Origin of the sequence: Enterobacter sp. NFIX59 (genome assembly GCF_900113755.1) — a bacterium.
GTDB lineage: Bacteria > Pseudomonadota > Gammaproteobacteria > Enterobacterales > Enterobacteriaceae > Enterobacter > Enterobacter pseudoroggenkampii.
Map to the genome: position 1 here is coordinate 56,780 of NZ_FOQN01000008.1, position 56,592 is coordinate 113,371.

At 56.8% G+C, this 56,592-nt stretch carries 56 protein-coding genes and 1 pseudogene (2 of these 57 only partly in view); 14 read left to right on the forward strand and 43 right to left on the reverse strand.

Translation table 11 applies throughout. The annotated features are described in order from the left end of the window. From aphA to dnaB, 4 genes are all read right to left on the reverse strand, one after another. A protein-coding gene (aphA, locus tag BM007_RS20630; RefSeq protein WP_023334178.1) for an acid phosphatase AphA crosses the window boundary here: on the reverse strand, positions 1-345 show its 5' portion. Its footprint begins 369 nt before the window's first position; 345 of the gene's 714 nt are visible here — the first part of the coding sequence; it begins with the start codon at positions 343-345; the stop codon falls past the left edge of the window. Between the two features lie 216 nt (positions 346-561). Beyond that, positions 562-1,755 (reverse strand): aromatic amino acid transaminase, encoded by a 1,194-nt coding sequence (gene tyrB / locus BM007_RS20635; protein WP_090420758.1) that lies wholly within the window; start codon positions 1,753-1,755, stop codon positions 562-564. A gap of 119 nt (positions 1,756-1,874) precedes the next feature. Continuing rightward, positions 1,875-2,954 carry an alanine racemase gene (alr, locus tag BM007_RS20640; protein ID WP_090420761.1) on the reverse strand — a complete coding sequence of 360 codons (1,080 nt, stop codon included), beginning with the start codon at positions 2,952-2,954 and terminating at the stop codon, positions 1,875-1,877. A 16-nt stretch (positions 2,955-2,970) separates the two neighbouring features. Continuing rightward, positions 2,971-4,383: a replicative DNA helicase gene (dnaB, locus tag BM007_RS20645; protein ID WP_023310046.1), complete on the reverse strand. Its 1,413-nt coding sequence runs from the start codon at positions 4,381-4,383 to the stop codon at positions 2,971-2,973. Between the two features lie 66 nt (positions 4,384-4,449). On the opposite strand from dnaB, the gene BM007_RS20650 reads away from it, so the two are divergent. Then, positions 4,450-5,433 carry a quinone oxidoreductase gene (locus BM007_RS20650; RefSeq protein ID WP_090420764.1) on the forward strand — a complete coding sequence of 328 codons (984 nt, stop codon included), beginning with the start codon at positions 4,450-4,452 and terminating at the stop codon, positions 5,431-5,433. Between the two features lie 184 nt (positions 5,434-5,617). Here the strand turns inward: BM007_RS20650 and pspG are convergent, their stop codons facing one another. The 4 genes from pspG to BM007_RS20670 all read right to left on the reverse strand — a co-directional run bounded on the left by pspG (position 5,618) and on the right by BM007_RS20670 (position 9,046). Continuing rightward, on the reverse strand, positions 5,618-5,860 hold the full coding sequence (gene pspG / locus BM007_RS20655) for an envelope stress response protein PspG (protein ID WP_023310044.1): 243 nt from the start codon (positions 5,858-5,860) through the stop codon (positions 5,618-5,620). A 136-nt stretch (positions 5,861-5,996) separates the two neighbouring features. Then, on the reverse strand, positions 5,997-6,992 hold the full coding sequence (gene dusA / locus BM007_RS20660; protein ID WP_048989822.1) for a tRNA dihydrouridine(20/20a) synthase DusA: 996 nt from the start codon (positions 6,990-6,992) through the stop codon (positions 5,997-5,999). Positions 6,993-7,074: 82 nt separating this feature from the next. After that, positions 7,075-8,385: a conjugal transfer protein TraF gene (locus tag BM007_RS20665; protein WP_024906714.1), complete on the reverse strand. Its 1,311-nt coding sequence runs from the start codon at positions 8,383-8,385 to the stop codon at positions 7,075-7,077. A 172-nt stretch (positions 8,386-8,557) separates the two neighbouring features. Then, the gene (locus BM007_RS20670; protein WP_024906713.1) at positions 8,558-9,046 is read right to left on the reverse strand and encodes a cupin domain-containing protein; all 489 of its coding nucleotides are present in this window, start codon (positions 9,044-9,046) and stop codon (positions 8,558-8,560) included. Between the two features lie 115 nt (positions 9,047-9,161). On the opposite strand from BM007_RS20670, the gene zur reads away from it, so the two are divergent. Beyond that, positions 9,162-9,674 carry a zinc uptake transcriptional repressor Zur gene (gene zur, locus BM007_RS20675; protein ID WP_090420767.1) on the forward strand — a complete coding sequence of 171 codons (513 nt, stop codon included), beginning with the start codon at positions 9,162-9,164 and terminating at the stop codon, positions 9,672-9,674. Positions 9,675-9,721: 47 nt separating this feature from the next. Here the strand turns inward: zur and BM007_RS20680 are convergent, their stop codons facing one another. The 5 genes and pseudogenes from BM007_RS20680 to BM007_RS20695 all read right to left on the reverse strand — a co-directional run bounded on the left by BM007_RS20680 (position 9,722) and on the right by BM007_RS20695 (position 12,538). After that, positions 9,722-9,931, reverse strand: coding sequence for a CsbD family protein (locus tag BM007_RS20680; RefSeq protein WP_024906712.1), 210 nt, complete (start codon positions 9,929-9,931; stop codon positions 9,722-9,724). Between the two features lie 49 nt (positions 9,932-9,980). Then, a pseudogene (locus BM007_RS23570) lies at positions 9,981-10,055 on the reverse strand (hypothetical protein); the annotation flags it as partial. After that, complete coding sequence (gene dinF / locus BM007_RS20685; RefSeq protein ID WP_090420770.1) at positions 10,052-11,389, reverse strand: MATE family efflux transporter DinF; 1,338 nt, start codon at positions 11,387-11,389, stop codon at positions 10,052-10,054. The pseudogene BM007_RS23570 and the gene dinF, both read right to left, overlap by 4 nt. Positions 11,390-11,452: 63 nt before the next feature. Continuing rightward, entirely contained in the window at positions 11,453-12,061 is a 609-nt protein-coding gene (gene lexA, locus BM007_RS20690; RefSeq protein ID WP_024906710.1) for a transcriptional repressor LexA, read from the reverse strand. Between the two features lie 108 nt (positions 12,062-12,169). Further along, positions 12,170-12,538 (reverse strand): diacylglycerol kinase, encoded by a 369-nt coding sequence (locus BM007_RS20695; protein ID WP_024906709.1) that lies wholly within the window; start codon positions 12,536-12,538, stop codon positions 12,170-12,172. 154 nt (positions 12,539-12,692) lie between these two features. Here BM007_RS20695 and plsB point away from each other — a divergent pair, with 154 nt between their 5' ends. Further along, the gene (plsB, locus tag BM007_RS20700; RefSeq protein ID WP_024906708.1) at positions 12,693-15,113 is read left to right on the forward strand and encodes a glycerol-3-phosphate 1-O-acyltransferase PlsB; all 2,421 of its coding nucleotides are present in this window, start codon (positions 12,693-12,695) and stop codon (positions 15,111-15,113) included. Positions 15,114-15,217: 104 nt separating this feature from the next. On the opposite strand, the gene gntU is transcribed toward plsB, so the two are convergent. The 5 genes from gntU to BM007_RS20725 form a co-directional block, all read right to left on the reverse strand. Next, positions 15,218-16,558 (reverse strand): gluconate transporter, encoded by a 1,341-nt coding sequence (gene gntU, locus BM007_RS20705; RefSeq protein WP_010436459.1) that lies wholly within the window; start codon positions 16,556-16,558, stop codon positions 15,218-15,220. Positions 16,559-16,561: 3 nt separating this feature from the next. After that, complete coding sequence (gene gntK / locus BM007_RS20710; RefSeq protein WP_090420773.1) at positions 16,562-17,089, reverse strand: gluconokinase; 528 nt, start codon at positions 17,087-17,089, stop codon at positions 16,562-16,564. Positions 17,090-17,215: 126 nt separating this feature from the next. Continuing rightward, positions 17,216-18,211, reverse strand: coding sequence for a gluconate operon transcriptional repressor GntR (gene gntR / locus BM007_RS20715; protein ID WP_024906706.1), 996 nt, complete (start codon positions 18,209-18,211; stop codon positions 17,216-17,218). Positions 18,212-18,312: 101 nt separating this feature from the next. Next, positions 18,313-19,008: a pirin family protein gene (locus BM007_RS20720; RefSeq protein ID WP_090420777.1), complete on the reverse strand. Its 696-nt coding sequence runs from the start codon at positions 19,006-19,008 to the stop codon at positions 18,313-18,315. 123 nt (positions 19,009-19,131) lie between these two features. Further along, positions 19,132-20,169, reverse strand: a complete 1,038-nt coding sequence (locus BM007_RS20725; RefSeq protein ID WP_090420780.1) for an oxidoreductase — start codon at positions 20,167-20,169, stop codon at positions 19,132-19,134. A 256-nt stretch (positions 20,170-20,425) separates the two neighbouring features. Here BM007_RS20725 and yhhY point away from each other — a divergent pair, with 256 nt between their 5' ends. Continuing rightward, a complete protein-coding gene (gene yhhY / locus BM007_RS20730) occupies positions 20,426-20,914 on the forward strand; it encodes an N-acetyltransferase (protein WP_048989814.1) in 489 nt (162 codons plus the stop codon). Positions 20,915-21,020: 106 nt separating this feature from the next. Here yhhY and ggt read toward each other — a convergent pair whose 3' ends face one another. Continuing rightward, positions 21,021-22,763, reverse strand: coding sequence for a gamma-glutamyltransferase (gene ggt / locus BM007_RS20735; protein ID WP_090420783.1), 1,743 nt, complete (start codon positions 22,761-22,763; stop codon positions 21,021-21,023). 126 nt (positions 22,764-22,889) lie between these two features. On the opposite strand from ggt, the gene BM007_RS20740 reads away from it, so the two are divergent. After that, positions 22,890-23,267, forward strand: a complete 378-nt coding sequence (locus tag BM007_RS20740) for a DUF2756 family protein (protein WP_023326493.1) — start codon at positions 22,890-22,892, stop codon at positions 23,265-23,267. Here BM007_RS20740 and ugpQ read toward each other — a convergent pair. The 10 genes from ugpQ to livK form a co-directional block, all read right to left on the reverse strand. Continuing rightward, complete coding sequence (gene ugpQ, locus BM007_RS20745) at positions 23,251-23,997, reverse strand: glycerophosphodiester phosphodiesterase (protein ID WP_090420785.1); 747 nt, start codon at positions 23,995-23,997, stop codon at positions 23,251-23,253. The genes BM007_RS20740 and ugpQ overlap by 17 nt on opposite strands. Beyond that, positions 23,994-25,064, reverse strand: coding sequence for a sn-glycerol-3-phosphate import ATP-binding protein UgpC (locus tag BM007_RS20750; protein WP_090420788.1), 1,071 nt, complete (start codon positions 25,062-25,064; stop codon positions 23,994-23,996). Before BM007_RS20750 ends, ugpQ begins: the two co-directional genes overlap by 4 nt. A gap of 1 nt (position 25,065) precedes the next feature. Next, positions 25,066-25,911, reverse strand: a complete 846-nt coding sequence (gene ugpE, locus BM007_RS20755; RefSeq protein ID WP_013099125.1) for a sn-glycerol-3-phosphate ABC transporter permease UgpE — start codon at positions 25,909-25,911, stop codon at positions 25,066-25,068. Then, positions 25,908-26,795: a sn-glycerol-3-phosphate ABC transporter permease UgpA gene (gene ugpA / locus BM007_RS20760; protein ID WP_045328892.1), complete on the reverse strand. Its 888-nt coding sequence runs from the start codon at positions 26,793-26,795 to the stop codon at positions 25,908-25,910. The genes ugpE and ugpA overlap by 4 nt, the downstream gene beginning before the upstream one ends. 127 nt (positions 26,796-26,922) lie before the next feature. Continuing rightward, positions 26,923-28,239, reverse strand: coding sequence for a sn-glycerol-3-phosphate ABC transporter substrate-binding protein UgpB (ugpB, locus tag BM007_RS20765; protein ID WP_023310025.1), 1,317 nt, complete (start codon positions 28,237-28,239; stop codon positions 26,923-26,925). A 252-nt stretch (positions 28,240-28,491) separates the two neighbouring features. Beyond that, entirely contained in the window at positions 28,492-29,205 is a 714-nt protein-coding gene (gene livF, locus BM007_RS20770; RefSeq protein WP_008500102.1) for a high-affinity branched-chain amino acid ABC transporter ATP-binding protein LivF, read from the reverse strand. Position 29,206: 1 nt separating this feature from the next. Beyond that, positions 29,207-29,974, reverse strand: a complete 768-nt coding sequence (gene livG / locus BM007_RS20775) for a high-affinity branched-chain amino acid ABC transporter ATP-binding protein LivG (protein ID WP_024906698.1) — start codon at positions 29,972-29,974, stop codon at positions 29,207-29,209. Then, complete coding sequence (locus tag BM007_RS20780; RefSeq protein WP_032650573.1) at positions 29,971-31,248, reverse strand: high-affinity branched-chain amino acid ABC transporter permease LivM; 1,278 nt, start codon at positions 31,246-31,248, stop codon at positions 29,971-29,973. The genes livG and BM007_RS20780 overlap by 4 nt, the downstream gene beginning before the upstream one ends. After that, positions 31,245-32,171, reverse strand: a complete 927-nt coding sequence (livH, locus tag BM007_RS20785) for a high-affinity branched-chain amino acid ABC transporter permease LivH (RefSeq protein WP_008500099.1) — start codon at positions 32,169-32,171, stop codon at positions 31,245-31,247. The genes BM007_RS20780 and livH overlap by 4 nt, the downstream gene beginning before the upstream one ends. Before the next feature lie 46 nt (positions 32,172-32,217). Next, positions 32,218-33,327: a high-affinity branched-chain amino acid ABC transporter substrate-binding protein LivK gene (gene livK / locus BM007_RS20790; RefSeq protein WP_090420789.1), complete on the reverse strand. Its 1,110-nt coding sequence runs from the start codon at positions 33,325-33,327 to the stop codon at positions 32,218-32,220. A gap of 424 nt (positions 33,328-33,751) precedes the next feature. On the opposite strand from livK, the gene panM reads away from it, so the two are divergent. Beyond that, positions 33,752-34,141, forward strand: coding sequence for an aspartate 1-decarboxylase autocleavage activator PanM (gene panM / locus BM007_RS20800; RefSeq protein WP_024906695.1), 390 nt, complete (start codon positions 33,752-33,754; stop codon positions 34,139-34,141). A 109-nt stretch (positions 34,142-34,250) separates the two neighbouring features. On the opposite strand, the gene livJ is transcribed toward panM, so the two are convergent. The 6 genes from livJ to ftsY form a co-directional block, all read right to left on the reverse strand. After that, positions 34,251-35,351, reverse strand: a complete 1,101-nt coding sequence (gene livJ, locus BM007_RS20805) for a branched chain amino acid ABC transporter substrate-binding protein LivJ (RefSeq protein ID WP_024906694.1) — start codon at positions 35,349-35,351, stop codon at positions 34,251-34,253. Positions 35,352-35,548: 197 nt separating this feature from the next. Continuing rightward, a complete protein-coding gene (locus BM007_RS20810) occupies positions 35,549-36,814 on the reverse strand; it encodes a 4-aminobutyrate--2-oxoglutarate transaminase (protein WP_048990598.1) in 1,266 nt (421 codons plus the stop codon). 136 nt (positions 36,815-36,950) lie between these two features. Further along, positions 36,951-37,808 (reverse strand): RNA polymerase sigma factor RpoH, encoded by an 858-nt coding sequence (gene rpoH / locus BM007_RS20815; protein ID WP_024906692.1) that lies wholly within the window; start codon positions 37,806-37,808, stop codon positions 36,951-36,953. 251 nt (positions 37,809-38,059) lie between these two features. Beyond that, complete coding sequence (gene ftsX, locus BM007_RS20820) at positions 38,060-39,115, reverse strand: permease-like cell division protein FtsX (RefSeq protein ID WP_024906691.1); 1,056 nt, start codon at positions 39,113-39,115, stop codon at positions 38,060-38,062. After that, positions 39,102-39,773: a cell division ATP-binding protein FtsE gene (ftsE, locus tag BM007_RS20825; protein ID WP_023310016.1), complete on the reverse strand. Its 672-nt coding sequence runs from the start codon at positions 39,771-39,773 to the stop codon at positions 39,102-39,104. The genes ftsX and ftsE overlap by 14 nt, the downstream gene beginning before the upstream one ends. 2 nt (positions 39,774-39,775) lie before the next feature. Beyond that, entirely contained in the window at positions 39,776-41,248 is a 1,473-nt protein-coding gene (ftsY, locus tag BM007_RS20830) for a signal recognition particle-docking protein FtsY (RefSeq protein ID WP_090420790.1), read from the reverse strand. Between the two features lie 127 nt (positions 41,249-41,375). On the opposite strand from ftsY, the gene rsmD reads away from it, so the two are divergent. Continuing rightward, entirely contained in the window at positions 41,376-41,978 is a 603-nt protein-coding gene (rsmD, locus tag BM007_RS20835) for a 16S rRNA (guanine(966)-N(2))-methyltransferase (RefSeq protein WP_048990594.1), read from the forward strand. Beyond that, positions 41,962-42,243, forward strand: coding sequence for a DUF1145 family protein (locus BM007_RS20840; protein ID WP_090420791.1), 282 nt, complete (start codon positions 41,962-41,964; stop codon positions 42,241-42,243). The genes rsmD and BM007_RS20840 overlap by 17 nt, the downstream gene beginning before the upstream one ends. Before the next feature lie 60 nt (positions 42,244-42,303). Here BM007_RS20840 and BM007_RS20845 read toward each other — a convergent pair whose 3' ends face one another. Continuing rightward, positions 42,304-42,660 (reverse strand): DUF2500 domain-containing protein, encoded by a 357-nt coding sequence (locus BM007_RS20845; RefSeq protein WP_061716152.1) that lies wholly within the window; start codon positions 42,658-42,660, stop codon positions 42,304-42,306. Between the two features lie 129 nt (positions 42,661-42,789). Here BM007_RS20845 and BM007_RS20850 point away from each other — a divergent pair, with 129 nt between their 5' ends. Next, on the forward strand, positions 42,790-43,416 hold the full coding sequence (locus tag BM007_RS20850) for a lysoplasmalogenase (protein WP_024906687.1): 627 nt from the start codon (positions 42,790-42,792) through the stop codon (positions 43,414-43,416). A 76-nt stretch (positions 43,417-43,492) separates the two neighbouring features. Further along, a complete protein-coding gene (gene zntA, locus BM007_RS20855) occupies positions 43,493-45,664 on the forward strand; it encodes a Zn(II)/Cd(II)/Pb(II) translocating P-type ATPase ZntA (RefSeq protein WP_090420792.1) in 2,172 nt (723 codons plus the stop codon). An 89-nt stretch (positions 45,665-45,753) separates the two neighbouring features. Here the strand turns inward: zntA and ubiA are convergent, their stop codons facing one another. The 5 genes from ubiA to malK all read right to left on the reverse strand — a co-directional run bounded on the left by ubiA (position 45,754) and on the right by malK (position 50,916). Further along, positions 45,754-46,623 carry a 4-hydroxybenzoate octaprenyltransferase gene (gene ubiA / locus BM007_RS20860; RefSeq protein WP_048030191.1) on the reverse strand — a complete coding sequence of 290 codons (870 nt, stop codon included), beginning with the start codon at positions 46,621-46,623 and terminating at the stop codon, positions 45,754-45,756. 12 nt (positions 46,624-46,635) lie between these two features. Next, positions 46,636-47,133 carry a chorismate lyase gene (gene ubiC, locus BM007_RS20865; protein ID WP_024906684.1) on the reverse strand — a complete coding sequence of 166 codons (498 nt, stop codon included), beginning with the start codon at positions 47,131-47,133 and terminating at the stop codon, positions 46,636-46,638. 180 nt (positions 47,134-47,313) lie between these two features. Then, complete coding sequence (malM, locus tag BM007_RS20870) at positions 47,314-48,267, reverse strand: maltose operon protein MalM (RefSeq protein WP_090420793.1); 954 nt, start codon at positions 48,265-48,267, stop codon at positions 47,314-47,316. 112 nt (positions 48,268-48,379) lie between these two features. After that, positions 48,380-49,735, reverse strand: a complete 1,356-nt coding sequence (locus BM007_RS20875; protein ID WP_024906682.1) for a maltoporin — start codon at positions 49,733-49,735, stop codon at positions 48,380-48,382. 71 nt (positions 49,736-49,806) lie between these two features. Further along, complete coding sequence (malK, locus tag BM007_RS20880) at positions 49,807-50,916, reverse strand: maltose/maltodextrin ABC transporter ATP-binding protein MalK (protein WP_032650555.1); 1,110 nt, start codon at positions 50,914-50,916, stop codon at positions 49,807-49,809. Between the two features lie 370 nt (positions 50,917-51,286). Between malK and malE the strand changes: the two genes are divergently transcribed. The 3 genes from malE to malG all read left to right on the forward strand — a co-directional run bounded on the left by malE (position 51,287) and on the right by malG (position 55,047). After that, complete coding sequence (gene malE, locus BM007_RS20885) at positions 51,287-52,477, forward strand: maltose/maltodextrin ABC transporter substrate-binding protein MalE (RefSeq protein ID WP_032645104.1); 1,191 nt, start codon at positions 51,287-51,289, stop codon at positions 52,475-52,477. Positions 52,478-52,597: 120 nt separating this feature from the next. Next, positions 52,598-54,142: a maltose ABC transporter permease MalF gene (gene malF, locus BM007_RS20890; RefSeq protein ID WP_090420794.1), complete on the forward strand. Its 1,545-nt coding sequence runs from the start codon at positions 52,598-52,600 to the stop codon at positions 54,140-54,142. 14 nt (positions 54,143-54,156) lie between these two features. After that, positions 54,157-55,047, forward strand: coding sequence for a maltose ABC transporter permease MalG (malG, locus tag BM007_RS20895; RefSeq protein WP_023310002.1), 891 nt, complete (start codon positions 54,157-54,159; stop codon positions 55,045-55,047). Between the two features lie 97 nt (positions 55,048-55,144). Here the strand turns inward: malG and psiE are convergent, their stop codons facing one another. Then, entirely contained in the window at positions 55,145-55,555 is a 411-nt protein-coding gene (gene psiE, locus BM007_RS20900; RefSeq protein WP_000202963.1) for a phosphate-starvation-inducible protein PsiE, read from the reverse strand. Between the two features lie 96 nt (positions 55,556-55,651). Between psiE and BM007_RS20905 the strand changes: the two genes are divergently transcribed. Next, positions 55,652-56,104 carry an acyltransferase gene (locus BM007_RS20905; RefSeq protein ID WP_090420797.1) on the forward strand — a complete coding sequence of 151 codons (453 nt, stop codon included), beginning with the start codon at positions 55,652-55,654 and terminating at the stop codon, positions 56,102-56,104. A 78-nt stretch (positions 56,105-56,182) separates the two neighbouring features. Here BM007_RS20905 and BM007_RS20910 read toward each other — a convergent pair whose 3' ends face one another. Next, positions 56,183-56,592, reverse strand: partial view of a YjbH domain-containing protein gene (locus tag BM007_RS20910; RefSeq protein WP_024906678.1) — the 3' portion only. The gene runs 1,687 nt beyond the window's last position; the window shows 410 of its 2,097 coding nt (coding positions 1,688-2,097); the start codon falls outside the window, past its right edge; its stop codon occupies positions 56,183-56,185.

Sequence of the window (56,592 nt, forward strand, 5' to 3'; positions counted from 1 at the left end):
CGGGATGCTGAATTCGTCCCAGCCGTTATTCATTTTTTCCCAAAATTCGGGGTTCTTCAGATACGCTTCGCTGTCTGGTGAATACGTTTTCTTACCGCGCCAGAAGCCGGGGCTTGAGAACAGCACTGTATCGTCAATGTCAAAACCTACGGCCATTGGCGCACGGCCCATAAGGCTGTTTTCGATTTGGGCCACGGAAACCCAGTGAATGGGCGCCTGCTCGGCGAGAATGGCGGCGGTGGTGCCGGTATAAAGCGGCGTCGGGGCAGAAGCTCGCGCGACGACGGCGCTATTAAGCGAGAACAATAAGCAGGCGGCGCTGAGCGCCAGTGTGATCTTGCGCATATTTTCCCCTGAATATTCAGTTTGTTATCGTTTTAATTTGAGCGGATGGTCAAAAAACTATCCGACCATAACCCCAGCGGGAGGTGAAGGGAAGGAGTTTTTGCTTATGAAGGGGAATAAAAAGAAGACGATCACAAAAGCCGGGCAACGTTTTTGTGCAGCCTGATGCCCTCACCCCGACCCTCTCCCACGGGGAGAGGGTGAGTTGGTAAGTACTTACATTACAGCAGCAAACGCCTGCGCCACGCGATGAACGTTGCTGGCATTCAGACCCGCCACGCACATACGGCCGCTGGCGATCAGGTAGACGCCGAACTCTTCGCGCAGGCGATCGACCTGGGCCGCACTCAGTCCGGTATAGCTGAACATCCCGCGCTGCTTGAGCAGATAGTCGAAGTTATGTCCCGGCACGGCCTCTTTCAGGACGTTAACCAGCTCCTGACGCATCGTCTGAATGCGCTGACGCATGGCTTCCACTTCCGCAAGCCAGGACGCTTTCAGCTTTTCGTCACCGAGCACCGTCGCTACCACCTGCGCACCAAAGTTCGGCGGGCTGGAGTAAATGCGACGCACCGTCGCCTTAAGCTGGCCGAGCACGCGACCTGCCGCTTCGGCGTCTTCACACACCACGGACAGACCGCCAACGCGTTCACCGTACAGGGAGAAGATTTTAGAGAAGGAGTTGCTGACCAGCGCTGGCAGCCCGGCGCTGGCTACGGCGCGAATGGCATAGGCATCTTCTTCCATGCCCGCGCCAAAGCCCTGGTAGGCAATATCGAGGAACGGGATCAGGTTGCGAGCCTTCAGTACCTCGATCACCGCATCCCACTGGGCATTGGTGAGATCCGCACCGGTCGGGTTATGGCAGCACGGATGCAGCAGCACAATGCTGCGCTCCGGCAGGGTGTTCAGTTTTTCCAGCAGCGCTTCAACGCGCACGCCGTTAGTTTCGCTGTCAAACCATGGATAGGTCGCCACTTTGAAGCCTGCGCCCTCGAAGATCGCAACGTGGTTTTCCCACGTCGGGTCACTGACCCACACGCCTGAATCCGGGAAGTATTTTTTCAGGAAGTCTGCACCCACTTTCAGCGCCCCCGAGCCGCCCAGCGTCTGGATGGTCGCCACGCGTTTTTGCGCGAGCACCGCGTGATCGGCACCAAAAAGCAGCGGCGCAATGGTGCTGCGGTAGGTATTTAACCCTTCCATCGGCAGATAGAGCGACGCGCCGTGTGGAACAGCGTTCAGACGCGCTTCAGCTTCGGCAACGGCCTGCAGCTGAGGAATAAAACCCTCGTGGTTGTAATACAAACCGATGCTAAGGTTCACCTTGTCGCTGCGAGGATCTTCTTTGAAACGCTCCATTAAGGAGAGAATTGGGTCGCCGGCATAGGCGTCAACTTTCTGAAACACGCGATGATTCTCCGGAATTCGATGAGGCAGGGATTTCAACAATAAACCGGAAGTGGGAGAAGGTCGAGAGGATGTTAATAAAGTTGGAGCGAGGATAAAAACCTCACTCCATTGGCGGTTCAATCAATGTACTTCATCGCTACCCGCGAGGTCAGACGCGTGATAAGTTCGTAAGCACTTACTTTCGTGATTTCAGCAATGCGTTCAACAGGCAGCCCTTCCCCCCACATCACAACATCATCACCAGGCTTATCCTGGGCTTCAGGCCCCAGATCAACACAAATCATATCCATCGCCACGCGACCGACAATCTTCACTTCGCGACCGTTGACCAGAACCGGCGTACCCGTTGGAGCTGCGCGGGGATAGCCATCACCATAGCCCATCGCCACCACGCCAAGACGGGTATCACGCTCGCTGGTCCAGGTACCGCCGTAGCCCACCGGCTCCCCCGCTTTATGGTCTCGCACGGCAATCAGGTTAGAGACCAGCGACATAACCGGCCGGAAGCCAAAGTCCGACCCCCAGGGTTTGTTCTCCAGCGGCGACACGCCGTAGAGAATGATGCCCGGTCGCGCCCAGTCGAAATGCGACTGCGGCCACAGCAGAATACCGCCGGATGCCGCAATCGAGCGCATCCCCGGCTTGCCTTCGCAGAAGGTATTAAAGATATCCAGCTGCCGCTCGGTCGCACCGCACTCGGGCTCATCGGCGCGGGCGAAATGGCTGACGATATTCACCGGTTGGCGCACGTTTTTGCACCGGCATAAACGCTGATAGAACGCTTCCGCGCTCTCCGGACGCACGCCCAGACGGTGCATGCCCGTGTCGAGCTTCATCCACACGGTCACCGGCTCGCTCAGCTCGGCGGTTTCAAGTGCGGCCAGCTGTTCTTCGTTGTGCACTGCCGTATGCAGATGCTGGTCAGCAATGGTCGGCAAATCTGTGGCTTCGAAAAAGCCTTCGAGGAGCAGAATCGGTTGGGTAATCCCCCCCGCGCGCAGGCGAAGGGCTTCTTCAAGACGGGCGACGCCAAAGGCGTCGGCATCGGGGAGCGTTCGCGCGGTCTCAAGAAGACCGTGTCCGTAAGCGTTCGCTTTCACGACTGCAACGAGCTTGCTGGCGGGTGCCAGTTCTCGCAGACGTTGCAGGTTGTGTCGCAGAGCGCGGCGGTTAATGACAACAGTTGCCGCTTGCATTTGAATTCCTTAGAAATTACTCATCATCATATTGAGGACCGGCATAGTTGTCGAAACGCGACCACTGTCCGTTAAAGGTCAGACGCACCGTCCCGATAGGGCCGTTACGTTGTTTACCAATAATAATTTCGGCGATCCCTTTCAGGTCGCTGTTCTCGTGATAAACCTCATCACGGTAGATGAACATGATTAAGTCGGCATCCTGCTCGATGGAGCCGGATTCACGCAGGTCGGAGTTGACTGGGCGCTTGTCGGCACGTTGTTCCAGGGAGCGGTTCAGCTGCGACAGCGCTACCACCGGCACGTGCAGCTCTTTGGCTAACGCCTTGAGCGAGCGGGAAATTTCGGCAATTTCCAGCGTACGGTTGTCTGAAAGCGACGGGACGCGCATCAGCTGAAGGTAGTCGATCATGATAAGGCCGATACCGCCGTGTTCACGGGCGATACGGCGCGCGCGGGAGCGAACTTCCGTCGGCGTCAGGCCGGAAGAGTCATCGATATAGATGTTACGTTTTTCCAGCAGAATGCCCATGGTGCCGGAGATGCGCGCCCAGTCCTCATCGTCGAGCTGACCGGTACGGATGCGGGTCTGATCCACGCGCGACAGCGATGCCAGTGAGCGCATCATGATCTGCTCGGAGGGCATCTCAAGACTGAAGATCAGTACCGGTTTATCCTGCAACATCGCCGCGTTTTCGACGAGGTTCATCGCAAAAGTGGTTTTACCCATCGACGGACGCGCGGCGACGATAATCAAATCCGACGGCTGCAGGCCGGCGGTTTTCTTGTTCAAATCGTCATAGCCGGTGTTCACGCCGGTGACGCCATCGTGCGGCTGCTGGAACAGCTGTTCGATACGGGCCACGGTGGCGTCGAGGACATCGGCGATGTTTTTTGGGCCTTCGTCTTTATTGGCGCGGCTTTCGGCGATTTTAAAGACGCGTGACTCAGCGAGGTCGAGCAGGTCTTCGCTGGTGCGGCCCTGCGGATCAAAACCGGCTTCGGCGATCTCATTCGCCACCGAGATCATCTCGCGAACGACGGCACGTTCGCGCACGATATCGGCATAAGCGCTGATGTTCGCCGCACTAGGCGTGTTTTTTGACAGTTCCGCCAGATAGGCAAATCCGCCGCAGCTGTCGAGTTGCCCAAGACGCTCCAGCGATTCCGCGAGCGTAATCAGGTCGATCGGGCTGCCCGACTCCTGCAGACGCGCCATTTCGGTAAAGATGTGGCGGTGCGGACGGGTGTAGAAATCTTCCGCCACGACGCGCTCGGCGACGTCGTCCCAGCGTTCGTTATCCAGCATTAAACCGCCCAACACCGACTGTTCCGCTTCAATCGAGTGCGGCGGGACTTTTAACCCTGCGACCTGGAAATCACGCTCGCGAGGTTCAGTCTGTTTGTTGAAGGGTTTGTTTCCTGCCATAGTGAATGGAGTTACCGAGATAAAGAGTGGGTCGAAAGATTACCATATTTTTCTTACGGAGGGAGCATGGCAACGCGCATTGAATTCCAGAAACACGGTGGGCCAGACGTACTGAAAGCGGTGGAGTTCACCCCCACCGCGCCTGGCGAAAACGAAGTGCAGGTTGAAAACAAAGCCATCGGCATAAACTATATCGACACCTATATTCGCGGCGGGCTCTACCCGCCTCCGTCGATGCCGAGCGGACTGGGCACCGAGGCAGCCGGTGTCGTCATCAAAGTGGGCAGCGCGGTTAAGCATATTAAAGAGGGTGACCGCGTGGTATATGCTCAGTCTGCGCTGGGCGCTTACAGCTCCGTCCACAACGTCCCGGCGGATAAAGCCGCCCTGCTGCCTAACGCCATCTCCTTTGAGCAGGCGGCAGCCTCGTTCCTGAAAGGTTTAACCGTTTACTACCTGCTGCGCAAAACCTATGAAATTAAACCCGACGAGCAGTTCCTGTTTCATGCCGCAGCGGGTGGCGTCGGGCTCATCGCCTGTCAGTGGGCAAAAGCACTGGGCGCGAAGCTGATCGGCACCGTCGGAAATGCACAAAAAGCGCAGCGCGCGCTGCAGGCGGGCGCCTGGCAGGTGATTAACTACCGTGAAGAGAGTATTGTTGAGCGGCTGAAGGAGATCACCAGCGGCAAAAAAGTGCGCGTGGTGTATGACTCGGTAGGGAAAGACACCTGGGAAGCCTCGCTGGACTGCCTGCAGCGCCGTGGTCTGATGGTAAGCTTCGGGAATGCGTCAGGCGCGGTGACCGGCGTTAACCTGGGCATCCTGAACCAGAAAGGTTCTCTGTATGTGACTCGCCCTTCCCTGCAAGGATACATCACCAACCGGGAAGAACTTGAGGAAGCCAGCAACGAGCTGTTCTCGCTGATCGCCAGCGGCGTCATTAAGGTGGATGTGGCAGAGGCGCAGAAATACCCGCTAACCGATGCGCAGCGCGCGCATGAGGTGCTGGAGAGCCGGGCGACGCAGGGGTCGAGTTTGTTGATTCCCTGAGCCCCAAAAAGAAATTGGGCTTCCCGTGGGAAGCCCTTTCTTTTTTTAGTTCGGCTGTATGTAGGGTACAGCTCGATGAATTCGTTATCGGCAGTCATAGTGACAGATTCGATAAGTAAATCCTATTCTGTTCTAAGCCATACTGCCGGAAAAGTTACAAGTATGTGACGAACCCCTCAATACCTTAGTAACGGAAGCGGTTATTGCGCTGATAACTGGGCACTTTTGGCGCTTTAATCGCCCGAATCACCCACACGACCGCGATGGCCAGCAGTAGCCACGGCAGCAATTTGATCGTCAGGGCAAACAGTCCGCCAATAAACATGACCACCGTCGCCACCACGATAGCCGCCAGAATGCCGAGCAGCGAAACGCCTGTCGCTAACAGCATGACAAAAAAGCCAATCACAAAAAGTAGTTCCAGCATGGTGCTCTCCCACGAGTTCCCGAGTAATGCAGTTAACATTACAAGAATCGTGCCAGCATTAACCTGTTGTTATTAAAGCAAAACGCCCCGCGAGAATTCGCAGGGCGTGGTGAATTTGACGAACTTTTAGCGAAAGTTATCGCTTGTCTGCCACCAGGCGCAGCGCATGTTCCAGCACCTCAATATCGGCGCCGGCTTTATGTGCGTTTTCGCTCAGGTAACGACGCCACTGACGCGCGCCCGGAATGCCCTGGAACAGGCCAAGCATATGGCGGGTGATATGGCCGAGATACGTACCGTTGCTCAGCTCGCGCTCAATGTAAGGATACATCGCACGCACGACGGCAACCGGATCGGTGTCTGCGCCTTCGATGCCAAAGATTTCGCGATCGACCGTCGCCAGAATGCCCGGGTTCTGATACGCCTCGCGCCCAACCATCACCCCATCCATATGTTCAAGGTGCGCTTTGGCCTCTTCCAGAGACTTGATGCCGCCGTTAATCGACATGGTCAGGTGCGGGAAGTCACGCTTCAGCTGATACACGCGCGGATAGTCCAGCGGCGGGATCTCACGGTTCTCTTTGGGGCTCAGGCCGGAGAGCCAGGCTTTTCGCGCGTGGATGATGAACGTCTCGCACTCGCCCTTTCCGGAGACCGTATTGATGAAGTCGCACAGGAATTCGTAGCTGTCCTGGTCGTCAATGCCGATACGGGTTTTGACCGTCACCGGAATGGAAACGACGTCACGCATCGCCTTAATACAGTCCGCCACAAGCTGGGCATTCCCCATCAGGCAGGCACCGAACATGCCGTTTTGCACGCGGTCGGACGGACAGCCAACGTTCAGGTTGATCTCGTCGTAGCCGCGCGCTTCCGCCAGCTTCGCGCACTGCGCCAGCGCGGCCGGATCGCTGCCGCCCAGCTGCAGGGCAACCGGATGCTCTTCTTCGCTATAGGCCAGGTAATCGCCCTTCCCGTGGATGATTGCGCCCGTAGTCACCATTTCGGTGTACAGCAGCGTATGGCGGGAGAGCTGGCGCAGGAAATAGCGGCAGTGTCTGTCCGTCCAGTCGAGCATCGGCGCAATGGAGAAACGGTGTGCAGGGAAAGCGGTCTGTGATTCTGACGACATGGCGAAGTTTTAAGCATCTGGTGGAAAAGGGGCGCTACTATAGCACAAAGAAAAGCCGGAGGCGCAGCGCCTCCGGTGGACTTTAGAACGTCATGCTCAGCTGAGCCCCTGCGCCCCAGGTTTCGTCTTCACCGTACAGGCCCATCAGGTCAACATGAACGGTACTGAATGGCGCGAAACCGACACCGCCGGTAAAGACATTGCTGTCGTTACCCTTCACGTCCGCGCGATAACCCGCACGCACCGCCAGCCAGCTGAGCGGCGTCACCTCGGCACCCACGCCAACATACTGCGACGTATCTTCGCTCTTAAATCCTTTGGTTTCCGTCAAATCGCCATCGGCGGTCAGCGTCACCAGATCGTTGTGCCAGGCGGCTCCGGCGGTCACCAGCGGGCGGATCTGGTAGGTATCTTTATAGCTCACCACTTCTCCCGTCCGCCCGTTGCGGATACGGATATCTTTGGTGTCGATATCGCGCGACATCAGGTTTTGGCCACTCACGCCGACCGTCCAGTTCTCGCCGAAATCAGCCGCAATACCGGCATCGACGTTAAAGCCCGTATCGTCTGTGCGGTAGCGGCTGTCGTTCCACTTGTTACTGTCGTAATCGTAGATTGAGGTGGTGTAGTTATAGACCCAGGTTTTTTGCAGTTTTGGCGTCACGCCTACGGAAACCGGGACGCCGCCGAGGTCAAACTGACGGGCAACGGCAACGCCGTAGTCAGACACAATCGCCGCCCGGCCAGACGCTGTTGAGTTGAGGTTTTTAGTGATCTGATCCGTGCCGTTCAGCGCAGCGTCCAGGGCAACACCGGCAGCCACCACTTTGCTTCTTTGAATACCGCGCAGATAATCAATATCTTGCTGATCGATAGACGAGCTAACCCGGCCATGAGCATAGCCTTTCGCCATAAAGGCCACGGAAAGCACATCGTTAGGGATACTCACCGCAAGCCCTGCTCCTGCCGTCGCGCGTGCGGTTTTGCCTTTGAGATAGTCCAGCTCATCGGCGAGATCTTTGGCCGCGCCCTGGAATTGATTAATGGAACCTAACGGATTAGTGATAATCTCCCTTGGCGTGAGGTCATCAACCACATCCTTGTAGTGATTAATTTTGTCGTTGATGGTATCAATCTCGTCCTGAAGATTGTCTTCATCCGTCACCTGCACCCCAACGGCTGGCAAGATGACCGTCACATCATCGTCTGGTTTTGCCTTTGCCAGCAGCGCCGGGTTAATTAACGCCCCACTGCCATAGCTCCCGGAGGCAACGCCCGTCCCGCCCATGGCGTCACTCCGTGATTCTGTCCAGGTATTGGCTGCTCCCGCCTGATTTGCCATAAACAAGGAGACAGCAATGCTAACCACCGAAAATTTAAAATTTTTTTTCACAGTATGCCCGTTATAGTCTGTTATGAAATAACCCCTGTCTGTTATCACCCAAACAGGAACGAACTATTGCTGTGAATAAGTAGTAAAAGACCCGCTATTTCTGTCCCTAAGTAAAACTCCCTTACGGCCTGTTATATTTTGTGACGGCCCTCAATATTTATAGATGAGGAAATTATTTTTTCCCAGGTTTTCCATCATGCGGTCCAAAAAACTGGGGTGGGTGGTCTACCCAGCGATCCTCACGGGTAGCGGCATACACGGGGTTGAGGGGATAGTAGATGCGATTGTGCTTCTTGTTGGCCTCGCCTACGACCAGCAACCGCACCTCTTCCTCCGTGTTGTTGATAAATGTGTGGCAGATACCGGTTCCGGCAGGAAATCCCACGCTGTCGCCAGGTTCAAGTTTCCATAGATAGCCATTTATCCACGCTTCTGGATAACCTTCGAGCACATAAATGAACTCTTCTTCATCGCTTTCAGCATGCGGATAGGACGTTCTGCGCCCTGGCGGCAAACGCTCATGATGGATACCAATGCGCCTGAGTCCAAGCTTACGAGCCAACGGGGCGCCGATAGAAAAAAGCTCATCGCTATCTGGATAGGTCGAATCATCCGCACCTTCTACGTCGCGCCAGTGCCGAATACAGTCAGGTTTTTTCATTGTTTATTTCCCGGTTTGTAATGGGTCAGGTATAGCACAGACTGGCGGATCTCGGTGTTTTTACCAGAACATGATAAAGTGGGGGTTTTCCGTCCTATAACATCCGGGGTGCTACATGGATAAGTCCACAAAAGAGCTGTTAGCGCAGGCCGAAAAGCTGTGTGCGCAACGCAATGTGCGCCTGACTCCGCAGCGCCTTGAAGTATTACGTCTGATGAGCCTGCAGCAGGGTGCCATCAGCGCCTACGATCTGCTCGATCTTCTCCGCGAAAGCGAGCCGCAGGCAAAGCCGCCAACGGTGTATCGCGCCCTGGATTTCCTGCTTGAACAAGGGTTCGTGCACAAGGTGGAATCCACCAACAGCTACGTGCTGTGCCATCTGTTTGATCAGCCCACCCACACATCGGCGATGTTTATCTGTGACCGCTGCGGCGTGGTGAAAGAAGAGGCTGCGGAAGGCGTGGAAGATATTATGCATACGCTGGCGGCGAAAATGGGTTTTGCCCTGCGTCATAACGTGATTGAAGCGCACGGGCTGTGCTCTGCCTGCGTGGAAGTGGAAGCCTGTTGTCATCAGGACGCCTGTCAGCACGACCACTCAATTCTTGTGAAGAAAAAGCCGCGTTAACGGCAAAAGAAAAGGCGGCTTAGAGCCGCCCTGTGGGTTATTCAGCGTTACCAGCGGTAGTCGTTACGGGTTTCCCAGTCTTTGACTTCGTTTTCCGCCTGATCTTTCGCGTAGCCGTAACGTTCCTGAATTTTACCGACAAGCTGATCGCGTTTACCTTCAATGACGGTCATATCGTCATCCGTCAGCTTACCCCACTTTTCTTTCGCTTTACCTTTGAACTGCTTCCAGTTGCCGCCGATTTCGTCTTTATTCATCATCGTGTCCTCTTAGTTAAGCGTCGGGTCGTAACGTCCGTTACGTTCTTTTCTGCTGGACGTGATAATTATTGTAGTTAAGGATTCGGCAGTTGGTTTCATATTCGGAATCTTTAACCGTCACGATATATCGTGACGTGAAGAGAACCAGGTATTGTTTTGCCAGTGGCGGTGCCAGATAAAAGCCAACGATATCCCTCGCAGCGAGAGGAAAACGGCCAGGGCCAGCCACAAACCGTGATTTCCCAGCCAGGGAAGCGTCAGCAGCGTCAGACCAAACCCTGCAGCCGCGACAGCCATGCTGTTGCGCATTTCCGCTCCGCGCGTCGCACCAATAAACATGCCGTCCAGCAGATAACACCAGACGCCGACCACCGGTAAGATGACTTGCCAGATGAGATAGTGACTCGCCAGCTCGCGCAGCGCAGGGATAGACGTCAGCAATGCAACGATCTGCTCACCAAAGCAGGCGTAAACCAGACCGAACGCCAGCGCCACCAGTCCCGACTGGCGGCAGGCTGCCCGCCAGACGTCCCGAAGCTGCCCGCTTTCGCGCGCACCGTACGCCTGCCCGGAATGCGCTTCAACCGCATAGGCAAAACCGTCCAGCGCGTAGGCGGTAAAGGTCAGTAGCGTCATCAATACCGCGTTGACCGCGACGATTTCTGGCCCCAGTCGAGCCCCGAAGACCGTCAGCGCGCCGAAGCAGAGCTGGAGCAGCAGCGAGCGCAGCATGATGTCACGATTGAGCGCAAGCAGCTTACGGATATTGCCGCGCCATGCGTTTTTGAGCAGCGCCAGGGAGATGCCGCGCATCGCCAGCACGCGCCAGACCATCCACAGGCCAATGATAAAGGTCCCGTATTCGGCAATCGCCGTCGCCAGCGCTGCGCCCTGCACGTTCATATGCAGGCCCATCACCAGCCAGACATCCAAAACGATATTGAGCAGGTTACCCACCACCAGCAAAATCACGGGTGCACGGGCGTACTGCACGCCCAGTAGCCACCCCAGCAGAACCAGGTTAGCCAGCGACGCGGGCGCGCTGAGCCAGCGGATTTCAAGAAAACGTCGCGCCTGTGCCAGTACCGCCTCGCTGCCGCCAACAACATGGAGCGCAAGGTCGATCAGGGGCGCACGCAATAAAACGATTAACGCCCCCGCAACAAGCGCGAGGATCAGCGGCTGCACCAGCGCGCGCGCCAGACGCAGCGGATCTTTTGCACCATAAGCCTGTGCCGTGAGCCCGGTGGTGCTCATACGCAAAAAGAGCAGCAGCATAAACAGGAAGCTGGTTGCCGTCGCGCCAATCGCCACGCCGCCAAGATAAACAGGCGAATCAAGATGACCAATAACGGCAGTATCGACCAGACCCAGCAAGGGAACGGTAATATTGGAGAAGATCATCGGCAGAGCAAGACGCCACAATGCCTTATCGGATGCCGTCAGCAGTGACATGAAAAATACCGGGAGTCGAGAATGAAGCAGGCTACAGCGGCGCCATAGCCTGTCAGGAAGAGGTTACAGCCATTCGCCGTTGCGAATGACCCCAACCGCCAGTCCTTCGATAGAGAAGTTGTGTTCGCGCAGATCGACCACAATCGGGGAGAACTCGTTGTTTTCAGGCAGTAGCTGAACGGTGTTCCCCTGTTTTTTCAGACGCTTGACGGTCACTTCGTCGTCAATGCGCGCGACCACCACCTGGCCGTTACGAACATCCTGCGTTTTGTGCACCGCAAGCAGATCGCCGTCAAGAATGCCGATGTCTTTCATCGACATGCCGCTGACGCGCAGCAGGAAATCAGCGCTCGGTTTGAACATGGCTGGATCGACCTGGTAGTGGCCTTCAATATGCTGCTGTGCCAGTAAAGGCTCACCGGCGGCAACCCGTCCCACCAGCGGAATGCCCGTCTCTTCTTCCACCAGCAGGCGGATACCACGTGACGCGCCCGAAACAATCTCAATCACGCCCTTACGCGCCAGCGCTTTCAGGTGTTCTTCGGCAGCATTCGGAGAACGGAAGCCCAGACGCTGCGCGATTTCCGCACGCGTGGGTGGCATACCCGTCTGGCCGATATGATCCCGGATGAGATCAAACACCTCTTGCTGCCTGGTCGTTAACGCTTTCATTCCGCCCCCTGGGTGTATATACAGTTATGCTGTGAGTATATACAGTCAAAGGCGATTTTGGAACCAAAAACTGCACAAAAAACCAGGGACTTAATTATTCCTCGAGGCTCATCGGAAATGTGACCAAAGCAGCGTGACCCAGGTGATAGCGGCAGTGATAATCGCCAGCAACACGGCAGCAGAGCCCATGTCTTTTGCACGGCCAGAAAGTTCATGGAAATCTGAACCAATGCGATCAACCACGGCCTCAATAGCGCTATTAAGAATTTCCACTATCATCACCAGAAGCACGGAACCGATAAGAAGTACGCGGGTAATCGCATCAACATCAAGGAAACAGGCGACGATCACCGCGATGATAGCGGCGATGCCCTCCTGGCGAAAGGCGGCTTCGTTGATCCACGCGGCACGGAAACCTTTCCATGAATAGCCGGCGGCTTTGATGATACGCGTTAACCCAGTGGTATTATTGGCCATTAAAAGAACCTTTTATGAAAAAAAGCGTCAGTAACAGGAACTGTAGCGCGTTTCGCTACAGCCTGAAGTATGACGGGTAACAACAGAAATTTTGCGCGCTTTCTGTTATCCTTGCGCCGCAATTGCATTATTAACCAGAGGCTTTACATCGTTTATGTCCGGCTGGCCACGAATTTACTACAAATTACTTAATTTACCATTAAGCATCCTGGTAAAAAGCAAGTCTATCCCAGCAGAACCCGCGCTGGAATTGGGACTCGATACGTCACGTCCTATTATGTACGTTTTGCCTTATAACTCGAAGGCAGACTTACTGACGCTTCGCGCCCAGTGTCTGGCGCATGACTTACCTGACCCGCTTGAACCGCTTGAAGTTGACGGTACGCTGCTGCCGCGCTACGTGTTCATTCACGGTGGACCGCGCGTGTTTACCTACTACACGCCAAAAGAAGAGTCCATCAAGCTGTTCCATGACTATCTCGACCTGCACCGCAGCAACCCCGATCTGGATGTGCAGATGGTGCCGGTATCGGTGATGTTTGGTCGTCGTCCGGGCCGTGAAAAAGGTGAAGAGAACCCGCCGCTGCGCATGCTTAACGGCATCCAGAAGTTCTTCGCGGTCTCCTGGCTGGGACGCGACAGCTTTGTGCGTTTCTCCCCTTCCGTTTCGCTGCGTCGCATGGCGGACGAGCACGGCACCGACAAGATCATCGCGCAAAAACTGGCGCGCGTGGCGCGTATGCACTTCGCCCGCCAGCGCCTTGCTGCCGTTGGGCCGCGTCTCCCGGCGCGTCAGGATCTATTCAACAAGCTGTTGGCCTCCAAAGCGATTGCTCGCGCCGTTGAAGACGAAGCGCGCAGCAAGAAAATATCGCATGAGAAAGCCCAGCAGAACGCCATTGCGCTGATGGAAGAGATTGCAGCGAACTTCTCTTACGAGATGATTCGCCTGTCCGATCGTATTCTCGGCTTTACCTGGAACCGTCTCTACCAGGGCATCAACGTTCATAACGCCGAGCGTGTACGTCAGCTGGCGCATGATGGCCATGAGATTGTCTATGTTCCCTGCCACCGCAGCCACATGGACTACCTGCTTCTTTCCTACGTGCTCTATCATCAGGGGCTGGTACCACCGCACATTGCAGCCGGTATCAACCTGAATTTCTGGCCAGCAGGTCCGATTTTCCGTCGCCTGGGCGCATTCTTTATCCGTCGTACCTTCAAGGGCAACAAGCTCTACTCCACCGTATTCCGCGAGTATCTGGGCGAGCTGTTCAGCCGCGGCTATTCCGTGGAGTACTTCGTGGAGGGCGGTCGTTCCCGTACCGGACGTCTTCTCGATCCGAAAACCGGCACGCTGTCGATGACCATTCAGGCGATGCTGCGCGGAGGAACCCGTCCCATCACGCTGGTGCCAATTTACATTGGCTATGAGCACGTGATGGAAGTGGGCACGTACGCCAAAGAGCTGCGCGGTGCGACCAAAGAGAAAGAGAGCCTGCCGCAGATGCTGCGCGGCCTGAGCAAGCTACGCAATCTCGGTCAGGGCTACGTGAACTTCGGCGAACCGATGCCGTTGATGACATACCTGAACCATCACGTTCCCGAGTGGCGCGAATCCATCGATCCTATCGAAGCGATTCGTCCAGCCTGGCTGACGCCAACGGTCAACGGCATCGCGTCCGAGCTGATGGTGCGCATTAACAACGCCGGTGCGGCTAACGCCATGAACCTGTGCTGTACGGCGCTTCTGGCTTCGCGTCAGCGCTCGCTGACCCGTGAACAGCTCACGGAGCAGCTGGATTGCTATCTGGATATGATGCGCAACGTGCCGTATTCCGTTGATTCAACCGTGCCTTCTGCGACCGCCAGTGAGCTTATCGATCACGCGCTGCAGATGAACAAGTTTGAAGTCGAAAAGGACACGATCGGCGACATCATCATTCTGCCGCGCGAGCAGGCAGTGCTGATGACCTACTACCGAAACAACATCACCCATATGCTGATGCTGCCGTCGCTCATGGCGGCTATCATCACCCAGCATCGCCGTATCTCGCGTCAGGAACTCTTGCGTCACGTTGAGACGCTCTATCCGATGCTGAAAGCGGAGCTGTTCCTGCGCTGGAGTAAGGATGAGCTGGCGGGCGAGCTGGATAAACTGACGGAAGAGCTGCGTCGCCAGGGGCTGATCACCGTCACGAACGACGAGCTGCACATCAACCCGTCACGCTCCCGCACCCTGCAGCTGCTGGCGGCCGGTGCGCGCGAAACGCTGCAGCGCTACGCCATTACGTTCTGGCTGCTGAGTGCGAACCCGTCTATCAACCGCGGTACGCTGGAGAAAGAGAGCCGGACGCTGGCCCAGCGCCTGTCCGTTCTGCACGGCATTAACGCCCCTGAATTCTTCGACAAAGCGGTCTTCAGTTCCCTTGTCCTGACGCTGCGCGATGAAGGCTTCATCAGCGATACGGGTGATGCCGAGCCGGAAGAGACGTTGAAGGTGTACCAGATGCTGGCAGAGCTGATTACCTCGGACGTGCGTTTGACGATTGAGAGCGCCACACAGGGCGAGTAACGCAATGCCGGGTTATGGCCCGGCCTGACGCCCTGGATAATAAAAAGGCCCGGTAAGCGCTGACGCTACCGGGCCTTATTTTTAGCCTTGTTAAATCACCGCCCTCAGCTGAGCAGCGTAAAGGCAATCATCCCGACAATTGCACCCGTCGTGCCGAGAATGGTTTCCATCAGCGTCCAGGTTTTCAGGGTTTGCGCTTCGGTGGCGCCGGTAAATTTACCGAACAGCCAGAAGCCCGCGTCGTTAACGTGAGAGACCACAATCGAACCGCCCGCGATACAGATAGACAGCGCGGCCATCTGCGCACCGGAATAGTTCAGCTGTTCAATCACTGGCATCACCAGACCCACGGCGGTTAAACACGCCACGGTTGCGGAACCCTGGATGATACGCACCGCCGCCGCCAGCACGAAGCAGGTTACCGCAATCGGCAGGCCCATCCCGGTCAGCGCTTCGCCCAGAGCCGGGCCCACGCCGGAATCCACCAGTACCTGCTTGAACACGCCGCCAGCACCGATCACCAGCAGGATAATCCCCGCAGGCTGCAGCGCGGCACCGCAGATCTCCATCACCCGGTCTTTTGGCATTCCCTGACGCATCGCCAGGCCGTAAATCGCCACCAGACAGGCCACCAGGATCGCCGTGAACGGGTGCCCGATGAACTCAAACCATTCATAGGCGCTGGAGCCCACCGGCACAAAGCGCGCGGCGATGGTTTTCAAACCCACGAGAACCAGCGGGAGCAGGATCAGCGACAGGCTGAAGCCGAAGGACGGCATTTTGCCCTCGCCCAGGTGCGGCTCGGTGATGTCATCCGGGATATGCAGCTCAACGTAACGGCTGATGAAGTTGCCCCACAGCGGACCGGCAATAATCATCCCCGGGATTGCCGCGCACAGGCCAATCAGGATCATCCAGCCAAAGTCAGCGTGCATCTGGGACGCCAGCAGCATCGGCGCAGGCCCAGGCAGCAGAAACGCCGCGGCCGCCGCCACGCCCGCAAACAGTGGAATAACCAGCTTCACAAGGTTTGTGCCGGTATGGCGCGCCATGGAGAACGCGACGCTTATCAGCAGCACAACGGCCACTTCAAAGAACAGCGGCAGCGCGCAAATCAGGCCCGCCAGGCCAATCGCGTAGTGCGCGCGGCTGTGGCCGAAGGATTTCAGCATTTTGACGGCAATCTGGTCGACCGCGCCCGTCTCGTGCAAAATCTTGCCAAACATCGCGCCAAGGGCCACCACAATCGCCAGGAAGCCCAGCGTACCGCCCATCCCTTTTTCCATCGTTGCGGCGATCTTGTCGAGCGGCATACCGGAAAAGAGACCTGCACCTATAGAAACCACCATCAAAGCAACAAAAGCGTGCATACGCGCCTTCATCACTAAAAACAGCAGCAGCAACACGGAACCCACTGCTGTCAAAACTAGCGTCAATGTACTCAAAACTTACTGCCTTTTATTAATGACCTCGATGGTGCTGGCAACAACACCCTCCAGTGGCTGATCGATATCAACCACTAAGACGTCTTTCTCGTCTTCACCCGGCTCCTGCAGCGCTTCGAACTGCGTCACCAGCATCTGGGTTTTGAAGAAGTGACCTTTACGCGCCTTCAGACGGCTTTCAATCACCTCGAAATTCCCTTTCAGGTAGATGAAAGAGAGGTTCGGGTTACCGTCGCGCAGCAGGTCGCGGTAGGTTTTTTTCAGCGCAGAGCAGACGATCAGGGAGACTTTATTGGTACGCTGCATAGCGAACGCGGCGTCATTCAGCGCCTGCAACCACGGTTTGCGGTCGTCGTCGTTCAGCGGCTCGCCGGAGGCCATTTTCATGATGTTGCTGCGCGGATGGAGGAAGTCGCCATCAAGGAACGCAGCCTGGAGTTGATGCGCCACTTCGCTGGCTACGGCTGATTTCCCGCTACCGGAAACGCCCATCAGGACGTAGACGTGGTGATCGTGATTAGTCGTGCTCAAAGGGTGTCCCTCAGTCAATTGTTACGGGTAACAGTTATCGGTAACATTGTCCTGCCGGGGCAAAAGAGAAGCAATATCCAAACGTGCGCGAAGTGAATAAGTGTGAGCTACTTCAAATTTGTCAGTTCAAATAGATCCACCCGGTGACAAGGTGAAACCTAAATCTAACATTTTCGGGGTAACTGCCTCACCACGAATGCGCGCCAGCAGGCGTTCTGCGCCAATACGGCCCATACGTTCACGCGGGGTCAGGACGCTCGCCAGACGCGGCTCCATCACCTGGCCAATGTCGTGGCCGTGGAAACCGGCGATCGCCATATCATCAGGGATCTTTAGCCCCAGACGCTGACACTCAAACGCCGCGCCAACCGCCAGGTCATCGTTGGTACAGAAAATACCGTCCAGTTGCGGATACTCGCGCCGCGCCTGACGCATCAGCTCAATACCCGACGTATAGGAAGAGGACTGCTCCACCATCACGCTGTACGGGGTTAAGTTTGCGTCGAGCATCGCCTGCTCGTATCCCTTCTGTTTGATGATAGTACGTTCATCAAGACGCGCACCCAGATAGGCGATATGACGATGCCCACGGGCGATGATGGCCGCCGTCATCTGGCGCGCCGCTTCAAAGTTATCGAACCCAACGGCAATATCGAGACACGGCGACTGGCTGTCCATCAGCTCCACCACAGGGATACCCGCCACTTCGATCATTTTGAGCGTGCGGGCAGTGTGGGTACGTTCGGTTAAAATCAGGCCGTCAATGTTCCAGGAAAGCATCGACTCAAGACGTTCCTCTTCCAGTTCCGGCTTGTACCCATAGTGGGCGAGCATGGTCTGGTAGCCAAAAGCATCGGTGACGCTTTCAATTCCCCGCAATACTTCGGCGAAAACCTGGTTGGTCAGGGATGGAAGCAGGACGCCCACCGCACGGCTGGTCGCATTGGAGAGAATATCGGGTGCGCGGTTGGGGATATAACCCAGTTCATCAAGGGCAGCGGCAATCTTGCCACGTAACGCCACGGAAACCTGTTCCGGGTTACGTAAAAAACGGCTGACCGTCATTTTGGTCACACCGACGCGATCGGCGACATCCTGAAGTACGGGGCGTTTCTTTTTCATCGTCCTGAGAAATCTTGAAGTGAGAGATTTGCTCAGTTTATCACGGACAAAGCCCATCCTTCCCCTGTCAAAGGGAAGGATGGGTATTTATTTATGTTTTATTACACCGGCGGCAGGTCAAACAGCAGAATTTCGCTTTCGCTGTCGGCATGCACGGAGAGCGCCTGCTCATCCCAGATGGCCAGACCATCGGCTGTGGTTGCTTTAGTGCCGTTGATGGACACTTCACCTTTCACCACCTGGATCCAGACGCGGCGGTTAGCGGCAATCTGATGAACAGACTGTTCGTCTTTCACCAGCGCCCAGCGGTACAGCTCCATATCCTGATGCACTTTCAGGGAACCTTCACGCGCATCCGGGGACAGCACCAGCTGTTTGCCCTGTTTCGCGTCGAAGCGGCGCTGCTCGTAGCGCGGCGTGATGCCGGTCTCTTCTGGAATGATCCAGATTTGATACAGGTGCAGTTTTTCCGTTTTGCTCGGGTTGTACTCGGAGTGACGCACCCCGGTACCCGCGCTCATAATCTGGAACTCGCCCGCCGGAACCTGCTCTTTGTTGCCCATGCTGTCCTGGTGCTCAACCGCCCCTTCCAGCACATAGGTCAGGATTTCCATGTCTTTGTGCGGGTGGGTACCGAAGCCCTGCCCTGCATCAATCACGTCGTCGTTAATCACGCGCAGTGCGGAGAAGCCCATAAAGTTCGGGTCGTAGTAGTCGGCAAACGAGAATGAATGCCATGAGTCCAGCCAGCCATGATTCGCGTGACCACGTTCGTTTGCTTTGCGTAAGTAGATCATTGTTTTCACCCTCAGTTCGTTTCGATGGAGTAAGTGTGGACGCAAACCGCCTGGGATCATAGAGGGTGAAAATTGACTCCTCTGTTCAAAAATTATGAACAAGCGCAGAGGAGCTGTTTTTGCTTATTTTGCGAGGGTTACCGTGGCAGGAGAAGCCTGTTTGAAGGCCCGTTCAAGGATTTCGAGGTTGGTCAGAACGTCAGATTCCTTGACGTAATTCGGCGCGCCGGATGTAAGGGTGTCATAGAGCGCATCGTAGACGCGGCCATAGTCGCCAGTTTCCGGTTTCAGCTCCTCCCTGACCGTTACGCCCTCATCGTTCACGTACTCCAGGACGCCCACGGAATCATCCGCCGCAAAACCCGGTTCGCCCGGCATGATGTTAGCCTTCAGGCTGGTCTCCTGCTGGTCAATACCGTACTTAATGAACGAGCCTCGGGTGCCGTGAACGATAAATTTCGGGTAGTCGATCTTCACCAGATGGCTGGTTTTGACGATGGCTTTCAGGTCGCCGTAGAACAGCTGCGCTTCAAAAGTATCGTCCGGGTTGGCTTTATTACGCAGGCTGCGGATGTCATACGCCACGTGGTCCGGTCGGCCAAACAGGGAGATGATCTGGTCCATGGTGTGCACGCCCAGACCATAGAACGAGCCGTCCTGCGGCAGGCCGGGTTGCGTTTCCGCTACCGGACGGTAGTAATCGAAGTGGCTTTCTATTTCCACGATGTCGCCCAGCTTGCCGCTTTCAATCGCTTTTTTCGCCGTCAGGAAGCAGCTGTCAAAGCGACGGTTCTGATACGGCGTAACGGTCAGACCTTTGCTTTTCGCCAGCGCGAACAGCTCTTTCGCTTCGGCGATAGTCGGGGTGAACGGCTTTTCCACCAGCACGTTTTTACCCGCTTCGAGCGCGCGTTTCGCATACTCAAAATGGCTGTCCGCATGGGTGCAGACGATAACAAGTTTAACCTGCGGGTCGCCCAGTACCTCATCGAGATCGCTGGTGAAGTGGATGTGGGAATACTGCGGGGATTGCTCTTCCGGCTTCGCGCGGCGGCGGTAGATATGGGCCACATGCCAGCTGTCTTTGCGGTTAAGAACATACGGCAGGTGATAGCGGGTCGTACTTTTACCAAATCCAATAAATGCGCAATGTAGTGTCATAGCTCAGTCCTTTTGGAAGGTTACTGAGTCTAACCATAACAAAAAAAAAGCCAGCTAAAAGCTGGCTAAAGTAATACTGGAAGCAATGTGAGCAATGTCGTGCTTTCAGGTTCCCGTAGAGGTCTTCCTGAACGCAAAGCAATAATAATCATTCTCATTCGCACTTGTCCAATACTTTTTGCAAAAAATAGCGGTTGACTCAAATTTTAAAGTCATTGATGTTGGAAGGGACATTTAACTGACTGAGGAACAAGGAATGAGTGAGATAGTGATACGCCACGCGGAACCGAAAGATTATGACGCCATTCGTCAGATCCACGCCCAGCCGGAGGTGTACCACAACACGCTACAGGTTCCTCACCCCTCTGAACACATGTGGCAAGAACGGCTATCCGACCAGCCCGGCATCAAGCAGCTTGTCGCCTGCATAGACGGTAATGTCGCCGGACATCTGTGCATTGCCGTCGCGCAACGCCCACGTCGCAGCCATGTGGCTGATTTTGGGATTTGCGTAGGCGCACAGTGGCAAAACCGGGGCGTAGCCAGCGCGCTGATGCGTACCATGATTGATATGTGCGATAACTGGCTGCGCGTTGACCGCATTGAGCTGACGGTGTTTGTCGATAACGAGCCGGCGATTGCGGTGTACAAAAAACACGGGTTCGAAATTGAAGGCACCGGCAAGCGCTATGCCCTGCGCAACGGCGAGTATGTGGATGCGTATTATATGGCGAGAATGAAGTGACACACTCCCCTCACCCCGGCCCTCTCCCCATAGGGGCGAGGGAGAAAAGACCGCACCGTGCAATCCCCTCTCCCCTGTGGGGAGAGGGTTAGGGTGAGGGGAATAATCAATACCCCGCCGTCAAATCATCCACTGAACGCGGGTCCGATGCGCCAAACAGCGCCCCGTCTGGACCCACCATAATGCTCTGCGTACTGCCCATCGCCTCTTTCACCGCCACTTTTTGACCGCGCTGCTCCAGCAGCTTGATGGTATCCGGGCTAAAACCCTTCTCCACGCGCAGCTCGTCCGGCAGCCACTGGTGATGGAAACGCGGGGCGTTGGTCGCTTCGGCGACGTTCATCCCAAAGTCGATGCTGTTCACCACCATTTGCAGCACGGTGGTGATAATCCGGCTGCCGCCAGGGCTGCCGGTCACCAGCCAGGTTTTCCCGTCTTTCACCACGATGGTGGGCGACATGGACGACAGCGGACGTTTCTTCGGCCCTACCGCATTCGCATCGCCGCCAACCAGCCCGTAGACGTTCGGCACGCCCGGTTTGGCAGAGAAGTCATCCATCTCGTTGTTCAGCAGAATGCCGCTGTTGCCCGCCACAATCCCGGTGCCGAAGGTGGTGTTGAGCGTATAGGTCACCGCCACCGCGTTACCGTCTTTATCCATCACCGAGAAGTGAGTGGTCTGGTTGCTTTCATACGGCGCCAGCTTGCCGGGGCGGATCTCGCTCGACGGCTTAGCCTTGTTGATGTCGATCTGATCGGCAATGGATTTGGCATAGGCTTTGTTGGTCAGCGCCTGCCACGGCACCTTCACGAAGTCCGGATCGCCGAGATATTCCGAGCGGTCGGCATAGGCGCGTTTTTCCGCTTCCGCCATCACCTGCATGGCATCCGCACTGCCGAAGCCGAACTTGTGCATATCGAAGTTTTCGAGAATATTGAGGATCTGCACGATGTGGATCCCACCGGAAGACGGCGGCGGCATGGAGAAGACCTCGTAACCGCGGTAGGTGCCGCTAATCGGCTCGCGCTCCACCGCCTTGTAGTCCGCCAGATCCGCTTTGGTGATGAGCCCGCCGTTCTTCTGCATCTCTTGTGCAATCTGGTCGGCAATCGCCCCTTTGTAGAAGGCGTCCGGACCGTGCTCTGCAATCAGCTCCAGGCTTTTAGCGAGGTTCTTCTGCACCAGCTTATCGCCCTTCTTCAGCGGCTCACCGTCTTTCCAGAAGATCGCTTTGCTGTTTTCATGATTCGGAATGACTTCGCTACCGTAGGTTTTGAGATCGTCCGCCAGCGCATCGTTTACCACAAAGCCGTCCCGCGCCAGCTTGATGGCAGGCTGCACTACCTTGTTCAGCGGCAGGGTGCCGTATTTTTCCAGCGCCAGCGAGAAGCCCGCGACGGTGCCCGGCGTGCCGGTCGCGAGATGCGAGGTCAGGGATTTTTTGCTGTCAGGGTTACCCTGGTCGTCGAGGAACATATCGCGGGAGGCCTGAGCAGGCGCCATCTCGCGGAAGTCGATGGCCGTCGTTTTGCCGTCTTTGGTGCGCAGCATCATAAAGCCGCCGCCACCCAGGTTCCCCGCCTGCGGATGCGTTACCGCCAGCGCATAGCCGACGGCGACCGCGGCATCCACCGCGTTACCGCCCTGCCTGAGAATATCGACGCCCACTTTTGTTGCCAGCGCATCCACGGACGCTACCATGCCATGGGTTGCCCGCACGGGATGAAAAACATCTTCCTCCACGCCGTAAGAGACCGGAGGCGCCGCGGGCGGGTTGGCCGCCACGCTAAATGTACCGCCTGCCATCAGCGCGGCGAGGGCGACCCAGCGCAAAAACGTTGGTTTCATGATTGTTGTTCTCCAGGTGAAGGGATCCATATTCCCCGCTTAAGCCTGGTTCACAACTCCTAAAAAATCATCGTCATGGTGAAATCAGGGTAAACTTAAGAGAGACCTCAAGAGGAGGAAATGACAATGAAACGCTTGATGATTCTTACGGCGCTGATCCCGTTTGCCGCGCTCGCACAGCCACTCAACACCATGAACAACCCGAACCAGCAGGGCTATGTCATCCCGAGCCAGCAGCGTATGCAGACCGAGATGATGAGCCAGCAACAGCAGCAGAAAGGGATGCTTAATCAGCAACTGAGAACGCAGACCCAGATGCAGCAGCAAAGCCTGCAAAATCAGATGAACGCCAACACCCAGCGCGTGCAGCAGGGGCAGGTGCGCGAGCAGCCGTTGCCGAATAAAAACGGCGGAATGTTAGGTGGGATGACCTCGTCAGGCAGCGGACAGCAGCATATGCTGCCGCCGCAGTCGAATGGCAGTATGCTTAATCCGCAGAACTAAAGTCCGGGCCGATCAGGTCTATCGCATCGGTACAGATGCTGTCCACGCCCCAGCGCAGCAGTTCGGCCGCACGCTGGGGTTTATTGACGGTGTAAACCAGAATACGCAGGCCCGCGTCTTTCAGCATCTTCACCCGCGCCTCATCCAGCAGCTTGTGATTAAGATGAATAGAGACACACGCTAAGCGCGTCGTCAGCTCGCGCCAGTCCTCGCGCCACTCGTCCAGCAGCAGTCCGCGCGGCAGTTCCGGCGCTGCGGCCTGTGCGGCCTCCAGCGCATCGATTTCAAATGATGACAGCAGCGGCGCGGTCATCCCCTCCCACAGCTCGCGCGCGGCCAGAGCAATCACTTTGCCCGTCAGCGGCCCGGTGCCGGTGGTCGGTTTGATTTCGATATTGGCCATCATGCCGTGCTGGCGACAGCGATCCGCCACTTCCGCCAGCAGCGGCAGCGGTTCGCCTTTGAATTCACCGCTGTACCAGCTTCCGGCGTCTACCTTCAGCAGGTCGCGCCACGGCAGTTCGCCCGCGATGCCCCAGCCGTTGCTGGTGCGCTCGAGGTTATCGTCATGCAGCAGGAAAATCTCGCCGTCTTTCGACAGCTTGGCGTCGAACTCGATCATCGTGTGACCGTAGCGCGCGCCAACGTCAATCGCCGCCAGCGTGTTTTCCGGCGCCAGCTTACCGCCGCCCCGGTGGGCGACGACGTGGGGATAAGGCCAGTTGCTCATACTCGTTGTCCTGTTTCACCGTCAAATAAGTGCAGGTGATTTTCCGGCAGGTGGAGCCACAGCGTGCTGCCGGCTTTAGGGCGCTCCTGATGTGCCAGACGCACCACCATTTTTTGCTCGCCCCAGCGCCCGTGCGCCAGGTTATCTGCACCCAACATCTCCAGCGTGTCCATGACCAGCGGCACGCCGCCTTCCGCCTGAGAGGTTAAACCGATATGTTCCGGGCGGATACCGAGCGTCATCTTACGCCCGGCGTAGCCACGATAGTACCAGTTGATCGGCAATGCCATCCCGCTTTCCAGCTCAAAGTGCGAGCCCGCGCTGCTGATGCGCCCTTCCAGCAGGTTCATCGCCGGGCTGCCGATAAAGCTCGCCACAAAGCGGGTGGCCGGTTTCTCGTACACCTCCACCGGGGTGCCAATCTGCTCGGCAACGCCTTTGTTCATCACCATCACGCGCTGGGCGAGGGTCATGGCCTCAACCTGATCGTGGGTAACGTACAGTGACGTGGTTTTCAGACGACGGTGCAGCTGCTGCAGCTCAAGACGCATCTGCACGCGCAGCTTGGCGTCGAGGTTAGAGAGCGGCTCGTCGAACAGGAATACCGCCGGGTCGCGCACGATGGCGCGTCCCATCGCCACGCGCTGGCGCTGGCCGCCGGAGAGCTCGCGCGGGCGGCGCTTGAGCAGGCCGTCGAGTTCCAGAATGCGGGCGGCCTCTTTCACGCGCTCCTCGATATGGCCTTTGCCCATGCCGCGGATTTTCAGCCCCCAGGCCATGTTCTCCTCCACGCTCATGTGCGGATAGAGAGCGTAGTTCTGGAAGACCATCGCGATGCCGCGGTCTTTGGGCTCCATCTCGGTGACGCGCTGACGGTCAATCCAGATATCCCCGGAGGTCGCGCGCTCCAACCCCGCCACCATGCGCAGCAGCGTGGATTTGCCGCAGCCGGACGGGCCAACCATCACGATAAATTCCCCGTCCGCCACGTCGAGCGTCAGCGGCTGAATCACCTGGGTTTTGCCGTCCCAGCTTTTGGTTACTGCCTGAAGTTTTAAACCTGCCATCTTATTTCTCGCTATCGACCAGGCCGCGGACAAACGCACGTTGCATGGCTAAAACAATGACTACGGGTGGGATAAGGGTCAGCAGCATCGCCGCCATTACCTGGTTCCAGAGGGTGGTGCCTTCGCCGGTGGCGATCATGCCTTTGATGCCCGCCACGGCGGTGCCGAGGTTGACGTCCTGAATAATCAGCAGCGGCCACAGGTACTGGTTCCAGCCGTAGATAAAGGTGATCACAAACAGCGCCGCAAGGTTAGTTTTCGACAGCGGCAGCACGATATCGCGGAAGAAGCGCATCGGCGACGCGCCGTCGATGCGCGCCGCTTCAATCAGCTCGTCCGGCAGGGTCATAAAGAACTGGCGGAACAGGAAGGTGGCGGTCGCCGAGGCCATCAGCGGCAGGGTTAAGCCCGCGTAGCTGTCGAGCATCTTCAGGTTGGCGATCACCTCCACCGTCGGGAAGATACGCACCTCTACCGGCAGCATCAGGGTGATAAAAATCATCCAGAAAAACAGGTTACGCAGCGGAAAGCGGAACCAGACGATGGCGAAGGCCGACAGCATCGACACCGTGATTTTGCCCACCGTAATGCCGAACGCCATGATGAAGCTGTTGAGCATCATCAGCCAGAACGGCGCGCTGTTGGCGCCCACGCCCTGGGTCCAGATGGTCTTCATATTCTCGAAAAGATGCGTGCCTGGGATCAGCGTCATCGGCGTGTCGAACACCGCTTTGGTGTCCAGCGTGGCGGCGACAAAGGCCACGTACAGCGGAAACAGGATGACGATAATCCCTAAAATCAGCATGGTATGGCTGAAAATCGTCAGCCCGCGACGGTTCTCAATCATTGGTAGCGCACCTTACTTTCGACATAGCGGAACTGCACCACCGTGAGGATGATGACGAGGAACATCAGCACGACGGACTGCGCGGCAGAAGCGGAGAGATCCAGCCCGGCGAAGCCTTCGCGGTAGATCTTATAGATAAGCGTCGTTGTCGCCTGCACCGGGCCGCCCGCGGTCGCCGCGTCGATCACCGGGAAGGTGTCGAAGAAGGCGTACACGAGGTTAACCACCAGCAGGAAGAAACTCACCGGGGCGATCAGCGGCAGCGACAGCCTGAAGAAGCGACGAATAGGCCCTGCTCCGTCAATTGCCGCGGCTTCCACCAGCGAGCGCGGGATGGACTGCAGCGCGGCAAAGAAGAACAGGAAGTTATAGCTGATCTGCTTCCACACCGAGGCGAACACCACCAGGAACATAGCCTGACCGCTGTTCTGGGCGTGGTTCCAGTCGTAGCCGAACTCTGCCAGGAAATGGGTAATCAACCCGCGGCCGGGGTTAAACAGGAAAATCCACAGTACGGCGGCGACGGCGGGTGCCACGGCATAAGGCAGCAGCATCAGGGTCTGATACAGGCGGCTGCCGCGCACCACGTAATCCACCAGCGCGGCGAAAAACAGCGATGCGACAAGACCGCTGACGGTGACCAGCGCGCTGAACTTCATCGTCGTCCAGAAGGCGTCCAGGTAGTAGCTGTCATGGAACAGCGCGGTGAAGTTGTCCAGGCCAACAAACTGGCTGGAGAGCCCGAACGGATCGACGCTTTGTACCGAGTACCACAGCGCTTCGCCCGCAGGCCAGATAAAGAAGATAACGGTGATAACCAGCTGCGGCGCGACCAACAGGTACGGCAGCCAGCGGGAACGGAACACCGGACGGGATGATGACATAGGTTTGCTCTGTAGGTATTCACCCCTCACCCCGACCCTCTCCCCAAAGGGGCGAGGGAGAAAAGACGGCTCTGTGCAGTCCCCTCTCCCCTATGGGGAAAGGGTTAGGGTGAGGGGCAGGTTTGAATTACGATTTGGTCGACTGCTCAAAGCGGCGCAGCAGCTGATTTCCGCGCTCTACCGCAGAGTCCAGCGCCTGCTGTGGCGTTTTCTTCCCGGTCCACACGCTTTCCAGCTCCTCATCCACGATGGTGCGGATCTGCGGCATGTTGCCCAGGCGCAGGCCTTTAGTGAACGGCAACGGCGGCTTGTTCAGCATCTGGCGCGTCGCGATGTCCGCGCCTGGGTTCTTGCTGTAGAAGCCCTGCTCGCGGGTCAGGTCATACGCGGCTTTGGTGATCGGCAGGTAACCGGTCTTCTGGTGCCACTCGGCGGCGTTTTCAGGCTTGGCCAGGAAGTCGAGGAATTCGGCCACGCCTTTATAGGTGCCCTTGTCTTTACCCTGCATGACCCACAGGCTCGCCCCGCCGATAATGGCGTTCTGCGGCGCGCCCTTCACGTCAGCGTCGTACGGCATCATGCCCACGCCGTAGTTGAATTTGGCGTAGTGACGGATATCCGCCAGCGAGCCGGACGAGGCGGTGGTAATGGCGCAATCACCGTTGTAGAACTTCTCGGTGGATTCGTCTTTACGCCCGAAGTAGCTGAAGTCGCCCTTCTTGTTCAGGTCGGCAAGCAGCGCGATGTGCTTCACCTGCTCCGGCTTGTTGAACTCCAGTACCGCATCGGTGCCGTCGAAGCCGTTGTTTTTGGTCGCCACCGGCAGGCCGTGCCAGGCGCTGAAGTTTTCAATCTGGATCCAGCCCTGCCAGCCGCTGGCGTAGCCGCACTTCATCCCCGCCGCTTTCAGCTTCGCGGTGTACTCCGCCAGGTCCTGCCAGGTTTTTGGCGGCTGCTCCGGGTCTAAACCGGCTTTTTTGAAGGCATCTTTGTTGTAGTAGAGCACCGGCGTAGAGCTGTTAAACGGCTGGGACAGCAGATGGCCGGTTTTGGAATCGGTGTAGTAACCCGCTACGGTCGGCACGAACTGGGATTCATCGAAGTTGATACCCGCTTCTTTGAACACTTCGTAGACCGGCTTGATGGCTTTGGAGGCCATCATGGTGGCGGTACCCACTTCATAAACCTGTAACAGTGCAGGCGCGTTGCCGGTACGGAAGGCGGCGATGCCCGCGCTCAGGCTCTGCTCATAGTTGCCTTTGTACACCGGCACAATTTTGTAATCCGGATGGGTGTCGTTGAAACGTTGCGCCAGGGAGTCAACTTCTTTACCCAACTCCCCTTCCATTGAATGCCAGAACGGAATGGTGGTGACAGCCATTGCGTTCGTCGCAAAAGCCAGACCCAGTGCCAGACCCAAAGCTGTGTGTCGTAACGATGTCATTGTCATCTCTCTTATTGTACCGGATGCGCGATATCACGCGTTTTATGCTCGCGAGGTAACATGACATGCTCGAATTACAGAAAAATAACTGTTTGTTTACAGATAAGTGACAGCCAGGCGTCAGGGGGATGATGGTTGTGTGAAGGGGGTTGGATGGTTGGGTGCGGTCTGGTGCCCTGACCCCGGCCCTCTCCCACAGGGAGAGGGAGAAAACACTAAAAAAGGCAACTTGCGTTGCCTTTTTGCTTTTACCTATCCGCCCAGATACGCGCTCCGCACCGCTTCGTTCGCCAGCAGCGCGTCGCCGGTGTCTTCCAGCACTACGCGGCCGTTCTCCAGCACGTAGCCACGGTCAGCGAGCTTCAGCGCCTGGTTGGCGTTCTGCTCGACGAGGAAGATGGTCATCCCCTCTTTGCGCAGTTGCTCAATGGTGTCGAAAATCTGCTGGATGATGATCGGCGCCAGACCGAGAGACGGCTCGTCCAGCAGCAGCAGGCGCGGCTGGCTCATCAGCGCGCGGCCAATCGCCAGCATCTGCTGCTCACCGCCGGACATGGTGCCCGCACGCTGGATGCGGCGTTCCCACAGGCGCGGGAAGAGTTCGTACACCCACTTGATGCGGGTCTGGTATTCATCGCGGTGGGCGAAGAAGCCGCCCATCGCCAGGTTCTCTTCCACCGTCATACGCGAGAAGACCCGGCGCCCTTCCGGGACAATCGCCACCGCTTCACGCATGATTCTGGCGGTCTGCCAGTCGGTAATGTCTTTACCATCAAACACGATCCGCCCGCTGGTGGCGCGCGGGTCGCCGCACAGGGTGCCGAGCAGCGTAGTTTTACCCGCGCCGTTGGCGCCAATCAGGGTCACGATTTCACCCTGATTGATGTGCAGGCTGACGTCGTGCAGCGCCTGGATCTTGCCGTAGTGCGCGTTGACCTTGTCGAACGTTAACATCGCTTTTTCCATCTTATGCCTCACCCAGGTATGCGCGGATCACGTCCGGGTTGTTGCGGATCTCTTCCGGCGTGCCGTTTGCCAGCGGCGTACCCTGGTTAACCACGTAGATACGGTCCGAAATGCCCATCACCAGCTTCATGTCGTGCTCGATCAGCAGAATGGTAGTGTCGTGGTGATCGCGCAGTTCGGCAATCAGCTCGTCCAGCTCTTTGGTCTCTTTCGGGTTGAGCCCTGCCGCCGGTTCGTCGAGCATCAGGATCTCCGGCTGGGTCACCATGCAGCGCACAATCTCCAGACGACGCTGGTCGCCGTAGGCCAGGTTGCTCGCCTGACGGTTGGCGTGCTGCAGCAGGCCAATTCGGTCGAGCCAGGTCGCCGCGCGATCGAGCGCTTCATCCTGCGCGCGGCGGAAGGCCGGGGTTTTCAGCAGGCCGGAGAACAGCCCGGTTTTCAGCTGCTGATGCTGCGCGACCAGCAGGTTCTCAATCACCGTCATCTCGCGGAACAGACGCACGTGCTGGAAGGTACGCACCACGCCCATGCGGGCAATCTGCTGGCCCGGCAGCCCTTCAAGATGCTTGTCGCGCAGCATGATGGTGCCGCCCGTCGGCTTGTAGAAGCCGGTCAGGCAGTTAAAGACCGTGGTTTTCCCCGCGCCGTTCGGGCCAATCAGGGAGACAATCTCTTTCTTGTGCAGATCCAGTGACACATTGTTGACCGCCAGCAGGCCGCCAAAACGCATCATCAGACCGTTAACGGATAATAATGGCTGACTCATGCCTGCTCTCCTTTCGTCTGAGTGCGTTTCAGCTTCAGCTGTGGACGAGTCATCGGCAGCAAGCCCTGCGGACGCCAGATCATCATCAGCACCATCAAACCACCCAGCATCAGCATGCTGTATTCGTTAAAGTCGCGCATCAGCTCGCGCGAGACCACCAGCAGGATGGCCGCGAGGATAACGGCGAACTGCGAGCCCATACCGCCCAGCACCACAATCGCCAGCACAAAGGCGGATTCGGCAAAGGTGAACGATTCCGGGCTTACAAAGCCCTGACGGGCGGCAAACAGCGTCCCGGCGAAACCGGCAAACGCGGCGCTGATGGTGAACGCGGTCAGCTTGATGCGGGTCGGGTTCAGGCCCAGGGAACGGCAGGCGATCTCATCTTCGCGCAGCGCTTCCCACGCGCGGCCCAGCGGCATGCGCAGCAGACGGTTAATCACGAACAGGGTAATCACCACCAGCAGCAGCGCCACCAGATAGAGCCAGATTACACGGTCGGACGGGTCATACTTCACGCCGAAGAAGTTACTGAAGGTGTCCCAGCCGCCTTCGCGGGCGGTACGGCTGAACTCCAGGCCGAAGAAGGTTGGTTTCGGGATCTGGCTGATGCCGTTCGGGCCGCCGGTCACTTCGGTGTTGTTCAGCAGCAGGATACGGACGATTTCGCCGAAGCCTAAGGTCACAATCGCCAGGTAGTCACCGCGCAGGCGCAATACCGGGAAGCCAAGCAGGAAGCCGGCAGCGGCAGAGACCAGCCCCGCCAGCGGCAGGCAGGTCCAGAAGCCGAGGCCGTAATAGTGGTTCAGCAGCGCGAAGGTGTAGGCGCCGATGGCGTAGAAGCCGCCGTAGCCCAGCACCAGCAGGCCGGAGAGCCCCACCACCACGTTCAGACCGAGACCGAGAATCACGTAGATCATGGTCAGGGTAGCGATATCCACGGTGCCGCGAGAGACCACAAACGGCCACGCCACGGCGGCCACCAGCAGCGCCACGAGGAACAGCTTCTGCTTAACGGTAGACCCGTCGATGGCCGGCAGAACGAATTTCGGCCCGGAGACGTTTTTCAGCGACTTCTGGAACAGCGGACGCAGCAGCTGGAACAGGAACACAACGGCGGTGCCGATAAACACCCACTGCCAGCGGATGTCGGGGGCGGTATCCACCACCAGCTTCGTCCCGTCCAGACCTAACTGGACGCCCATAAAGACGCCCGCCAGCACGAAGAACATGGCGGCAGAGAGCAGCGCCATTGCAAAATGCATCGGTTTCATACTTTCTCTACCTCCGGACGGCCCAGAATACCGGTAGGCATCACCAGCAGAACCAGAATCAGCAGGGCAAACGACACCACGTCTTTATATTCCGTGCTCAGATACGCCGAGGAGAGCGCCTCCGCCACGCCCAGGATCAGGCCGCCAATCATGGCACCCGGAATACTGCCGATACCGCCCAGTACCGCCGCGGTGAAGGCTTTCATCCCGGCCATAAAGCCGATGTACGGGTTGATCACGCCGTAGAACTGGCCGAGCAGGACACCCGCCACCGCCGCCATCGCGGCGCCAATCACGAAGGTCAGGGCAATCACGCGGTCGGTGTTGATGCCGAGCAGGCTCGCCATCTTCAGATCTTCTGCGCAGGCGCGGCAGGCGCGTCCCATCCGCGAGTAGCGGATGAACAGCGTCAGGGCGAGCATCGCAATAAAGGTCACGACCCAGATAACAAGCTGCATGGTGGTGATAGACGCCGCGAAGTTTTCGCTGGCCCCCACAATCCACTGGCCGTTAAACAGGCTTGGCAGCGCCACGTCGCGCGAGCCTTCGGTCAGGCTGACGTAGTTTTGCAGGAAGATCGACATCCCGATGGCGGAAATCAGCGCAATCAGGCGTTTGGAGCTGCGCACCGGTCGGTAGGCCACGCGCTCGATGCTCCAGCCGTAGGCGCTGGCAATCACAATCGCGCCGACAAACCCGGCGGCGACCAGCAGCCAGCTGCTGTCGATGCCCATCATCATCAGGGCAGCAATAATCATAAAGGAGACGTAGCTACCGATCATGTAGACCTCGCCGTGGGCGAAGTTGATCATGCCGATAATGCCGTAAACCATCGTATAGCCGATGGCGATCAGCGCGTAGGTGCTTCCCAGCGTAACGCCGTTAAACATCTGCTGCAGGAAATAGAGAAACTGCTCGGACATATGCAAACCTTTTTATACCCGCCCGGCGGTCCGGGCGGTGGGATAATTATTTGGCGGCCGAGGACGAACCGTCGGCGTGCCACTTAAAGACACCAAACTCAAATCCCTTCAGATCGCCTTTCTCATCCCAGTTCAGCGGCCCAATCACGGTGTTCACCCCGTGTGCTTTTAAATCTTTCACCAGATCCAGCGGTTCTTTGCTGCCGGAGCGATCCAGCGCGGTGGCCAGAGACTGTACGGCCGCATAGGTGATCCAGACGTACGGACCACTCGGATCTTTCTTCTGCGCCTTGAGCGCATCCACGATAGGCTTGTTGGCCGGATCCTGGTCATAGCGTTTTGGCATCGTCACCAGCATGCCTTCGGCTGAATCCCCCGCGATGTTTGACAGAGAGGCATTGCCCACGCCCTCTGGCCCCATAAACTGGGTTTTCAGACCGGTGGCGCGCGCCTGACGCAGCATCTGTCCCATCTCCGGGTAGTAGCCGCCGTAGTAAACAAAGTCGATATTCTCTTTTTGCAGACGGGCGATCAGCGCGGAGAAGTCTTTCTCACCGGCGGTAATGCCGTCGAAGAAGACGATGTTCGCGCCGCCTTTTTTCAGGCCGTCCTGAACGGAGCGCGCCAGACCTTCGCCGTACTGCTGCTTGTCATGAATAATGGCGATACGCTGCGGCTTGACGGTTTCAAGGATGTATTTGGCGGCGGTGGGCCCCTGAGAGGAGTCCAGCCCCGCGGTGCGCATAATGTGCTGATAGCCGCGCTGGGTCAGCTCAGGGTTAGTTGCGCCAGGGGTGATCATCAGGATGCCTTCGTCTTCGTAGATATCAGACGCAGGCTGGGTGGAGGATGAACACAGGTGGCCGATCACATACTGGATGCCATCGTTGACGATTTTGTTGGCGACCGCGACGGCCTGTTTCGGATCGCAGGCGTCGTCATATTCCACGCCCACCAGCTTGTCGCCTTTGATGCCGCCCTTAGCGTTGATGTCTTTGATGGCCTGGCGCGCACCGTTGAACTCCATGTCACCCCATTGGGCAACAGGGCCGGACATCGCACCCACTACCGCAACTTTAATGTCCTCCGCCATAGCGGCATGCGAGATCGACAGTGCGACCATCCCCGCGATTAACGTCTTCGCGTTCCTTTTCATCTCTGAATCCCCATTCGTGATGTCGTGTTTATATTTTGTTTTATTATGGTTAAAAAGCATTCTGTACTTTTAATGAACAACGCTATTTTTACCAGTGCCTTTAATGGTTTAGCGCAGGTTTTTGTCAAAAACCAGACTAAAATCTCTATTTTTCAGGCGATTAAGCAAAGATAATATTCTGAAATCAGGCAGAGATAAACAAATAAAAGTGCAGTTTGCAGCATAAAATAACGGTACAAAGCGCCGAATAAATCACTACCCTTCAGGTTAAAATTCTGCTTATTTTTCGATCCATGTGTTTTCAAACTGCCCATCGCGTTGCCAAAAAACTAATCACCTGGTTAATGAGAATAAAAAGAGGAAGCCGCTGAGTGAATAAATTGAGTACACTGCCCCTACTCAATCTGATTTGGACAAGTAGCTAATGAAACTGACTATCGTGCGTCTGGTGACCTTTAGCGACCAGGATCATATCGACCTGGGCAAGATCTGGCCGGAATATTCCCCTTCGTCGCTACGCGTGGATGAGACCCACCGCATTTATGCCGCGCGTTTTAACGAGCGCCTGCTGGCCGCGGTTCGCGTCACCCTGAGCGGTACAGAAGGGGCGCTGGACTCGCTGCGCGTACGTGACGTCACCCGTCGTCGCGGTGTGGGACAGTATTTAATTGAAGAAGTGATCCGCGAAAACCCGAGCGTGACCTCATGGTGGATGGCTGACGTCGGCGTGGAAGACCGCGGCGTGATGGCGGCGTTTATGCAGGCGTTAGGGTTTACGGCGCAGGAGAGCGGGTGGGAGAAGCGTTTGGGGTGAATTGTGCGGGGTGATGCGTGCGGTGCGGCCTGATGCCCTCACCCCGGCCCTCTCCCACGGGGAGAGGGTGCAAACACTAAAATGGCAACCTTACGGTTGCCATTTGCGTTTATTTGGCGTCAGTAGCAGTCCCGTTAGCATGCCAGTCAAACACGCCGAACTCGAAGCCCTTCAGGTCGCCCTTCGCGTCCCAGGAGAGTGGCCCCATGACGGTCTGGACCGTGTTCGCTTTCAGCCAGGTGGCAATCTCAGCCGGTTCGGCTGACTGGTTCAGGCCCGCCTGCAGAGACTGCAGCGCCGCATAGGTGGTCCAGACGAACGCGCCGCTTGGATCCTGTTTCTTCGCCTTGATGGCATCTACGATAGGTTTGTTCGCTGGCACCTGGTCGTAGTTCTTCGGTTTGGTCACCAGCAGGCCTTCGGCTGATTCACCTGCAATGTTAGACAGGGAAACGTTCGCCACGCCTTCCGGACCCATAAACTGGGTTTTCAGGCCCGCAGCGCGCGCCTGGCGCAGGATCTGCCCCATTTCCGGGTGGTAGCCACCGTAGTAAACGAAATCAATATTCTCTTTCTTCAGACGCGCCACCAGGGTGGAGAAGTCTTTCTCACCGGCGGTGATCCCGTCGAAGAACACCACGTCGGCATTGGCTTTCTTGAGGTTGTCCTGCACTGAACGCGCCAGACCTTCACCGTACTGCTGCTTGTCATGAACGATGGCAATACGCTTCGGCTTCACTTTTTCAACGATGTATTTCGCCGCGGTTGGGCCCTGGTCAGAGTCCAGACCGGTGGTGCGCAGGGTCAGCTTATAGCCGCGCGCGGTCAGCTCCGGTGCGGTCGCCGCCGGAGTGATCATCAGGATACCTTCGTCTTCGTAGATGTCAGACGCGGGCTGAGTAGAGGAAGAGCACAGGTGACCGATAACGTATTTGATCCCGTCGTTCACCACTTTGTTCGCGACCGCGACCGCTTGTTTCGGGTCACAGGCATCATCATATTTTACGATCTGCAGTTTTTCGCCCTTGATACCGCCCTTAGCATTAATGTCTGCAACCGCCTGCTCAGCGCCGGTAAACTCCTGGTCGCCGTACTGTGCTACCGGACCGGACATCGCGCCAACCACAGCCACTTTGATGTCTGCCTGTGCCATGGTGCTGAATGCCAACGCGATACATCCTGCCAGTAACGCTTTACCCTTCATGTTCATCCTGAGATTCCCCATTATTATGGTTATTACGATTGTTGTGATGTTGTTGTGCAGCGCTTTATGTCAGTTATAGGTGTGCTGTTCGCGCTTTTTCAGCATACTCTGCTAAAACATACCCGATTTTTATGATTTTGGAATAGCTAATTTGAAATGAATATATGATAGGCCCGGCAGGGATTTTCGCCGGGCATATGGCTTTAACGTGTCAGCGAGGCGGAGATAATGTCCAGCGCTTTACGGAACTGCACTTCAGGGATCGTCAGCGGATAGAGGAAACGAATGACGTTGCCGTAGACGCCGCAGCTCAGAAGAAGCAGCCCTTCCTGCAACGCGCGCTCCTGGACCTGGCGGGTAAATTCCGGCGAAGGCTGGCCCGTTTGCGGGTCGTTAAACTCCACCGCCACCATTGAGCCCTGGGCGCGAATGTCCGCGATATACGGGCAGTGTTCCTTCGCTTTGTTCAGCACTTCCACCAGGTGATGGCCAAGATGCGCCGAGCGCGTGCAGAGATCCTCTTCATCAATCACGTCGAGCACGGCATGCGCCGCGGCAATCGCCAGCGGGTTTCCGGCGTAGGTACCGCCCAGCCCGCCCGGCGCAGGGGCGTCCATGATCTCTGCCCGGCCCGACACCGCTGAGAGCGGCATCCCGCCCGCCAGGCTTTTCGCCATGGTGATCAGATCCGGCTTCACGCAGTGGTGTTCCATTGAGAACAGCTTGCCGGTACGGGCGAAGCCGCTTTGCACCTCGTCGGCAATCAGCAAAATGCCATGGGTATCGCACAGGGCGCGCAGCGCCTGCATAAAATCGGCTGGCGCGATGTTGAAACCGCCCTCTCCCTGAACCGGTTCGAGAATAATGGCCGCGACCTGGTCGGGTGCGATATCCGCTTTAAAGATGCGTTCCAGGCTTTTCAACGCCTCAGCGGTGCTGACGCCGTGCAGTTCATTCGGATACTGCGCGTGATAAACCGAACCGGGGAACGGGCCAAAGCCGAGCTTGTACGGCGCAACTTTGCCGGTCAGCGCCATAGTCATAAAGGTGCGGCCGTGGAACGCGCCGCCGAAGGTGATAAGGCCGGGACGTTTGGTGTACGCCCGGGCAATTTTGACCGCGTTTTCAACCGCCTCTGCACCCGTTGAGAAGAACGCCGTTTTAGCCGGACCGTCAACGGGCACGCGCTGGTTGATGCGCTCGGCAAGCGCGACATAGCTTTCGTACGGCACAATCTGGTACGCCGTATGGGTAAAGGCGTGGAGTTGTTTTTCGATGGCGGAAATGACTTTGGGATGGCGATGGCCGGTATTCAGCACCGCGATACCGGCGGCGAAGTCGATGTACTCGTTGCCTTCCACGTCCCACACCGTGGCGTTTTCAGCTTTATCGGCATAGAAGTTACACATCACGCCGATGCCGCGCGGCGTCGCCTGTAAACGCCGGTCGTTCAGTTCGTTGTTTTTCACCCTGTCCCCCTGAGAAAGTCGCCTGCTTAGCGCATCAGTAAGTGTTTGCCAGGGGGAGGGAATTCGCCAGAGCGGGCGCTAAAAAAACAAAACCCCCGAATTTGCATTCGAGGGTTCTCGGTGTACTTCGCGGAAATTACGCTTCGATAGCGGCGCGAAGTTTTTTCATGGCGTTCTTTTCAAGCTGACGGACACGTTCCGCAGAGACGCCGTAGCGGTCGGCCAGCTCCTGCAGCGTGGACTTGTTGTCTTCGTCCAGCCAGCGGGCGCGGATAATATCCTGGCTACGTTCGTCGAGGCCTTCCATCGCATGGGTCAGCTTGTTCGCGGCCTGATCTTCCCAGTTATCCTCTTCGATGCCATCAGCAAAGTTAGAGGTTTTATCCTGCAGATACAGAACCGGTGCCATCGGCTGGCTGTCAGATGCGTCGTCGTCGGAGGACATATCAAAGGTCATGTCCTGCGCGGCCATACGGGATTCCATCTCACGCACGTCTTTGCTGGTTACGCCCAGCTCGCGCGCCACCATTTCCACTTCATCCTGATTGAACCAGCCCAGACGCTGCTTGGTTTTACGCAGGTTAAAGAACAGTTTGCGCTGCGCTTTTGTCGTGGCGACTTTCACGATACGCCAGTTGCGCAGCACGTATTCGTGAATTTCTGCTTTGATCCAGTGCACGGCGAAGGAGACCAGTCGCACACCCACTTCCGGGTTAAAGCGACGTACAGCCTTCATCAGACCGATGTTACCTTCCTGAATCAAGTCCGCCTGCGGCAGGCCGTAGCCCGCATAATTACGAGCAACGTGAACAACAAAGCGCAGGTGAGACAGGATCAGCGTCTTAGCTGCTTCCAGATCGCCCTGGTAATGCAGCTTTTCAGCAAGCTCCTTTTCTTCCTCGGCCGTTAACATCGGCCAGGTGTTCGCAGCCCGGATATAAGATTCCAGGTTACCAACAGGGGCTAAAGCTAAAGTTTGCATTTCTTTGGTCATTCATTCCTCTCAATGTTTCTTCTGGTCCAGGTCGTCCCCGTCAGGCAACAACCATGCCAAAGCGTTTGAGCAACGAGATTAGCATTCACTCTTTTATCAGACAGTGATTTTATCCACAAGTTCCAGGCGCAACGGTGAATAAATTACGCACAAAATGTGACATGGAGATGATAACAGGGGAAGAGACAACAGGGACGCTTTCCCTGCAGAGCGAACATCTCGGTGCAGGGAAAGATTATATCACGCTTTTATTAGTCGGGAGTAAAGTGACGTAAATGTTGAACGGTTGCCAGCCAGGCTGCCACCCACCCAATCATCGAGCACACCAGCAGCAGTAACAGGCACTCATCGAAACCTAAGCCGCTGATATTAAACTTCGTTCCGAAAACCTGCGCCACTTCAGTCACGGCAGACGAAAGCCGCATCACCAAAATTTCTGACAATATCAGTGAAAGAAATGCGCCGGAAAAACCGAGCAATGCACCACCGTAAAGGAACGGTCGGAGGATGAAGCCATCCGTCGCACCAATCAGTTTCTGCACGTTGATGGTATCGCGACGGGCAAAGATGCTCAGGCGAACGCTGTTACCAATGACGAGGAAGACCGCCGCCACCATCAGCACGCCAATCATCGCCGCGACGCGTCCTACCAGCCCGGTCAGGGCTGAGAGACGCGCAAACCAGCTGTCATCCATGCGCACTTCATCAATGCCCTTAATGCGCGTGATGCGATCGCGCAGGGTGTTAAGCGAATCGGTCCCCTGGAAATCCAGCTTCGGGATCACCACCGCCACGGCGGGCAGCGGGTTCTCTTCGAGCATATCCAGCGCGCCGCCAAAGCCAGACCAGTTACGGAACTCGCCCAGCGCGTCTTCACGTGAGAGATAGTTGACCTTCTCCACGCCCTGCTCGGCCTGGATTTGCCCAACCACCTGCGCAGCGGCGTTATCGTCGAGCGCTTTATCCAGATAGACCGTGATCTGCGGGGACGGATAATACTGTGAAGCCGCCTGGTTGACGTTTTTATAGACCATATAACAGACGCTTGGCAGCGTCAGGGAGATGGCAATCACCATCACCGTCAGGAACGTCGCCAGCGGTTTGCTTTTCAGGTCCTGCAGCGCGCCGTGGAAAGCGTAGCGTACCTGTTCGTTAAACACGTTGGTTTTACGGGAGGCCGGTTTTGTCGCGGCCTTCTGGCGCTTCGGCGCATTACGATTGCCGTCACCACCGCCCTGCGGCTTACGGAAACGGTCAAACCGGTTCCCGAACTGCCGAATCTGGTTTATTGCATCACGCTTGTTCACCGTGGCCTCCGTGCAAATGCCCGTCGCTCAGGGTCAGCATGCGGTACGAACGACGGGAAATGAGCCCGATATCGTGCGTCGCCATCAATACGGTGACCCCTACGCGGTTGAATTCCTCAAACAGACGCAAAATCCCTTCTGACAGGGCATCGTCCAGGTTACCGGTCGGTTCATCCGCCAGCAGCACGGCAGGCTTGTTCACCACCGCGCGGGCGATACCCACGCGCTGCTGTTCACCGCCGGAGAGCTGGATCGGGAAGTTCTTCGCTTTGTCCAGCAGCCCGACCTTATCCAGCGCCGCAGAGACGCGACGGCGGATATCGTCATAGCTGGCGCCGGCAATAATCAGCGGAATGGCCACGTTATCGAAAACGGTGCGATCCATCAGCAGGTGGTGATCCTGGAAAATCATGCCGATCTGACGACGCAGGAACGGCACTTCGCGGTTTTTCAGGCGGCTGATCTCATGGCCGCCGAAAAAGATTTTCCCGGCGCTTGGCCGCTCGATCCCACAGATAAGCTTGAGCAGGGTACTTTTCCCCGCGCCGGAATGGCCGGTCAGGAATGCCATCTCGCCCGGCTGCAGGTGGAATGTCACCCCCTGCAGCGCTTGTCTCCCACCGAGATAGGCCTTGCTGACGTGTTCAAAGCGAATCATTGTTAGTCCTCTCGGGCAAATAATGCCTCAATAAAGTCGTCCGCCTTAAACGGACGTAAATCCTCAATACGCTCGCCCACACCGATGTAACGGATAGGAATGCCGAACTGATCGGCCACGGAGAAGATCACCCCGCCTTTCGCGGTGCCGTCCAGCTTGGTCAGCGCGATCCCCGTCAGTCCTACCGCTTCAGTGAACAGCTTCGCCTGACTGATGGCGTTCTGTCCGGTGCTGGCGTCAATGGTCAGCATAATTTCATGCGGTGCGTCTTCGTCCAGCTTCTTCATGACGCGGACGATTTTCTTCAACTCTTCCATCAGGTGCGATTTGTTCTGCAAACGCCCTGCGGTATCGGCAATCAGCACGTCCACGTTGCGCGCCTTCGCCGCCTGGATGGCGTCGAAGATCACGGACGCGGAATCCGCGCCGGTATGCTGGGCAATCACCGGAATGTTGTTGCGCTGGCCCCAAACCTGCAGCTGCTCAACCGCCGCCGCACGGAAGGTGTCGCCCGCCGCCAGCATCACCGATTTGCCCTGCTGCTCGAACTGACGCGCCAGCTTGCCGATGGTGGTGGTTTTACCCACGCCGTTCACGCCGACCATCAGAATAACAAATGGCGTTTTGCCTTCAATATTAAGCGGTTCGTCAACTTTTGCGAGAATTTCACCCATCTCGTCTTTCAAGAGACCGTACAGCGCTTCGGCGTCGCGCAGCTGTTTGCGGCTCGCCCCTTCGGTCAGGTTGGCGATGATCTTACGGGTGGTTTCCACGCCGACGTCCGCAATCAGCAGCTGTTCTTCCAGCTCTTCAAAGAGATCGTCGTCGATCTTCTTGCCGCGGAACAGACTGATAAATCCGGAACCTAAGTTTTCTTTGGTTTTGAGCAGGCTGCGCTTCAGGCGGGCGAAGAAACCTTCTTTGGTCGGTTTTTCCTGCTCCTGAACGATCTCTTCTTCCGGTTCTTCTTCCGGTTCTTCTTCCACCGGCACCACGATGACCGCTTCTTCAGCGGCTTCCGCCGCCAGCGCCTGGGCTTCAAGCTCTTCGTCGGTCAGTTCTGGCTCTAGTGCCGCTTCTTCTTCCACCGCCTCAACAATTTCAACGGTTTCCGCTTCGGCCTGCCACTCTTCGGCAGACACCTCTTCGGCTTTCACCTCTTCCGGCAGCGGCAGCTCTTCATGCTCGATAACGGCCTGCGGTGCTTCGGTAATGTCTTCAACGACAACCGGTTCCGGCTTCTCGCTATCCTGAACCTGTTCAGTGACCTCAACCACCTCTTCTGCAAAGGATTCAACCTCTTCTTTGCTGTGTGCCGTTTCTTCCGCGTCGACTACCGCGGCGGTTTCTACAGGCGTTTCAGGCGGTGACTGCTCTTCAATGGCTTGTTGCTCTTCGGTTTTCTGTTCTGTTTCTTGCTCTTTTTCACCGAAGCCCAGCCAGGAAAAGAAGCCACGTTTTTTTTGTTTTGCCATCTGCGACTACACTCCTCGCGGCGCTATATACATGGAAGCTAAAAAAATGATGAAATAGTCTAACACTTTACTTAATTGACATCACCGCCCGCAATCGCAGGCCAATTGTTAACAGAGCTTTCCTGAGATGAAGAAACCCAACCGCGCCCCGGCCGGTCAAATTCGTATTATCGGCGGTCAGTGGCGAGGCCGGAAATTACCGGTGCCGGACAGCCCCGGTTTACGCCCTACTACCGACCGCGTGCGCGAGACGCTGTTTAACTGGCTGGCCCCGTCAATGGTAGACGCCCACTGCCTGGACTGCTTCGCCGGAAGCGGCGCGCTCGGTCTGGAAGCGCTGTCGCGCTATGCCGCCAGCGCCACGCTGCTGGAGATGGAGCGCGGCGTAGCGCAGACGCTGCAGCAAAATCTGGCGACGCTGAAGGCGGGCAACGCCAAAGTCGTGAACACCAACACGCTGAGTTTTCTTGCGCAGAAAGGCACGCCGCATAACGTGGTGTTTGTCGACCCGCCGTTCCGTAAGGCGCTGCTGGAGGAGACGCTATCCCTGCTGGAGCAAAACGGCTGGCTGGCGGATGACGCGCTAATTTACGTTGAAAGCGAAGTGGAAAACGGTTTACCGCCGGTTCCCGCTCACTGGGATCTGCACCGTGAAAAAGTCGCGGGTCAGGTTGCTTATCGTCTGTATCACCGTCAGGCACAAGGAGGATCCGATGCCGGTACTGATTAATCTGGGACGTTTGCTGATGCTGGGCGTCTGGGCGTTTTTGATTCTGAATCTGGTGCACCCGTTCCCGCGCCCGATGAACATTTTCGTTAACGTCGCGCTGATTTTCACGTCGTTTATGCACGCCCTGCAGATGGTGATGCTGAAAAACGGCCTGCCGAAAGACGGCCCGCAGATGACGGGCTGGCAGCAGCTGCGCGTGTTTATCTTCGGCGTATTTGAGCTGCTGGTGTGGATGAAGAAATTTAAGGCGCAGGCGAAGAAATAAGGTGCGGGCTGATGCCCTCACCCTACCCCTCTCCCACAGGGAGAGGGAACCGTTCGTGCATTATTCCGTACTGAACCCTTCAAATCGCGACCCTTTGTAGCTCAGCGTTCCTTTCTCTCCCACTGTCAGCTGATGGTACTGCTGCGCCTCCAGGCGGAAGGTCATCTCCAGGCCGCCCGTTTCCGGCTTAAAGCTCGCTTCATAGCGCATTGTTGTGCCCGCAGGCGTCACCTGCTGCTGGCGTGAGCGGCGGTCATTGAGCGGTTTCTCGCGTTTGTTGGTCACCACCACGCGCTTTTGCATCAGGGGTGCGGCATCGTTATCCGCCTTCTCGCGGCGCTGCTGTACGAAGCGGAACGAGGCGGCAATGACGATAATCGCCACCACGATAATGAAAAACAGCGGCATCTTGCTCATTCTACAATCCCATCAGATTATGCGGAATTCAGGATACCCTGCCTTCCCCGCCATTGCCAAACGCCCGCCCGCGTCACTACACTGGATCAGAAACTGATTATTCAGACTTAACAGATACAGGGAGTTAATATGCTTTGGTCATTTATCGCTGTCTGTTTTTCCGCATGGCTTTATGTCGATGCGTCGTACCGCGGTCCCACCTGGCAGCGCTGGTTGTTTAAACCGGTCACGCTGTTGCTCCTGCTGCTGCTGGCCTGGCAAGCGCCGATGTTCAACGCCGTCAGCTATCTGGTGCTCGCCGGGCTGTGCGCCTCCCTCATTGGCGATGCCTTAACCCTGCTGCCGCGCCAGCGCCTGCTGTACGCCGTTGGGGCGTTCTTCCTGTCGCATCTGCTGTATACCATCTACTTTGCCAGCCAGATGACGCTCTCCTTCTTCTGGCCGCTGCCGTTGGTGCTGCTGGTGATTGGCGCGCTGCTGATTGCGGTGATCTGGTCACGTCTGGAAGAGATGCGTTTGCCGGTCTGCACGTTTATCGCCATGACCCTGGTAATGGTGTGGCTGGCGGGCGAGCTGTGGTTCTTCCGTCCGACCGCTCCGGCGATGTCCGCGTTCTTCGGTGCCGCGCTGCTGCTGATCGGGAATGTCGTCTGGCTGGGCAGCCACTATCGTCGCCGCTTCCGTGCGGATAACGCGATTGCCGCCGCCTGCTACTTTGCCGGGCACTTCCTGATCGTGCGTTCGCTGTATATTTAAATAAGTCTTGACTCTGGAGTCGACTCCAGAGTGTATGCTGCGGTTAATGAGAAAATTATCATTACCGGAGACTGCCATGTCGACTCCAGAAACATCTAAAAAAGTTCCACAATTCTCGGCACTTAAGCTCAGACCGGTTCCGCCGAAAGACGACTGCTGCTGCGAAGGCGTGTGCGAAACGCAAACTGAAATGCTGCCTGAAAGCGGCAACCGCTACAGCTGGGTCGTTAACGGCATGGACTGCGCCGCCTGTGCGCGCAAAGTGGAAAACGCCGTCAAACAAGTGCCGGGCGTGAGTCACGTTCAGGTGCTGTTCGCCACTGAAAAGCTGCTGGTTAGCGCCTATAACGACGTCAGCAAACAGGTGGAAGCCGCCGTCAGCAAGGCGGGCTATACCCTTCGTAGCGAAACGGCGCCCGCTGAAAAAGCCTCTTCCCTGAAAGAAAACCTGCCGCTCATTACCCTCATCATCATGATGGCCCTGAGCTGGGGGCTGGAACAGTTCAACCACCCGTTCGGCAACCTGGCGTTTATCGCCACCACGCTGGTCGGGCTGTTCCCGATTGCCCGTCAGGCGCTGCGCCTGATGAAAAGCGGCAGCTGGTTTGCCATCGAAACGCTGATGAGCGTGGCGGCTATCGGCGCGCTGTTTATTGGCGCAACGGCAGAAGCGGCGATGGTGCTGCTGCTGTTCTTAATTGGCGAACGTCTTGAGGGCTGGGCTGCGAGCCGGGCGCGTAAAGGGGTCAGCGCGCTGATGGCGCTGAAGCCGGAAACCGCCACGCGCGTGATAAACGGCACGCGTGAAACGGTCGCCATCAATACGCTGCGCCCGGGCGACGTGATTGAAGTCGCGGCAGGCGGACGCTTGCCTGCAGACGGCGCGCTGCTTACCGCCACCGCGAGCTTCGATGAAAGCGCCCTGACCGGCGAGTCCATTCCGGTTGAACGTGAGGCGGGTGAAAAAGTGCCTGCGGGTGCCACCAGCGTCGACCGTCTGGTACAGCTCACCGTGCTTTCCGAGCCGGGCGACAGCGCCATCGACCGTATCCTGAAGCTGATTGAAGAGGCCGAAGAGCGCCGCGCGCCGGTCGAACGCTTTATTGACCGCTTCAGCCGGATCTACACGCCCGCCATTATGCTGGTGGCTCTGCTGGTTACCGTCGTCCCACCGCTGTTCTTTGGCGCGCCGTGGGAGGGCTGGATTTATAAAGGGCTGACGCTATTGCTGATCGGCTGTCCGTGCGCGCTGGTGATTTCCACCCCGGCGGCGATTACCTCCGGGCTGGCTGCGGCGGCGCGTCGCGGGGCGCTGATTAAGGGCGGCGCGGCGCTGGAGCAGCTGAGCCAGGTTCAGCAAATCGCGTTCGATAAAACCGGTACGCTGACCGTGGGCAAACCGCAGGTGACCGGCGTATATCCGCAGGATATCGGTGAAGATGAACTGCTTACGCTGGCCGCCGCCGTTGAGCTGGGTTCCACTCACCCGCTGGCGCAGGCGATTGTGCGTGAAGCGCAGTCGCGCGGGCTGAACATCCCTCCGGCAACCGCCCAGCGGGCGCTGGTCGGGTCAGGGATTGAGGCCACCGTTGACGGTAAAAAGGTACTGATTGTCGCGGCTGGCAAGTCTTCTACTCCAGAGGTGGAGGCGTTAGAACAAACCGGACAAACTGTTGTGAGCGTGATGCAGGACGGCGTCGCAAAAGGGATGCTGGCGCTGCGCGACACCCTCCGCGATGACGCAAAAGAAGCCGTGGCGGCGCTGCATCAGCTGGGCGTGCAGGGGGTGATTCTCACCGGTGATAACCCTCGCGCAGCGGCAGCGATTGCCGGTGAGCTGGGGCTGGAGTTTAAAGCCGGATTGCTGCCTGCGGATAAGGTCAGCGCGGTAACGGAGCTGAACGCTCAGACGCCGCTGGCGATGGTCGGTGACGGGATTAACGATGCTCCGGCGATGAAAGCGTCCACCATTGGTATTGCGATGGGCAGCGGGACCGACGTGGCGCTGGAAACGGCTGACGCGGCATTGACCCACAACCGCCTGACCGGGCTGGCGCAGATGATCGATCTTGCGCGCGCGACGCGGGCCAATATCCGTCAGAACATCGGTATCGCGCTGGGGTTGAAGGGGATTTTCCTGGTGACCACGCTGCTTGGCATGACCGGGCTGTGGCTGGCGGTACTGGCGGATACCGGGGCAACGGTGCTGGTGACGGCGAACGCGCTCAGGTTGTTGCGTCGCCGGTAAAAAAACGCCCGGTGGCGCTGACGCTTACCGGGCCTACATATCCTGCTAAATCGTAGGCCGGGTAAGGCGAAGCCGCCACCCGGCTTTTTTTATATGAAGTAGCTCATCGCCAGGCCTAAAAACAGCACCAGACCGACGTAGTTATTGTTCATAAACGCTTTGAAGCATGCGTCGCGTTCGCGCTTCGCAATCAGCTTTTGCTGGTACGCAAACAGCAGTCCCGCCACCAGCACGGACCAGTAGAACTCCCAGTTCAGCCCGTTCAGACGACCAATCGCCACCATCAGCGCCAGTACCGCAACCTGCAGGATACCGATAATCAGCTTGTCCTGACGGCCAAAGAGGATGGCGGTTGATTTGATGCCAATTTTCAGGTCATCGTCGCGGTCAACCATCGCGTACTGGGTGTCATACGCCACAGCCCAGAGAATATTCGCCAGGAACATCAGCCAGCAGCTGAGCGGTAAGGACTCACTAACCGCCGCAAACGCCATCGGAATCGACCAGCCAAACGCCGCCCCCAGCACCACCTGCGGCAGATGGGTGTAGCGCTTCATAAACGGATACACCCAGGCCAGGGCCAGCGCCGCAACGGAAAGCAGAATGGTCATGGTGTTGAGGGTTAACACCAGCAGGAAAGAGAGCAGCACCAGAACAATAAACAGCACGCGGGCTTCTTTCCCGGTAACCTGCCCGCTGGGTAACGGACGACCGGCAGTACGCTTTACATGGCCGTCGAATTTACGATCGGCATAGTCATTCACCACGCAGCCCGCCGCGCGCATCAGCCAGACGCCGGCTACGAACACGCCAAGGATCCACAGCGGCGGCACGCCCGGCGTTGCGACCCACAGCGCCCAGAGGGTCGGCCACAGCAACAGTAACGCGCCAATGGGTTTATCGGTACGCATTAAGCGGTGATACGCCAGCAGCTTATTCTGCGTCAGGCTCCACTCCATTTTTTCTTCCTCTTAGTACAACGGTGATGCCGGTAAAAAAAGCTCCGTCAGAATTAACGGTTTACCGCTCAGGCGAAGGCGGGAACGACGCCCCCAGAGTTCGGCATCACGACCAATCTCAATAAAATCCCGGGTAAGCTCAGACGAGGTGAAAAGGTAACGCCCCAGCGGCGTTTTCCCCAGACGTTGCAGCGCCAGTTCTGGCCCGGAAAGGGTGGACTCGGGCACCACCGTCCGCCCGGCAAGCCACGGCTCGCCATCGGCACAAAGTAAAATTTCACGCAGCCAGTAACGTGGCTCTTGCGGCAGCAGCGGCAGCTCGCTGGCAATCTCATCGCCAGAGACAAACCCTTCCTGAATCAGGGTCACCGTAACCGTTTTACCCTGCTGCTCAAAACGTTTCGTCATGGAATCTTCCAGCAGCAACCAGTCCAGTTGCTGCGGTTCAAGCGCAGGTATTTGGTCGAAATAGCGCAGCGCACGCAGTTGCGTTAGCGCAGGGTGTGACATGCCAGACTCTCCGATACATAACGTAATGGCATTGTATCGCAGAAACACGGATTGAGGGGGGCCAAACGTTATTTAACGATCACGATCGCAACAAGAGTGCAACAGCCCGGCGGAGACGAAAAAAAGTGCGCCCACTCAGGCGCACCAAACAACTAACAAATCAGCACTGCGGGGAAACGGTTACCCCTTGCCTTTTACACTGCTGATAAAGGTGGAACGGGCAGTGGTTGAACCTAAACGTTCGGCTTCATCAAGCAGTTTCAGCGCTTTATCGACATCGCCGCGCTTCACCGCCTGCTTAATGGCGTTGTTGAAGTATTCTTCGGTGTCGTTCAGTACCGGCTCCGCTTTCTTCGCCGGGGCTGGCGCTGCGGTCGCTACCGGTGCGGCTGTCGTGGCAGCAGGTGCGGTATAGGCAGGTGCAGCGGTATTACCTACGGTGACAGGGCCTGTACCGGAGGAGCCAAACAGCGGGCCAACCAGGACGCTGGACGCACTGCTGGTCGACACTTTCAGCTTCACAAGGCCGTCAGTGGTATGGCGGGCAATCGGGTCCGGAATATCCGGCACGGCGTTACCTACGCCTTTGGCATAGGCCTTAGCGGGATCAAGCAGCGTAGTGGTTTGCTGCAAATCTTTTTCCGTGGTGAAGACGAGCACATAAATTTTCTGCTGACCCAGCGCAGGCGTCAGTCGCATTACCCCTTCGAGGCGGTCTGCGCTCATGACACCAGGCTCCTGATAGGTAAAGTATTCGCTCGGGAAGAACGCAGAAGGCGTCATGTTCTGGTCAAGAATGAGCACGTTCGGTGCAAAAACGCTGGTCTGCTTGTTAACTTCACTTGTGAGCGTCAACGTCAGTTCGCCAATGTTTGCAGGCACACTGTATGCAACCACCGGACCACTGATGCCCGGAACATTAAGTGGTTGCCCCCCCGTCGAGAGCTGGGTCGTTTGGGCTTTAGATGGATCGACAGGCGTCCAGACCAGCTGTTGCAACGCAGCGGCCGGAATGGCCGGCGCGGATGTTGTGTTTTGCGGAACGAAATTCACATTAGCGAGCGTTACTGCTGGCGCGCTTGCCAGCAGCCCTGCGGATAAACAAAGAGCAAGGAGAGTTTTGTTCATTTTCATTGTTATCACCTCAAAATGCACAGGTCAGCGGTAGCCAGGCAATAGCGCGCCGTCCCAAGGATTGAGGGGCTTGCGCCCCTCAGTTTGGTCATTACGTCAGGTTAAGACGGGATTACCACCAGATTTCCATCTGGGCGCCGAAGGACCACTCATCGCTATCACCACGGCTAGTGGTGGTGAAGCCGGAGTTATTGTCGGCTGCGTATTTCAGGACCTTATCGCCGTTTTTGATGTAACCCCAGTTCTCATCCCACTTGGCATAAGTTGCAAAGATACGCAGCGCCGGACGAGACCAAATGCTGTCACCAGCCTGCCACTGTTGTGCCAGGGTAATTTTGTACTGATTGTTACGATCGCCAGTCTGCTGAGACTTGACGTTGTCGTAACCGACTTCAAGCAGGGTACTCATGATTGGCGTCCACTTGTACATTGGACGAACGCCCACGGTCCACCAGTCGGTACCCAGGTCGTTATCAAGATCCAGTTTCTGGTACATACCGACGTACATCAGATCCCATTTATCGCCGAGGGAGATGGCACCGTGATCCAGCACGCGCCACAGCTTACCGTTGTTGTTGATGTAGTCATCAACATAGTGGGTGACCGAGCCATCGTCATTTTTAATATCGAAGGTCGAACCGTAGGAACCTTGTGAAAGGCCTTTACCCTGAGTGGTCATCGCATCCGTTGCATACTGAACAACGAACTTGTTATAGCCCTTCAGCATGCTCTGGGTGTGTTCAGCGGTGAACATCCAGCCGTCTTTCGACGCGCCGTCTGCATAGCTGTAACCATCAGTTTTATTGGAACGTCCATAGTCGACGCCCAGTTCCAGAGTACCGTTCGGGTTGGTCTCCAGCCCCGCCAGACGCATGTCAAACACGTCGTTCGCCGTATCTTTCGATTTGTCATAGATATTCTGGCTGCTAAAGGTGTAGGAACCACCCGCTTCCTGAGAACGGGTCGCTGCCAGAGACAGTTTACCGAAGCCCAGATCGACGTTTTCGATACCCGCACCAGGACCAGAAATATCCCAGTAGTAGAAGTCGATCATGTGGACGTCATGACGCTGATAGAAGCGCTTACCGGCCCAGATAGTCGAACCTGGCAGCCATTCAATCAGGTTTTTTCCCTGCACGTTGGCTTCACGGAACGCCGGGTTAGTGGCTTCCCAGTCGTTCTGCTGCCCCACGGAGTATGCTACGTTGGTGTCGAAGTAGAAGCTCTTATCACCTTCTTTCCATACTTCCTGGCCCAGCTTCAGTTCCGCATAGGTTTCACATTCGTTACCCAGACGGTATTTACTTTGAGCACCGGTTGCCTGGAAGCACTGTTGTTCGCCGCCACTCCCCGTCCAGCCGATACCGGAACGAGCATAACCATGGAAATCCACGGCCATTGCCTGAGCAGACATTACGCCCGCTGCGACGGCAACTGCCAGAGGAAGTTTGCGCAGAGTAATCATCATTCTATCTCCTGAGATCATTGCTTTTCTTTGAACACTTCACCTGTCGGTTTCGTGTCTTCTTTTGGGATTGCTTAAACGCCTGGCTCTTTGTGCAACCGACGACATGCAGTGCCATCCTCACGGAACAGATGGCAACGCTCTGGCGGCAAGCCGATAGCGAATCTGGCACCCTCTTCTACCAACACCACGTCGTTCTGGCGGTAGACCAGGTTCTGACGGATGGCGGGGATCTGGATATGAATCTGTGTTTCGTGACCAAGCTGTTCGACGACCTGAACGTCACCTTCCAGGGTCACATCGGCGATGTGGCTCGGCAGCAGGTGCTCAGGACGAATACCGAGGGACATGTTTGCCCCGACCTGTACGTTGGCGCTGTCGACCGGCAGCCAGACCTGCTGGCGGTTTGGCAGCTCCACCTGTACCTGTTCAATCGCGGTCGCGGTCACTTTGACGGGCAGGAAGTTCATCTTTGGCGAGCCAATAAAGCCCGCAACAAAGCGGTCTGCCGGGTAGTGATACAGCTCCAGCGGTTTGCCCACCTGCGCCACGCGACCGGCATCCAGCACCACGATTTTGTCGGCGAGGGTCATCGCTTCGACCTGATCGTGGGTGACGTAAATCATCGTGCGGCCAAGACGCTTGTGCAGACGGGAGATTTCGATACGCATCTGGACGCGCAGGGCGGCATCCAGGTTAGAGAGAGGTTCATCAAGCAGGAACACGCGCGGTTCGGCCACCAGGGTACGGCCAATCGCCACACGCTGACGCTGGCCACCGGAGAGCGCTTTCGGCTTACGCTCCAGCAGGTGCGCCAGCTGTAACACTTCCGCCACCTGCGTCACGCGCTGGTTAATAACCTCTTTCTTCGCGCCGGCCAGCTTCAGGCCAAAGGACATGTTCTCGGCAACGGAAAGATGGGGATAGAGAGCATAAGACTGGAACACCATACCGACGCCACGTTCGGCAGGTGGGATGTCGTTCATTCGGGTATCACCGATCAGCAGGTCGCCGCTGGTGATGGTTTCAAGACCGGCAATCATACGCAGCAGAGTAGATTTCCCACAGCCTGATGGGCCAACAAACACCACGAATTCGCCTTCGTTGATGTCCAGATTGATGTCTTTCGACACCACAACGTCACCCCAGGCTTTCGTTACATTACGCAGCTGTACGCTCGCCATGCCCTTCTCCCTTCGTTACAACCTGTCACCGACAGAAACATTCAAGATAAGTTCACTATGGGGTATCCATTACTTTCCCGAATCCTCCACCCCCCGCCTTTTTTATGGGGGAGGAGGCGGGAGGATGAGGGAGCAGGCTCTGCGACCGCGGCTGGGGGGCTGAGGCAAAATTCGTGAAGCCGCCTGCAAAATTCGGTGGGTTTTTATGTGCGCCAGCACTCATAACTTAAATTTATGCAACGGAGATCACACAAACGGGGGGTGGGGCGTAGGGGTTGGGAGGATGGAAAGAGGATGTCAAATAAGGAGACTGAGACACGTTGAACCACTGAAGTCATACCACGAGACATCACCAAAAAGGATGGCAGCTATGAATATCAAGACTGGCGCACGCGTTTTCGCATTGTCCGCCCTCGCAGCAATGATGATTTCCGCACCGGCGCTCGCCAAAATTGAAGAAGGCAAACTGGTTATCTGGATTAACGGCGACAAGGGCTATAACGGCCTGGCCGAAGTGGGCAAAAAATTCGAGAAAGATACCGGCATCAAAGTGACCGTAGAGCACCCGGACAAACTGGAAGAGAAATTCCCGCAGGTTGCGGCAACCGGCGATGGCCCGGACATCATCTTCTGGGCGCATGACCGTTTCGGGGGTTACGCGCAGTCTGGCCTGCTGGCTGAAGTGACGCCAGACAAAGCCTTCCAGGACAAACTGTTCCCGTTCACCTGGGACGCCGTTCGCTATAACGGCAAGCTGATCGCTTACCCAATCGCGGTTGAAGCCCTGTCTCTGATTTACAACAAAGACCTGGTCCCTAACCCGCCGAAAACCTGGGAAGAGATCCCGAAACTGGATAAAGAGCTGAAGGCGAAAGGTAAATCCGCCCTGATGTTCAACCTGCAAGAGCCGTACTTCACCTGGCCGCTGATTGCTGCCGACGGCGGTTACGCGTTCAAGTTTGAAAACGGCAAATATGACGTGAAAGACGTGGGCGTGGACAACGCGGGCGCGAAAGCGGGTCTGACCTTCCTGGTGGATCTGATCAAGAACAAACACATGAACGCGGATACCGATTACTCCATCGCGGAAGCGGCGTTCAACAAAGGCGAAACCGCGATGACCATCAACGGTCCGTGGGCCTGGACCAACATCGATAAGAGCAAAATCAACTACGGCGTGACGCTGCTGCCAACCTTCAAAGGCAAGCCGTCTAAACCGTTCGTTGGCGTGCTGAGCGCAGGCATCAACGCTGCCAGCCCGAACAAAGAGCTGGCGAAAGAGTTCCTGGAAAACTACCTGCTGACCGATCAGGGTCTGGATGAAGTGAACAAGGACAAACCGCTGGGCGCCGTCGCGCTGAAATCCTTCCAGGATCATCTGGCGAAAGACCCACGTATCGCGGCCACCATGGATAACGCCCAGAAAGGCGAAATCATGCCGAACATCCCACAGATGGCCGCATTCTGGTACGCCACCCGTACCGCGGTTATCAACGCTGCAAGCGGTCGTCAGACTGTCGATGCCGCGCTGAAAGATGCTCAGGGTCGTATTACTAAGTAAGCAGAAAAACGGCGGGTGGCGCGTGCGCTTACCCGCTCTACGACTACGGCACGATCCGTAGGTCAGGTAAGCGCAGCGCCACCTGACGATAAGATTCCACCGTTGTAGAGGAAGAACCCCATGGATGTCATTAAAAAGAAACGCTGGTGGCAAAGCGACGCGCTGAAGTGGTCAGCGATCGGTCTGCTGTGCCTGCTGGTGGGTTACCTTGTTGTTTTAATGTACGTACAAGGGGAATATCTGTTCGCCATCATGACGCTGATTTTAAGCTCTGCTGGCCTGTATATTTTCGCTAATCGTAAAGCCTATGCCTGGCGCTATGTCTACCCGGGCGTGGCCGGGATGGGGCTGTTTGTCCTGTTCCCGCTGATTTGTACCATCGCCATTGCGTTCACCAACTACAGCAGCACCAACCAGCTTGCGCAGGAACGCGCCCAGCAAGTCCTGCTGGATCGCTCATATCAGGCAGGCAAGACCTTTAACTTCGGCCTGTATCCTGCCGGAAACGAGTGGAAGTTAGCGCTTACTGACGAAGCAAGCAGCAAATACTATGTCTCCGACGCGTTCAAATTTGGCGGCGAGCAGAAGCTGGCCTTAAAAGAGGTACAGGCCCTGCCTGAAGGTGAACGTGCCAACCTGCGCATCATTACCCAGAACCGTCAGGCGCTGACCCAGCTTACCGCCGTACTGCCAGACGAAAGCAAAGTGACCATGAGCTCGCTGCGCCAGTTCTCCGGCACGCAGCCGCTCTATACTCTGGCGGATGACGGCACGCTGACCAATAACCAGAGCGGCGTAAAATATCGTCCAAACAACGACATTGGTTTCTATCAGTCCATTACTGCCGACGGCAAATGGGGTGATGACAAACTCAGCCCGGGCTATACCGTCACCATCGGCTGGGACAATTTTACCCGCGTGTTTACCGACGAAGGCATTCAGAAACCGTTCTTCGCCATCTTCGTCTGGACGGTGGTCTTCTCCGTACTGACCGTGATCCTGACCGTTGCCGTGGGCATGGTGCTGGCCTGTCTTGTCCAGTGGGAATCCCTGAAGGGCAAAGCGATTTACCGCGTGCTGCTGATTCTGCCGTATGCCGTGCCGTCGTTTATCTCGATTCTGATTTTCAAAGGGCTGTTTAACCAGAGCTTCGGTGAAATCAACATGATGCTGAGCGCGCTGTTTGGCATCAAACCGGCCTGGTTCAGCGACCCAACCACCGCCCGCTCGATGATCATCATCGTCAATACCTGGCTGGGCTATCCGTACATGATGATCCTGTGCATGGGGCTGCTGAAGGCCATCCCGGATGACCTGTACGAAGCTTCGGCGATGGACGGTGCGGGCCCGTTCCAGAACTTCTTTAAGATTACGCTGCCGCTGCTCATCAAGCCGCTCACCCCGCTGATGATTGCCAGCTTCGCCTTTAACTTTAACAACTTCGTGCTGATTCAGCTGTTGACCAACGGTGGTCCGGATCGCCTTGGCACCACGACGCCGGCAGGCTATACCGACCTGCTCGTGAGCTACACCTACCGTATCGCCTTCGAAGGCGGCGGCGGTCAGGACTTCGGTCTGGCGGCGGCGATTGCCACCCTGATCTTCCTGCTGGTAGGCGCACTGGCGATAGTGAACCTGAAAGCCACGCGTATGAAATTTGACTAAGGAGGGCATCGTTCATGGCAATGGTACAACCCAAATCTCAGAAGCTGCGCCTCCTGGCGACGCACTTAGGCCTGCTGATTTTCATCGCGGCGATCATGTTCCCGCTGCTGATGGTTATCGCCATCTCCCTGCGTTCGGGTAACTTCGCCACCGGGAGCCTGATCCCGGACGAAATCTCCTGGGAGCACTGGAAGCTCGCGCTGGGCTTCAGCGTGGAGCACGCGGATGGCCGCGTCACGCCGCCGCCGTTCCCGGTGCTGCTGTGGCTGTGGAACTCGGTGAAAATCGCAGGTATTACCGCGATCGGTATCGTGGCGCTGTCCACCACCTGCGCTTACGCCTTTGCTCGTATGCGTTTCCCGGGCAAAGCGACGCTGCTGAAAGGGATGCTGATTTTCCAGATGTTCCCGGCCGTGCTGTCGCTGGTGGCGTTGTATGCCCTGTTTGACCGTCTGGGCCAGTACGTACCGTTTATCGGTCTGAACACCCACGGCGGCGTGATCTTCGCCTACCTTGGCGGTATCGCACTGCATGTGTGGACCATTAAAGGCTATTTCGAAACCATCGACGGCTCGCTGGAAGAAGCGGCCGCGCTGGATGGGGCTACCCCGTGGCAGGCGTTCCGCCTGGTGCTGCTGCCGCTGTCGGTGCCTATCCTGGCGGTGGTGTTTATCCTGTCGTTTATCGCCGCCATCACCGAAGTACCGGTTGCCTCACTGTTACTGCGTGATGTGAACAGCTACACCCTGGCCGTGGGTATGCAGCAATACCTCAATCCGCAAAACTACCTGTGGGGTGACTTTGCCGCGGCGGCCGTACTTTCCGCCATCCCGATTACCGTGGTGTTCCTGCTGGCGCAGCGCTGGCTGGTCAACGGCCTGACGGCGGGCGGTGTGAAAGGTTAAGTTTCATTTTGTTATGCCACTGCAACCCTCAACTTTAGACGTATTGTATTGACCCAACTTGTGACTGTTGTTAGGCGGCCTCCGGGCCGCCATTTTTTTATTCTCGCTTCAGCCGCTTCGAGTTACACAGCCAGAGGGTGATCACCAGCAGCAGGATCGCCGCCGAGTAGATCAGCACGTCGAGCGGGGATTTATGATCGACGATGATCAGCCGCACAATCGCGGTGATCCCAATGTAGACAAAATAACGCAGCGGGAAGTGAAAGCCGGACTGAAAATACTTCACAATCAGGGCGATAAATTCAAAGTAGAGAAAGTAGACCACCAGGCCTTCCACCAGCGCATATTTGCTGGTTTGTTCAGGGGCAAACAGTACATCCGCCAGATGCACCGTCTCTTTACCCAAAAAGACGACCAGTATCAGGCCAAGGCTCAACAGACCGAGGTTCAGCACGGTCTGGAGGATAGTTGAGATAAACTCAACGCGCGGGCGAGTCAGGGATGTCATACAGCACCTCATTCTCCAGGGCGAGGTTTCTGTATAACGCAAAAATGTGACGGAGATCTATATTTTTTAATTATGTTTTATGTAGGGAGGTAACCGATGGATCGTAAACCAACCGGGGTTCGCAACGTGACGTGCGGCGACAATGTGACCGTATATGAACCCACTAATCTTTACGACTGTGTACTGGGCAACGGCGTATTCGTCGGCCCGTTTGTTGAAATCCAGGGCAATACGCGCGTCGGTGACGACAGCAAAATTCAGTCGCACACCTTCATCTGTGAGTATGTGACCATTGGTAAGCGTTGCTTTGTTGGCCATGGCGTGATGTTTGCCAACGATATGTTTCGTGAGGGGAAACCGAACGCCGACCGGGCCAGCTGGGGCCATATTACTATCGGAAATGATGTGTCGATTGGCAGCGGTGCCACCATTCTGGCGGTCTCCATTTGCGACGGAGCGGTGATTGGGGCGGGAAGCGTGGTGACAAAATCGATCGTCGAGAAAGGTGTCTATGCCGGGAACCCGGCAAGGCTGCTGCGCCGCTTGTAGTTCGCCCGGTGGCGCTGCGCTTACCGAGCCTACAAAAACCGTAGGCCGGGCAAACGCAGTGCCGCCCGGCGTGAAGCATCAGCGGAAGTTAATGTTCTTGTCGCTGGTCATGTCGTACAGCTGGAACTTACGTCCAAGCTGCTGACCACCGTCGCGCGTCAGCGGTGTCCAGCCGATGGCCGCACGGCTGCGGGTTGGGCCTGACGAGAACAGATCCAGCGGAATCGACACGTAAACCCCTTTGGTGAAGTCCCCTTCCCCATATTCGTCCGGCGAGACGTTGGTGATGGTGGCGTAGCCGCCCACCACGACGCCGCTGTCGAAGTGTTTGGAGATGTCCAGCGTGCCGCCCTTATCGCCCGCCAGGTACTGGCCGACGCTGGCTTTCACCAGCACGTCAGGTGCGAACGACGGCGTCCAGTAGGCGGTCAGGTGACCGGTTTTGACGCTGTAGTCGGTGAACTTCATCATGTCCTGGGCGCTGCGCC

Bases quoted from the DNA above. Each gene is read 5' to 3' on its own strand.
- alr (WP_090420761.1), bottom strand. From the start codon at position 2,954: ATGCAAGCGGCAACTGTTGTCATTAACCGCCGCGCTCTGCGACACAAC.
- dnaB (WP_023310046.1), bottom strand. From the start codon at position 4,383: ATGGCAGGAAACAAACCCTTCAACAAACAGACTGAACCTCGCGAGCGT.
- BM007_RS20650 (WP_090420764.1), top strand. From the start codon at position 4,450: ATGGCAACGCGCATTGAATTCCAGAAACACGGTGGGCCAGACGTACTG.
- pspG (WP_023310044.1), bottom strand. From the start codon at position 5,860: ATGCTGGAACTACTTTTTGTGATTGGCTTTTTTGTCATGCTGTTAGCG.
- dusA (WP_048989822.1), bottom strand. From the start codon at position 6,992: ATGTCGTCAGAATCACAGACCGCTTTCCCTGCACACCGTTTCTCCATT.
- BM007_RS20670 (WP_024906713.1), bottom strand. From the start codon at position 9,046: ATGAAAAAACCTGACTGTATTCGGCACTGGCGCGACGTAGAAGGTGCG.
- zur (WP_090420767.1), top strand. From the start codon at position 9,162: ATGGATAAGTCCACAAAAGAGCTGTTAGCGCAGGCCGAAAAGCTGTGT.
- BM007_RS20680 (WP_024906712.1), bottom strand. From the start codon at position 9,931: ATGAATAAAGACGAAATCGGCGGCAACTGGAAGCAGTTCAAAGGTAAA.
- dinF (WP_090420770.1), bottom strand. From the start codon at position 11,389: ATGTCACTGCTGACGGCATCCGATAAGGCATTGTGGCGTCTTGCTCTG.
- lexA (WP_024906710.1), bottom strand. From the start codon at position 12,061: ATGAAAGCGTTAACGACCAGGCAGCAAGAGGTGTTTGATCTCATCCGG.
- BM007_RS20695 (WP_024906709.1), bottom strand. From the start codon at position 12,538: ATGGCCAATAATACCACTGGGTTAACGCGTATCATCAAAGCCGCCGGC.
- plsB (WP_024906708.1), top strand. From the start codon at position 12,693: ATGTCCGGCTGGCCACGAATTTACTACAAATTACTTAATTTACCATTA.
- gntR (WP_024906706.1), bottom strand. From the start codon at position 18,211: ATGAAAAAGAAACGCCCCGTACTTCAGGATGTCGCCGATCGCGTCGGT.
- BM007_RS20720 (WP_090420777.1), bottom strand. From the start codon at position 19,008: ATGATCTACTTACGCAAAGCAAACGAACGTGGTCACGCGAATCATGGC.
- BM007_RS20725 (WP_090420780.1), bottom strand. From the start codon at position 20,169: ATGACACTACATTGCGCATTTATTGGATTTGGTAAAAGTACGACCCGC.
- yhhY (WP_048989814.1), top strand. From the start codon at position 20,426: ATGAGTGAGATAGTGATACGCCACGCGGAACCGAAAGATTATGACGCC.
- ggt (WP_090420783.1), bottom strand. From the start codon at position 22,763: ATGAAACCAACGTTTTTGCGCTGGGTCGCCCTCGCCGCGCTGATGGCA.
- BM007_RS20740 (WP_023326493.1), top strand. From the start codon at position 22,890: ATGAAACGCTTGATGATTCTTACGGCGCTGATCCCGTTTGCCGCGCTC.
- ugpQ (WP_090420785.1), bottom strand. From the start codon at position 23,997: ATGAGCAACTGGCCTTATCCCCACGTCGTCGCCCACCGGGGCGGCGGT.
- BM007_RS20750 (WP_090420788.1), bottom strand. From the start codon at position 25,064: ATGGCAGGTTTAAAACTTCAGGCAGTAACCAAAAGCTGGGACGGCAAA.
- ugpE (WP_013099125.1), bottom strand. From the start codon at position 25,911: ATGATTGAGAACCGTCGCGGGCTGACGATTTTCAGCCATACCATGCTG.
- ugpA (WP_045328892.1), bottom strand. From the start codon at position 26,795: ATGTCATCATCCCGTCCGGTGTTCCGTTCCCGCTGGCTGCCGTACCTG.
- ugpB (WP_023310025.1), bottom strand. From the start codon at position 28,239: ATGACATCGTTACGACACACAGCTTTGGGTCTGGCACTGGGTCTGGCT.
- livF (WP_008500102.1), bottom strand. From the start codon at position 29,205: ATGGAAAAAGCGATGTTAACGTTCGACAAGGTCAACGCGCACTACGGC.
- livG (WP_024906698.1), bottom strand. From the start codon at position 29,974: ATGAGTCAGCCATTATTATCCGTTAACGGTCTGATGATGCGTTTTGGC.
- BM007_RS20780 (WP_032650573.1), bottom strand. From the start codon at position 31,248: ATGAAACCGATGCATTTTGCAATGGCGCTGCTCTCTGCCGCCATGTTC.
- livH (WP_008500099.1), bottom strand. From the start codon at position 32,171: ATGTCCGAGCAGTTTCTCTATTTCCTGCAGCAGATGTTTAACGGCGTT.
- livK (WP_090420789.1), bottom strand. From the start codon at position 33,327: ATGAAAAGGAACGCGAAGACGTTAATCGCGGGGATGGTCGCACTGTCG.
- panM (WP_024906695.1), top strand. From the start codon at position 33,752: ATGAAACTGACTATCGTGCGTCTGGTGACCTTTAGCGACCAGGATCAT.
- livJ (WP_024906694.1), bottom strand. From the start codon at position 35,351: ATGAACATGAAGGGTAAAGCGTTACTGGCAGGATGTATCGCGTTGGCA.
- rpoH (WP_024906692.1), bottom strand. From the start codon at position 37,808: ATGACCAAAGAAATGCAAACTTTAGCTTTAGCCCCTGTTGGTAACCTG.
- ftsE (WP_023310016.1), bottom strand. From the start codon at position 39,773: ATGATTCGCTTTGAACACGTCAGCAAGGCCTATCTCGGTGGGAGACAA.
- ftsY (WP_090420790.1), bottom strand. From the start codon at position 41,248: ATGGCAAAACAAAAAAAACGTGGCTTCTTTTCCTGGCTGGGCTTCGGT.
- rsmD (WP_048990594.1), top strand. From the start codon at position 41,376: ATGAAGAAACCCAACCGCGCCCCGGCCGGTCAAATTCGTATTATCGGC.
- BM007_RS20840 (WP_090420791.1), top strand. From the start codon at position 41,962: ATGCCGGTACTGATTAATCTGGGACGTTTGCTGATGCTGGGCGTCTGG.
- BM007_RS20845 (WP_061716152.1), bottom strand. From the start codon at position 42,660: ATGAGCAAGATGCCGCTGTTTTTCATTATCGTGGTGGCGATTATCGTC.
- BM007_RS20850 (WP_024906687.1), top strand. From the start codon at position 42,790: ATGCTTTGGTCATTTATCGCTGTCTGTTTTTCCGCATGGCTTTATGTC.
- zntA (WP_090420792.1), top strand. From the start codon at position 43,493: ATGTCGACTCCAGAAACATCTAAAAAAGTTCCACAATTCTCGGCACTT.
- ubiA (WP_048030191.1), bottom strand. From the start codon at position 46,623: ATGGAGTGGAGCCTGACGCAGAATAAGCTGCTGGCGTATCACCGCTTA.
- ubiC (WP_024906684.1), bottom strand. From the start codon at position 47,133: ATGTCACACCCTGCGCTAACGCAACTGCGTGCGCTGCGCTATTTCGAC.
- malM (WP_090420793.1), bottom strand. From the start codon at position 48,267: ATGAAAATGAACAAAACTCTCCTTGCTCTTTGTTTATCCGCAGGGCTG.
- BM007_RS20875 (WP_024906682.1), bottom strand. From the start codon at position 49,735: ATGATGATTACTCTGCGCAAACTTCCTCTGGCAGTTGCCGTCGCAGCG.
- malK (WP_032650555.1), bottom strand. From the start codon at position 50,916: ATGGCGAGCGTACAGCTGCGTAATGTAACGAAAGCCTGGGGTGACGTT.
- malE (WP_032645104.1), top strand. From the start codon at position 51,287: ATGAATATCAAGACTGGCGCACGCGTTTTCGCATTGTCCGCCCTCGCA.
- malF (WP_090420794.1), top strand. From the start codon at position 52,598: ATGGATGTCATTAAAAAGAAACGCTGGTGGCAAAGCGACGCGCTGAAG.
- malG (WP_023310002.1), top strand. From the start codon at position 54,157: ATGGCAATGGTACAACCCAAATCTCAGAAGCTGCGCCTCCTGGCGACG.
- psiE (WP_000202963.1), bottom strand. From the start codon at position 55,555: ATGACATCCCTGACTCGCCCGCGCGTTGAGTTTATCTCAACTATCCTC.
- BM007_RS20905 (WP_090420797.1), top strand. From the start codon at position 55,652: ATGGATCGTAAACCAACCGGGGTTCGCAACGTGACGTGCGGCGACAAT.